Genomic DNA, 57671 nt, shown 5'->3' with positions numbered 1-57671 from the left:
GGAAGGTATCCGGAATACCATTCAGATATCGATCTGACAGCAAGCCTTCTGCCAGTGGTCCATAAGCAACCAGACCGGCATCCAGCTTGGCCATTTCATCAACCAAGCCGGTTGTTTCGGCTTCCTGGTTCAGCATGTTATACGAGAACTGATTGAGCATCACCGGCACATGACGTTCTGCCAGTAGTTTGGCCATCTTCTTGGTTTCATCAGTACTGTAATTAGAAATTCCGATGTACAATGCTTTACCACTTCGAACGATTCCTGCCAATGCGTCAGCGGTCTCTTCAAACTTGATAACTGGATCTGGTCGATGTGAATAGAAAATGTCGACGTAATCCAAATGCATCCGTTTCAAGCTTTGGTCCAGGCTGGAAACCAGGGTCTTCTTAGAATTAAACACCCCATAAGGGCCCGGTCCCATATTGAAGCCAGCCTTAGTGGTCACAATTAATTCATCCCGATATGGTCGTAAATCCTGATCCATGATTCGGCCAAAAGTTTCTTCAGCAGTTCCGGGTTCAGGACCGTAGTTGTTCGCCAAGTCAAAATGGAAAATGCCGTTATCAAAGGCTGTCAAAACAGTCTTTCTGGAATTATCATAATCAGCTAGACTGCCAAACCCCCGCCACAATCCCAATGAAAGGATTGGCAGCTGCAGGCCGGTATGCCCGACTCTTCTAATTGGTACTTTATCGTAACGATCTTTGGATGCTGAATATACCATGATTGTGCCTCCATTTTTAGTAACTATAAATCATTTCAATCGTTAACCAAACTTCGCCGGTACCACAATTTTTTCTGGATCCCGATGCTTGCCTTCAAGCATGTTCAACATGATTTCGCCAGAACTGGCACCAATCAGGTAAGGATTTTGGGCAATCAGCTTCGTCTTGGCATCGATATACTGAGCGGTTCCAGTATCGGAAAATCCAGTAACGGCAACGTGATCGTTATCAATTAGACCCATATAGAAAAGACGGGGAATAAATTCCGTCAGCCAGCGTTCCTTCAAGGCAAAAATCAAGGTGTCTTCTTGAGAGCCGTTAATCAAGGTGGTCAATTGTTCCAGCACCTTTTTATGGTTGTACGACTTTTCTGAAACTTCCAGCACATCAATATTGTTAATAACCGACTGAATACCATAATATCGATCCCGCCGGTTGGCAGCCATCGACAGACTGGACGTGATCATGATGACCCGTTTAAAACCTTTATCTTTGTAGTATTGAGTTGCCTGACGCGCCACTTCATAGTTGTTTGTGACCACCTGCGGCCATGGTGACTGTTCGATTTCACGGTCAGCCATCACGATCGGCATTGGTCGCTTGATTGTCTCCCGAATCACTTGGACAGTATTGTATGGCTGAAGAATTGCGCCATCAAAATACTGATTACTAACGATCTGCATCAAATGTTTTTCCCGGTCTAAATCTGAATTGGAGTCGAACAAAACACCAATGTAGCCTTTACTTTCAAGCATGGCATTGATCCCTTTGAACATCTCGGTAGAAAAGAAATCATCAATATTTCCGGCAACCACCGCAACCAGTCCGGATGATTTCTTCACCATCTGTCTGGCAGCGGAGTTGGGGACATAGTTTAATTTATCAATGGCATCAGCTACTCGGTCGGCGGTATCCGCAGACATTCGATCCAGGTTACCGTTAAGATAGCGTGAGACCGTTGCAATCGACACATTGGCCAACGCAGCAACATCGCGCATCTTAACAACTGACTTACCATGTTTTTGTGTCTTCTTCTCCATCGCTTTTCCCCAATTCAAATTTACTCGGGTAAAAATTTTATTAATTCGACATTACCCATAACAATAATTTACCATAATGTGACAATTACACAAACATCTTTCAAACCAAAACAGACCGCATCCCCACAAATAGAATTTTCTACTTAAAGGACAAGGCCTGTCGTTTACGCTACAATTCGCATAAATCTATTCCATGTTGCTGTGAGCTGCCTTGGCAGAATCATTTGAAACATGGTCACGCCGGCTGAGCTTCAAAGCCAACACATCCAAAGTAATGTGAACACTTTGGTCAAACAGCGTACTCAATAACTGGATGGACTTCACGCCATCACCAGCTTTGGTTGCGCCGGGAACAACGATAACCGCATCCCCCAACTTAGCCAATGGTGATTCAGCGTTGCTTGTGATAGAAACGATCTTCACACCGTCAGCCTTGGCCTTTTCAGTTGGTTCAAGAACCATACCGGTCTTACCAGACCCAGATACGGATACCAACACATCACCTTTTTGAACGGACGGGGTAATGGTTTCGCCAATTACAAAGACAGTATAGCCAATGTGCATCAAACGCATTGCAAATCCCTTGGCCATCAAGCCTGAACGGCCGGCACCCAAAACAAAGATTCGGCGATCCTTTTGAATCACTTTTTCTGCATCATCAATCTGATCTTCTTTAACCAGACCCATGACTTCATTGACTTCATGCATTACATCATTAATTAATGTCATTATAGCGTCATTGCCTCCTTGAACTCTTTAGCTGCCTTAATCGGATCATCGGTGCCGGCAATCTTACCGCCAACGATTACGGTGTCAGCGATTCCCTGCTTGGCCAATCCTTTAGCCTGGGCAAGGTCAATTCCACCGGCAACTGCGACCCGCTTGATTGCTGGGAACTTCTGATGGAAATCAGCAGTCGCACTGATTGCGTCAAATTTGCCTTCAGCATCCTTTGAATGATGCAAGCCATAAATGGCATTGTCGAAATTGGCAATTTCCTTAATCTTGTCGTCTTCAACTTCCAGCAGATCAATCAGCATTTCCTTGTTATGCTTCTCGGTAATATCATAAACCTTACTGATAGTGTCATATGAGGACCCGGCCATCACAGTCAGGATATCACCGTTAGCTTCAAACCCTTTTTCAAATTCGTAAGGGCCTTCGTCGATCGTCTTCAGATCCAACAACAATTTTGAATGCTTCAGATTAACTGGATTTTCCTTGATCATGTAGAGACCGTAGTCCTTCACAAGTGATGTTCCAAATTCGATCACATCAGCGATACCATCTAATTTGTGAGCCAAAGTAATTGCTTCACCGAGTGATACTCGGTCAATTGCAGCTTGTAATTTCATTAGTCTTCGGATACTCCTTCTTTTTCATAAAATGCTTTCAATTCGTCCGGAGTTGGGTAGCCGTCATTATCACCAGGTGTTTGAACCTGAAGGGCACCAACAGCGTTTCCTCTTAAGACCGCTGACTTCATTGGTTTGCCTTCAAGTAAAGCTGTGATAACGCCAAGTGCAAAGCCATCCCCTGCACCCACAGTGTCAACAACCTTATCAACCTTGAAGCCGTTAACCGTATAACTGTCACCATCTTTAGTCTTAACGTAAACTCCGGCAGGACCAATTTTAACACAGACCGTATCGGTTCTTTCACCCTTGAGGTAAAAGTCGGCAATCTTTTCAGGGTCGTCTGAACCCATCAAAATTTTACCTTCTTCAACCCCTGGTAAAACGATATTTGCTGAACCCGCTAATTCATTGATTGTGCTGATCATCTTTTCCTGACTGCTCCAAAGTCCTGGACGCAGGTTGGGATCGAAAGTCGTCAGAATATCTTTATCAACCAGTCGCTTCAATAATGAACGGAATGATTTCTCGGCAGTATCTGAAATAGCTGGGAAAATCCCTGACATATGGGCAATTTTAACACCGTCCAAATCCACCTGATCCATAATTTCACTGGTCAGATGTGACGCCGCTGAATTCGTCCGGTAATTGAAGGTGAGCGGATCGCCCTTGGTAACCAACTGTTTCAATTGATGGCCAGTCCAATATTGTGGATCTCTTGAGATATATTTACTGCCGACGCTGTGACTTGCGATCCGTTTAATGGCGTAATCGCCAAGTGGATCCTGGCCGACTCGAGAAATATATTCAACCGAATGGCCCAGTCGTTTAACCCCAATGGCAACATTTAACTCAGCGCCACCGAGAATTTTTCGCCAGTATCGGGCGTCGGCCAATGATTTGTCTGCATCCTGAGATGCAAAGGTAACAACGGGTTCACCAACTGTAATAACTTCACTCATGATAATTTCCTCTTTTCGTTAGAATATCAGTATCTTTCTGCACAAATTTTTACTTTCCAAAGAAGTAGAATACCAACAGCTCATTCAAGATTGAAACAATCCACATTACCGGGACGCCCAACTTCAGGAAGCTCTTAGTATCAACCTTCATGTAATCTAGTCCCCAAACGTTCCAAGACTGGGTAATATCAGTTGAAACGGCCATCAATGATGGGACATACAGCAGTGGGAGCAGGAATGCATCACTGAACAGCCCGGTTCCAGAAAGAACGGCTGCGGTTGCGGCTCCAGCACCCCAAACGTGCAGTGGGCCACGGAACAATGCCAGTGGTGCCAGAACACCAAGCATGATCGCAAGAACTAAGTGGCTATTTGGTAAGATCGCCTCAAAGATTGGCTTGAATCGTGGTGCGTTGATTGAAGCGGCACCGGAGAACATAATCAAGGCCATCAGGAACATGATCAATCCGGAAATATCACCGATAGACTGCTTGATTGTGCTGTTTAAGAAATCGATGAACTTGCTCCAGCCTTTCCCATTACCAGTCAGGAAGATGGCTAAAAGTGTTGCCAGGGTTAATGCTGGGATCGCATCCCAACCGAATACCATGTTCATAAACACTGGAATAACTGGAATCACAAACGTAATCTTGGGAACACTCTTGATATCTTTTTCATCACCCTCGACAGCGCCAATGATTTCAAGGTTCTTCTCAGCATTGGCAGGGTTGATTCGTTTACGATGAATAAACAGGAACACAATCACAGCAACGATTTGAACTAAGGTTGCCGCAATCCCAAATTCCAGGTATTTGCCGCCGTATACGGCTTTAGGGAAGAATACTTTTATTTGGTTGAACAACACAACATTAATGTACATTGGTGCACCGATTGAAAGTGAAAATACTGAAAGTGCCAAATCGCGGGGCATCCCAACTGAAAGTAAGATTGGCAGCAGGATAACACCAATGGCAATTACAGAGCCAACACCATATGCACTAACGAAGATTAAAGCGGTTACAAAAATAACTAAAATTGCTGCGATTAGCGGTTTCTTTTTACCAACTTTATTGGTCGTTTCTGAAATTGCCGGGGCGATTCCACTATCAACCAACACTCGGCCAAACCAGGAACCAAAAACAATGTAAATAATCGTTGGTCCGTAATTCAACGCAGGTTCGGCGAAAACTTTTTGAATGGCGGTGTTGAACGGAACCATTCCGATAACGGACCACAGAATGGCCATTATGAAGAACCCGATCATCAAATTTCCACCTTTAATGATGTAGTAGATAAAGCCGGCAAATGTCAGCAGCAGAAGAATTGAAATAATTGTGGATGTCATACGTTATTCACCTACTTCGTTTTTGAACAATTGAACTTGTTCTGCAATATGGGCATCACTGTCCATTGGGTATTCAAGAGCAAATGCGACGTCTGAAGGCAAGATGGTCAATAATTTCCGCCAATCAAAGACACCGGTATCGAGGTCATCTGAAGTGGTTAACTCACCATTGTTGTCGATGGTGTTCTTCAAATGAATGTAATGGGTAAATGGTGCTAATTCCTTGGCGGCTTCTGTGGCGTCGCCATGGGTAAATGCCCAGTTGCCCAAATCATAAACATAACCTAATTGGGTCAGGCCTGCTTGATGAGCAGCGGTCAAGAATGTTTTAATGGCTTCAACCGTACCGGAAACTGCGGTCTGGTCATTCTCAACGTTCATTTCAATATCGTCTATTGGGAATTTTTCGAATTCTTTCTTCAAATCGCCGGTGAATTTATCAAAGTTACCAGTGTTGAACTTAATCTTACTGATGCCCATCGTGGTTCCTTCATCAAAATATTGTGACAACTTAGGATTAACGGTGCCATCCGGTTCAAATACAACATCGGGAACACTATAGTTAACAATCATGTTGTTTGCCTTGGCATGCTTGCCAACTTCCGGCAACTCGCTATCAAGATCCTTAAAATACTCACGACGAACTTCAATCCCGTCCGCTCCGAGCTTTGCGACACGATCAACCAAATCAGCCTGCTTTGCACCTTTCTGAACGTCTGCTTCGAAAATCCAAGTATTTAAAATTAATGTCATAATAGATCCCTCCAAAAATAATTGCTCAGTAGCTGTCACTTAAATCATCTTGAATGGTAAACGTTTTCCTAGATAAAGTCAACGGATTAGTTTTGTGTTTATAAACGCTTAATTGTGGGCAATTGTACTGGTATACAGGATCTGTTGTGAGTTGTGCAAACGTTTAACCTGTTCATATATCAAGGTTGCTGAATGTTATTATTGTAAGCGCTTTATGCTCACTTTCAAACTTATTAAAATTCCCTTTTCCAACAAAAAAGGCAGCATCCCTCATGGACACTGCCTTTACAAAACTGTTTAATTTATTTTTGAAATTTATTGCTTGTTGAACTGCTCATGACAAATAAATGATATTTCTCTTATCTCTTGAAGCATCAGGATTTTGAATATATACCAGTTAAATTTATTAAAGCATGAACCCTCAATTAAAATCAATTCTAGCTTAACCAGGAATCAAACCAAAACTTCTTTTTGGTGATAATATCTTGTGCGGTTTTTGCCAGTTGTTTTTCTTTTGCATAGACTGAATTCCCAGCCATGTTCTGTCGGAAAGAATTTGTCAGATTTGCCAACTCTTCCTTGTCACTAAACAGCCACTTCAAAGCGTCCATCTGTTCCAGAATGACAACCAGACTAATGGCCGCACCCTCAATCGTGCTGGATTGCATTTCCATGCTTAGGTACTCAACCACTTGAGCACGGGCATCATCGGTGGGAAGGTAAATCGTGTGGGTATCGAGATTGGTTTTGACTGATTTTTCTTCAACCAATTTTTCAGCTAAGAGTTTCTCGCCGACGCCGTCATAGATTTCGTTTGCAACATCCCAACTGGTAATCATATCTAGTGAATGAACCAAGTCATCATCTTTATCTATTGCTTCTGTAATTCGTTGTTTGAGACCATCAAGATAAGACGGCAGCCCATCAAATTTGCTCTGATCGGCAATCTTAATTGAATCATCAATTTCCAAGATATCTTGATCCATTAAATCCAATAATGCACCAAAGACAAAATATGCCTGAGCGGTAAATCTCGTTCGCAGCATGGGCTTCTTACCGATGCGTTCTGTTAATAGTAGGTAATTCTTTGCAGTTTTCAGTTGCACAATGGGTGCCTCCAGATAGTCATTTCTTGTTTAAAACGTACACTAAATAATAACCCTTGTGCTTACATTTTAGAAGCATTTAGCTGCCTTTAAAATGAAAAGATTGAGCTGCACCCACCCACGATTATCTGGTGCTATACTCACCGTATCAAATCCGAGGGGGACGAAATGATGAGTGGACATCATTTAACCAAATACTTCATCCTGTTATTAACATTTTTTTGTATGCTTGTGGGTGTAAAATCTGTCGACGCTTCTTCAATAATTAAACCCGTGATTTATGATTCATTGCACTTGCTGACTCCTGCTGAAAAGGAACATATTAAAGACGTAAATAAGAAGCTTCAAAAAAATAAGCAGCATCAACAAATCTGGGTTGTCACGTTAAACAAACCCGGAAACACCTACAGCTTCTACATGGATTACAATTCTACCGAAGATGGGGGACTTAGTCTAAATACACTAAATGATGATGCTGCCAGCCTTACCGACTATATAAGTCACAAATTTATAAAGTATAATAATGATTCTGATCTCTCAACAAAACAACTGATTTCAGACCGTGTCAATATTGTACTAGTGGACCCAAGCTTAAAATATAAAGTAATACCAATCACGTCTCAAACATTTCACCTTGCAAACGGTGAGGTAAGGAATTTGCTGATTAGTCCCAAACTTGATTTTCAAGACATGTCTGGGAAAAATATTATTAATACTGTCGATGTCTTAGACACCTTTATAAATCAACACTTGAATTCTGAAGATCTTAGTCCAGGATTATTTTTTAGTGATGTTGATGTTGTCATTTTCGGATTAATAATTGTCTTAATCATAACTTGGCACCATTACTGGCGCAAAAAACATCCCAAACGAATTCGTTGGGAAGATCCGGATTCTCCAAGAAACGATCCCGGATATGATAATGGTTACATGGATGGCTACTACATCGGCATGCACGAAGATGATGGTAAAGATAAATGAATTAAAACGCTCACCAATACCAAAAGGTAAAGGTGAGCGTTTCATTGTCTAATCCGCCTCTGCAAACTTCTCAACCCGTTTCATAAAATCTGCAAACAAGGCATCTTGCTTTTCATCAGTTTGGTACATGGCTTCGGGATGCCATTGAACACCAACAATCAAATCATCAGCGCTTTCAACACCCTCAATAATCCCGTCTTTTGCCAAAGCCGAAATCTTCAATTCTGGAGAAATGGCCTTCACAGCTTCATGATGATGGCTGTTTACATAAATCGTCTCATCATGACCAATAATTTTAGCCAGATAGCTGTCCGGAGTCACTGAAATGGTGTGGGTTCCCTGATCCATTGGTGCTTTTTGGTAATGCTGGAGCACAGGTTTGTTCCGCTGGCTGGCCATATCCTGATATAGCGTACCGCCAAGAGCAACGTTAACAACCTGAATTCCCCGACAAATGGCAAAAATTGGTTTCTGGTGTTCAACTGCTAGTTTTGCCAATTCAATACTACTTTGGTCCAACAAGGAATCGGTATCACCCAACTCAGGCACCGGTTCCTCACCATAAAAGCGGGGGGCAACATCCGGTCCACCTGGCAGCAGTAAACCATCAATCAAGTCAATATACTGCTCCATCAGTTCGGGGCTGCGAGTCGGGATAAGAACCGACACACCGCCGTGCTTGATGACGCCGGCAACTTCGTTATTATTGACGCTGTTGCGTTCCAAATTCTTGATAATTCTGATTTCAGCAGGGATTCCGATTGCGAATTTCTTTTCCAAATATACCAGCTCCTTGATTTATAAGCCATCGATCACTTTGTCATTCAAGCTTAAAATAACTGCTTTTAATAACTTAACAGTGTTCTCGAAGTCAGAGTATGCAACTAGACCATAATTCGTATGTTCATAACGAACAGGAATTCCAATACAAATAGTTGGAGCACCTTGAAACTCAAGTAATTCAGATCCATCAATCCCGCCACCGGTTCGAACTGCCCGAGTAAATGGAATCCCATTTTTATGAGCTTCATCAACTGCTAATTGTTGAAAATGTGGGTTGGCAATAAATGATGTATCCATATCACGCAGCATAGGTCCACGTTTCAAGCCAGTTTGAATTAACCATTCTGGAGTGAACGTATCATCTGCGGGACATCCCTCAAGGCAAATTGCAATATCAGGGTGAACTTTTTTGACGGTAACCTTAGCACCACGACATCCCACTTCTTCTTGAGATGCAATTGCGCCAACCAAATTGACATCTAAGTTTTCATCAGCTAAGTCTTCCATAGCAGTCATGAGGCATGCAGTTCCAATTCGATTATCAAATGCTTTACCCATCATGACATCCTGAGTCTTCAAGTATTCCCAATCAGTATCTGGAACAATTGGACAACCTGTGTCGATTTTTAACACTTCTTTGGTTTCTTCAGCACTGTTCGTTCCGACATCAATTACCAAATTAGCAATATCAATTGGTTTCTTTTTTTCGGCTTCAGTCATGAAATGTGGTGGCTTGGTTGCTACCAAACCGGTTATCCATTCTCCCTCTTGGTTGCGAACCCGCATCTTCTCTGCAGTTAAGTTGGCAGGAACCCAACCACCAAGCGGAACAAATTTAATTGTTCCATTTGGCTTAACTGCTTGAACAATCAAACCAACAGCGTCTAGATGGGAATCTAACATCAAAGTTTTACCTTTTGATGGCGAATTTTGTTTATTTTTCAAATATACATTATTCATGTGATCTGCATGAACAGAGCTAAAACTTGATGCAGTTTCCACCACGTAATTCTTTACTTCATCTTCAAATCCACTTGGTCCATTTGCATTGGATAAATGCTCAATTAAGTTTAGTGCTGACTTCTTATCCAAAATATTACCTCTTTTTCAAATTATTTTGTTAAATAAGCTGTTCTATAATCATAATGTCCATTGATTCTATCGTATACAACACCTTTTAGCTTAGGGTTTACCAGGTCAATTCCGTTAGCTTGGTAAATCGGTGTAATTCCTTGATCAGTTGCTAAAATCTTTTCAGCATTAATTAGATCTTGCCATCTCTTAGTCGCATTATTGGCATCCTTATTGTTTGAGTCTTCAATCGCTTGATCAAATTCCTTATTACTCCACTTTCCATTATTTTCAGGATTGTCTGATGTAAATTGAGACAGGAATGAAATCGGATCGGCAAAGTCTGCAGACCATCCTGTAAAGTTAACATCAAAGTTCCCAGAAGATGCTCGTGCAAGCATTGAGGCAAACGGAATACTGTTCGATTCAATCTTAAGTCCTGGTAATGTTTCTTGGAGTTCACTTTGAATGAACTCAATAACGTCCTTAGTTTGATCGTCATCAGCTGAGAGAAGTTTGACAGTTAGACTCTTTTTGCCTAATTGAGACAAAGCCTTTTTGTAATATTCCTTTGCCTTTGCAGTATCATGATCAACTGTTCCTGGAACATAAGCCTCCTTAGCAAAGTCTTCACCTGTTTTAGGATTCTTAGCAAAGTCAGCAGGTACAAATCCTTTTGAAACAATAGATCCATTTTGCATGACTTTATTAATTAATTGGCTACGATTCAAAGCTAGTGAAAATGCTAATCGTAAATTCCGATTCTTAAATACACCTTTTCGCTGGTTGTACTGCATATATTCTGTTGCAGCTAATGGTCGTTTAACAGCATCCTTGCTCTTTCCTAGTTGCTTCGCTTGCTCACCAACCAAACTGATTAAATCAAGTTTCCCCGATTGAAATAAGTTGTAGGCAGTACTTGGTGACTTAGCAACAGTGTAATTAATTTGAGATAATTTAACGGCCTTCTTATCCCAATAATCATTATTCTTAACAAGTTTCCACGAGTCATTGGTACCAGTCCACCCAACATTCTTGAAGGGACCATTATAAACTGTAAACTTTGCTGACGTTCCGTAATTTTTCCCGTACTTTTCAACAACCTTTTTATCAAGTGGGTAGAGTGTTTCACGCGCCATCACCATTTTGAAATAGGTTGTTGGCTTATTCAGTTGAACTTGCAATTGATATTTTCCAGTTGCCTTAACGCCAAGTTTGCTAGGTGAAAGCTTGCCATTAACGATTGCATCTGCATTCTTTACATTGTCAAAGAGGTAAGTATATTGACTTGCTGTTTTCGGGTTAACAGCTCGTTGCCACGAATAAACAAAGTCACTTGCTGTCACAGGGTCGCCATTGCTCCACTTGGCATTATGATGAATATTGATCGTATATGTTTTGCCGTCTTTAGAAATTTTAGTCTTTGTTGCTAGTGCCGGTTCAACATTTCCGTTAGCATCATATCGATATAAGCCTTCAAACGTTTCATCAATTTGAATAAACGAAGTCTTGTCGTAAATCTTTGATAAATCCAAACTTGTAATTTCAGCAGTTGTAGATAAACTAATCTTTTGGTCTGATGCTAGTTTTTTTGAATTTTGGTTAGAACTTTTTGAACCACATCCTACCAGTAAAACCGCCATTCCCAAGACCCCAAAAGATAGTAATGATCGCTTAATATTAGAAATACCCATAAATTTCCCTCATTTCCTCATTAAATTTTAATTATTCCAATTATAAACTTTTTTGTTTTTATGTCAATATTCACCAGTATAATGAATTAATATTCATATGTTACATAGCTATGTAAGCATATAAAAAGACCATACATTTATATGGTCTCAGTTATACTATTATTCTAGTCCGAGAAATGAACTACTTGATTTGTTATCCTTTAGTAACCTTTGAACCTGCGCCTCATCCCGGTACCTAAATCCACCAACAATCTTGACACCACCTCCTGCAGCTTCTTTAAATGACGGCAAAGTATCCTCAAATGGCGTTGAAACAGACGTGGAAAATGGTAACACCCGTTTTCCAGAAAAATCATTTTCTGCGAATAAGCTGTTAAAAATCCGTGGCACCTGTCCACCCCATGTTGGATAACCGATAAAGATCAAATCGTATTGATTGAGATCGGGAATCTTTGTTTTCATTGGCACATCCGCGTGAGCTTCCATCTGCTGCATCCCAACTTTTGAATAATTACTGTAACCTTCCGGATATGGTTCTACAGGTTCAATCCTAACAATATCAGCATTGGTGTTCTCCTGAATAGATTCAGCTGCAGCTTTGGTGGTTCCTGATAGCGAAAAATAAATGACAAGTGTTTTTTTCATAATAACCTCTTTCTAACATTCAATAAATTAAGGATATACCCTGGAGTGGACTTCATAGCAAAAAAACCGCAGAGCGAACTCCACGGTTTTCAAACAATATTTGCAAATAAGCGATTGCCAGATGCCATCCTAAATACGAGTTATATTAATATTCTTGATATAAACAATTCCTGGTACTAATGAATTAAGGGAAAATACATGGAGTTTTTTTGAGAGAAATAACAATTCCAAGTGGTTTTTACAGAAATAATGTATAATTTAAATCATCAATCTAAAAAATAATAAACGCCATGAGGAACATACATTGAATGCAAAAGACAATCAAACCCTATCGACCATGCTCGAAAAAAGCATGGAAGCCTTCACGCTTGGACTGGAATTGTACAACCGTCCTACCGTCAAGTATCGGGTAGAGGGTTTTAGCTTTTATATCTGTAATGCATGGGAGCTTCTTCTTAAAGCGAAATTGGTAAAAACAGCAAATCGTTTAGATGTAATTTTTTATTCAAATGCCAAAACGCAACGGAGCCAAACATATTCACTCTCTGAATGTTTAAAAAAAGTATTTACGGATAAAAAAGAACCTTTGAGAAGAAATCTTGAAAGAATCATTTCTCTTCGAAACACCTCAGTTCATTTCGTAACAGAGGAATATGAGCAGATGTACGCTCCATTATTTCAAGCCTGCATCATTAACTATGTAAATAAACTTAACGACTTTTTCAATATTGATATTACTGAACGATTTGATCAACATTTTCTCTCACTCTCAGTTAATATTGACCCACTTGATTCCGGTACTATTAAGAAAAAGTATCCAGCCACGATTGCGGAACAACTATTAAGGGACCAAATGGACCTAAATGAGGAAACAATTAATAATGGTAGTACTGGATTTGGAATTCCTCTTAACCATAATATTTACATTACCAAGAATAAGAAAAATGCTGATTTTATTGTCTCTATTGCAAAAGACAGCGAAACTAAAGCGGCCATTATTAACAAGCTTCAGGATCCGAAAAATACTCATCCTTTCACTTATAGCGAAGTTGTAAACCAAGTAAATAAATGGATATCAAGAAAGAAAATAGATTTTCGTGTTACGAATGATCATAAAAATCGCATTACTTTTAACAAAAGCGATTTAGATTTGTTCATAAAGTTCTACGGTATCAAAGCAGAAATTGATTATGCCTACAAACATGTCCTTGGAAACAATAACCAGTATACCTATTCTCAAAAGGGAATTAATTTGATCGAAAAGGAAATAATGGACAATCCTCACGATATTGTTAACATCTTAAAAAATGAGTTAAAAAAGCCAAAAAAATAAAGATAACCCCAGGCGCATAGGAATTCTAAGCTAAAAAGCCTACTCCCATTCGGGAACCCAGCGTTACTCCTTCTCAAGTTATCTTACAGTCATTCTATCTGAAATTCACCTTCAGAGTCAACTTAAAAACACAAGATTGTAGAAATATCCATCTGTTTTGATATTCGTCCAAATCTGTTAACAAATGGCAGCCCGCCAAAACAGATAATATATTTGGCAAATTTATTATTGCGATATTCCGTCAATCAGCTCAAGGACTCATCAATTCTCAAGCCATCTTTTGCACATACAAATATCGAATTGAAAAGTGACTCAAATTAATAAAAACCGCAGAGCGAACTCCACGGTTTTCAAACAATATTCAGTTAAATCAACGATTTTAGTATGCCGTCCATGAACCATCAACTGGTAATACAGCGCCACTTACATAACGAGCTTCATCGGAAACCAAGAACAAAGCTGTGTTTGCGATTTCTTCAGCAGTTCCAGGTTCAGGTGATGTACCCATGCCTTGAGATTGACGCTCAAAGCCAAATTTATCAACGTTTTTACCCATTGATTGAGCAATGTTGGTCTTGATGCCACCTGGAGCAATCGCGTTTACACGAATGCCTTCCTTTTGATACATGTAGGCGGTATTCTTGGTAATTCCGACAACGGCGTGCTTAGAAGCCGTATAGGCAACGCCGGCACGGCCGCCATTTGTTCCACCAACGGAAGCAATGTTTAAAATAACGCCTTGCTTCTTTGGCAGGAATTCTTTGACCGCTTCACGGGTTGAATACATGACACTGTCGGTATTAACGGCAAATACTTTCTTCCACATGTCATCGGTTAAGCTGCCAATGGCTGCCATGTTGTCCATGATACCAGCATTATTAACAACAATATCCAGCTTGCCAAACTGATCTTTGGCCAACTTGAACATTGCCTTGATATCTTCTTCATTCGAAACATCGGTCTTAATTGCGACAGCCTTGCCGCCGTTATCGGTGATGTCTGAAACAACTTGATCAACACCATCTTTGTTCAAATCAGCGGCGACAACACTTGCACCTTCAGCCGTAAATAGCTTAGCCATTGCAGCACCCATACCTGATCCGGCACCGGTGATAATGGCTACTTTATCTTTTAAACGATCTGTCATGAAAAAGCCTCCCTTTTATATATAAAACGCTTACACCATTATTGTATACGAATCTTTGATCATTTGTTAAACAAAGGGCTTTGATTAATAAAGAGACACTTTGACGGTTTCGTCATTCCAAACAGATGGCTGATATTCGAGCTTCAAATTAGCATTTTTATTTGCCTGACCAATCAAGTTCCCGGTAACGCTGGCACCAGGATCAAGATCACCACTATCTAAAGTGTTCTGTGAATAATTCTCCTTAGTCAGTATTTCCATCATATTTGTTGAATTTCCATTCGCGTTCAACTGAAAGTCCATTGGGTTGTATGACTGTTTCTTATCGGTATCATTCTTAATCGTGACATTGCAGATCACATACCGATTGCCTTTTTTAGGCTTGTCAAAATCACTTCCATCATAATAGGTTACTTTATTGACCTTGAACTTATAGCCTTTATGATTGGCAACCGAACCAACATGGTAATTATCTTTTAACTTGCTGTCACTTGATGAACCGCTCTTTGTGGCAGCACTTGTGTCCGATTTATTATCGGCAGAATCACCTTCGCCACCCAAAAGTGCCCCACCGGCAATCATTAATCCAAATACGATCAACACCCATACCCACCATTTCTTGTACCATGACCTTCTTGGTCTTTGACTATTGTTGTTCATACACCTTACCTCCAAAATATTTGTAATGATAATCATTCGCTATTAATAGTGGTCATTAGTATAAACAATAAATTATCACCCAGTCTATTTTGAAGTTTGAGTTCTTACTATAGTTTTAAACATAACAGTTGCATTTACAACTATCAGTGTTAAACTATAAATCTAAGTGAGGAGGTTATGTCTTGAAAGATCGAAATTCAGTATCATCGATTATTCACCAAATTGCCAAGCTGGAAGAATCCATGATCAACCAACAGCTGCATGAACTTAATCTGAATTCGGACCAAGCTCACACTTTACGCTTCATTGGCGATCATTCGGGAACCAATCAACGGGCAATCGCAACAATATTAGGTCGCAGTGCCGCCAGTGTTTCCAATTTATTGAAAGTTCTGGAAAGTCGACAGCTCATTGAAAAACGTCTAAGCCCAGATAACGATCGGGAAAAACACATTTCACTCACCCCACAGGGACAAAAAACCGTGAAAAACGTCAACCACGCATTCGACATTATGGATAGCCGAGTGGATGAGGCATTATCTGCCCCTGATCAAGTTCGCAAATCATTAGACAAAATCTATCAGCATTTAGTTAAAAAGGAGTAAGCATATGTCATTAACACCACAACAAGAAATCGACACGAAACAGCAAATCAACGCCAACTTCAAGCTGGCCGGCATCCCAATCCAACAGGTTGCTGAAGATTTGGATACCACACCGGAACACGTTCAAGATATCTTGGATTTGAATCCAACCCGCTTGGAAGAACCTTGGATTCTTAAGGCGTATCTGGATGAAAAAATCATCGAAGACGGCGGCACCCCTGTTCCGTATACCGCATTGCTTGGCGATCCGAAGCATTATTGGTTCTTGAATAATCGCTTTTTGAGTAAAGGGAAGTTGTTGAAAAATTAATATTACTTAGAGTAAACATTTTTCTTAAACCAAATTTTTCCAATGAACAAAGTAAGGGGTAACGGCGCAATATCAGCGTTGTCACCCGTTATTTATCTTATATTTAAAGGCTGCCCAGTTCTTCTACTTATGATACGGGCTACCCTCATTAATCATAAAGGCCCGATAAATCTGTTCAGACAGCACTAACCGCATCAATTGATGGGGTAATGTGAATCGGCCAAATGAAATCTGGGTATCTGCGCGATCGAGAACGTGTTTCGATAACCCTAACGACCCACCAATAACAAACGTGATATCGGAATGACCGTAGGTGGTCAGGTTGGAAATCTCCTTCGCAAACTCTTCCGAAGACCGCTCCTTACCAAGGATCGCGAGTGCATAAACGTACTCACGGTCCTTTATTTTGTCTAATATTCGCGCACCCTCTTTATCCATCACCTCATCCATTTCAGCTTGACTAAGTGACTCAGGCGCCTTTTCATCGGGAACTTCCACAATTTGAAACTTGCAAAAACGCGATAACCGCTTTGCATATTCCGCAATCCCCTGCTTAAAATACTTTTCTTTGAGTTTCCCAACAACGACTAATTTAATATTCAATATGTAGCTTCCTCCAAATATTCAATGATCCTGTGTAAAAATCGGGGCTTATGAACAAGTTGTCCACAGAGTTATCCACAGGTTTATGCACATAACTGTTTTTTTGACCACCCGCATTTTTTAAAAAATTGTCAAGAGGCAAAAATGTTATCCACAAAACTGTGGACAACATGTGTTCGCAATCTCCCACCGCAAACCCCATTATATCAGTCTTTACGGCGACGAACAAACCCCTTTTTTAGTCCAAAAAAAGTTATCCACAATTTCTGTGGATAACTTTACGTTTTCGGGGGATAACTATTTAACGTTATTCTACCAGTGGATGACAGAACCTTGTGGATTGTCCACAGAGTTATCCACAGCCAAAATGTGGATAGTTTATCAAATCTTTACATCCAGTGAATCTTTTAAATAAAACCGGGGTTGTCGTTCGTATTTATATAATGTGTACGGTACAAGTTCAAGCTATTTGGGAAGGCCGTTCGTAAATCATGATTTCATCTTATGTTTGCGGACAAATCGGACTAATTTTCATGTCTTTTCATAGCATAAACCGAACATAACCTCAACTTTTGATTGGAGAATAGTCGAATGACAGTTAAATTGATCAATAAAGACGGATCGCTTGCGGTTCCCATCCCTAGTGACATTGTTCCTCAGAACGAACGGTATAACGTGTTTCAGACGCAGGAGGGGGTTATATTGTGTATCCCCATTGATGCTCAATAATACAAACAAGCACAAAAAAGTACTCAACAAAAAATGCTGAGTACTCTATTGGTTAATCTATTCAAAACTACTTTCCGGTAGCGTTGTTATACAATTGTTGCAACGAACTAACAGCATAGTTTTTAGCATCAAGCTTAACTTTGTGTCCATCACTACTACTGCTTCTTAGAGTGATATCTTTTCCAGCATCAGCAATTTTTACATTACCATCTTTATCAAATAATGGAGTAGTACCAATTGCTACACCTTTGTCATCAGCTTTAGCAGTAATTGTCATCTTGTAAACCCAAACGTTTTTATCTTTATATTGAGAATTAAAGATTGACCCATCAGTTCCGTTTAAATCACTGGAGCCCATGTGAGTTCCTCCAGACTGGTAAAAAGGTGCCTTATCATCTTTTGCAGCATAGTAAATCGTAGCCAATCCTTGATCATTCAAGGCCTAATTAAATTTAGCCACTGAAACAGTGTCCCCAGCATAACCATTGAGGTTTGCATCAGCAACTAAAGCCTTACTAAAGTTTGTATCACTATCTCGTTTACCATTTGAACTTTCAAAATAGGTAACTGGTACATCCTTAGTAGTAATAACTTCCCATGCTTGATCAAAGAAACTAAATTTCGAAGCCAACGCCTTTACGGGAATCTTAGCCACAATCAACTTAACATCCTTGCCATATTCAGCCTTGGTAATAGCAGCTAAATTAGCTGCTGCTTGTTCTGAGGTCAATCCATCAGTGGTATAACCCTTAATACCGGCAGCCGTTAATAATTCAGCATAAGCTTTTTTCACAGTCGCAGCATCGCTTGATGTTGGGTCATCCTTACTTGCAGCCTTAATGGTATCAATAGCCTTTTTATCATTGGTACCCTTAGTCAACTTCAATGAGCCAACAGCATTACCTGATTGATCAACAAATGACAGCTGAACTTCATTATCCTTAACCGGATTTACGGCAACCGTCTTAATTGAAACCTGGTTACCATAAGTGGTTTGCGCAATCGCTGCTTGTTGATCAGCGGTCAAAGTGTTGCTGGCGCTTAATGCATAACCGGTTCCCTTCAATGCATCAACCAATTTAGTTTGGATTGCGGATGCATCGGTAGCAGCTAACTGCCAAGTTGATCCATTCAACGTTCCAACGGTTTGGCCTTGAACAGCGTTTGCGTTTGTATAATCAACGTAGCTGATGGTGTTACCATTAGGATCGGTTAACAGAATTCGAACAGCTTTGCCGATTGTTGGCTTAACAACTGAAATAGTTACGTCTGAACCAAATGTTGCTTGAGCAATCGCAGCCATTTGTCCTTGGGTTAGAGTAAATCCGGTGTAACCCAAAGGTCCAAGCTTGGAAGCAAGCTGTGTTTGAATAGCACTTGAATCAGTTGAAGAAAGCTGCCAAGTTCCATTGTTATTAGTTCCAACTGTGGCACCTTTGCTTGCACCACTCTTTGTGTAGTCAACAGAGGTAACTGATGCACCAGTGGCTGAATCAACAACGTTAATTCGGATAGCGTTGTCAGCAACGGGCGAGTTATTATTTGAAGCAGTCTTCAGGCCAGAATATAAAATCCAGCCATCGGCACCAGAGTTTCCGTTAGTTGCGTAAATGTGAACCCATTGATCACCTTCGCGAGTTCTCGTTCCGGCTTTATCAATCTTGTAAGTGACGTTCGCATAAGGCGTTGAATCAGTTACCTGACGGCCAACCTTATATTGTGTCCAGGCAGGTTGTTTATATGTAACTGTCTGGTTGTCATTTGCGGTTCCCGGATTGGCAAACTGGAAAGTACCAGTCGTCATATCATTAGTAAGTGAACCTTCCTGGAATGTTTGATAGGATTTCAAACCACCGGCAAAATTAGCAGTACTTCGACCGCCGTAAATCCAACCACGGTACCTGCCGTCAAAGGTAACGACCTTGTAATAGACCTTACCTTTGTTGGTTTTGGCAACTCGGTAAGCTCGAACGTTCTTGGCTGATTTATTGGTTCGTGCCAAGTCCTTCAAAGTAATCGTCGTCGCAACCTTCTTGGCACTCTTAAAAGCAGAGGCCTTGGTATACAGACCGGCTCTGCCGGTAAAGTTTACATTACGAGTGGTTGCATCGGTTCGCAACTTCACGTTTGAAGTAACCCTTACCCGTGATTTCGCGCTGGCATTTTGAGCGTTTGTGACCCCAACAGCCGCAACTAACCCAAATGCAGCGAGAGAAGCAATAAGTGACTCCTTAAAATGAATTGTCATGTGCATTTCCCCTTTAGCATTTTTTGTTACACCTCAATTGTATCTCAAGTGAGAATTGATTAATATTACATGAATATTAAGTATTACACTAATGTAAAGTAAGCAGAACCGCCCCAACCATAAAAGGTGAAAAAATAACCCCCGTTCATCAACTGACAAACGGAGGTTATCGCATTTTTAGAAACTTGATTTACTTAGTTGCTTCACTTAAAACTTTACTGGTGGCTTTTTCATTTAACGTAATTGAACCGGTCTTCTTGTCACCCTTGTGATAATAGGTAACTGAAATCTTATCGCCAATCTTATGCTTATACAAGATATCCCGCAATTGACTCTGCTGGGTAATCTTGGTGCCATCCAATGCGGTAATGACATCATATTTGGCCAATCCAGCCCGCTTAGCAGGTGAGTTTGAGTTGACGTTGAGGACAACGGCACCTTGAGTGACACTCTTAGGCAGCTTCAAAATAGAGCGCTGTTGCTGTTCTGAAATATTGGACAAATCAGTGTAGCCAATTCCCAAGGCTGGTCGAACAACTTGACCATTCTTAATCAGCTGATTAATGATCATAACCACTTCATTACTTGGAATTGCAAAGCCCATTCCTTCAACACTGGTACCTTGTTGATCAGAAGCGAGCTTCATTGAATTGATCCCGACAACTTGTCCAGCGAAGTTAATCAGCGGACCACCTGAATTACCAGGGTTAATCGCAGCGTCAGTCTGAATAACGGTTGCGTTTCCAATCTGGGCACCACTCTCGGAAGTTTGTGGAACTTCCCGCTTCTTGGCGGAAATAATTCCTTGAGTAACCGAGGTTGCGTACTGCGAACCAAGTGGTGAACCAATTGCAAGAACCGGTTCGGCAACCTTAATGTTATCTGAATCACCAAAGGTAGCGACTTTCTTAACCTTATCCGAGTTGATCTTGATAACGGCCAAGTCACTCACAGCATCTTTACCGACAACCGATGCAGAAACTTTGGAGCCGTCACTAAGGATAATTTCCAAAGCATTGGCACCGGCAACCACGTGGTTGTTGGTAACGATATATGCAGTATTACCGCTCTTCTTGTAGATCACACCGGATCCTTCACTGGAGGCCTCAAGTTCGCCACTGCTCTTCTTTTTACTTGAAGAACCGCCTTGAATCTGACCCAAAATTCCGGATAATGTGTCATCACTTGAACTTTGTTTTTGCAAATTAATAACAGAAACGACGGTGCTCTTTGTGGCATTGAACGCCTTTTCTGCTTGTGTATTGAGGTTCACCTTCACATTGCTGACCTTGGTGTTGCCATTCTTGTTTGTACCAGAGACCAGCTCTGTTCCAGTTCCATTATTATTGTTATTAAAATATGAAACTCCGCCGTAAGTAATCCCGCCGCCAAGAGCGCCGGCAATAACGGCGGTCGCAATGAATTTTCCAAAACCATTATTTTGTGCCAATTAGTGTGCCTCCCTGTTATTTTATATTAACTATAATAACCTTTTTTCATGACAATAGTGTGTTTAAAAGTTTAGAAATATCTAAAGAGTGTTTAAATAATCATTAAGGGTGAGGCATGATCCTGTGAAGTGTCATACAGCTTAAAGTCCTTACCGACGCCCATATCATGGTCTTCCAAGATAGAGGCAACGGTCAAATGGGCCAAAGTCTTCATATTATTGTGAACACTTCGATGACCCAGGAAGACTTTCTTGGTCCGGTGACCAATCACGTCAAGCATCGCATTGGCACCGTCTTCGTTGGACAAATGACCCTGGTCGCCCAGAATTCGCTTCTTGGTCATCCAAGGGTAATCGCCATTTTCAAGCATTTCGATGTCGTGGTTGCACTCTAGCAGGTAACCATCGGCATCTTTGATAACCCCTTCCATTCGATCAGAAACATAACCGGTATCGGTCAAGACGACGAAGGACTTGTTGTTATGATGAAAGACATAAAATTGCGGTTCGGCTGCATCATGTGAGACTGAGAAGCTCTCGACGTCAATATCGCCAAGATCCATAACACTGTCCGGCGGCATGATATTCTTCTGATCATCGGAAACCTTACCAATTCTTGGTGCCATGGCATCCCATGTGCCTTCATTGGCATATACCTGGATCCCATATTTGCGCGCCAAAACACCGGCACCCAAACGGTGATCCGAATGCTCATGGGTGACAAACAGCGAATCAACATCACTTAAATCACGGCCGATTGAATTCATCAGCGCTTCAATTTTCTTACCGCTCAAGCCGGCGTCACATAAGACTTTGTGATCGGGTGTTTCGATATAAGTAACGTTCCCGCCGCTTCCGCTGGCCAGGATACTGATTTTCATGTCATCATTATTCATAACGGTTCTTCTTCCTAACTTTAGTTCATTGACGAAGGATTATTCTTCAAGTTCTCGTCGGTTTCCTTGATGATGCCACCGGTAAACGCGTTGATTCGCTTAAGCTGAATCTGCGTTGAGTTTTGCGGTCTGATTGCGATTATCCAGGTTGGAATAAACACCCGATCACCATCAATCGACAACAGTTTCGTGTAACCCAGACTTGCCCAGGCAACAGTGGTGTTATTCGGGATTTCGTTATATTGATAAAGCCAAATCAATGCCCTGGTTTCCGAAATGGTTCTCGAACTTTCACGAAGACTCTTGATGTTTTGGAGATACGATTGTGTGTAACTGACAATCTGATGATTCGAATTCAAAGTAAATCTGATTTGAGCTTCGGAGGAGTAAATTGAACTCCCTAACGCCTTTTGATTGTATACGATATTCCGACTGGTTGAAAGGTTTTTGCTGTAAACGTATTGGTTGCCGAATAACACAAAGGTGGAATCCTCCAGCAATGTATTAATTGACTTCTGCGGATTGTCTTTGTTCACGGAAATCGGCTGCTTGAGTTCACTTTCCAGTTCATGTCCCACAAATTGAGGAGTCTGGTTGATGAGCTGGCCCATCTGATTGCGTAATACATCACCCTGCTCACCAGAAATATAATAGGCGGTTTCATTCTTTTTCGATAAGCTGCCGACTTTAATCTGGTCGTTACGCATTTCCTTGATGATGACGGAATCCGAACCACCCTGACCGACATTATCGGCCTGCATGTCCATATTTTTCTTAAACATTCCAAACAGGAAAATATCCATTGCGATAAAGGTCACCAAAAAGATGATCTCAATTCTTCGAAAGTTCACTAGGCTCCCTCCTTTCCTAATATTGATTCATAAGTGAAGTGTAACTGCGCCATTGCTTATTGAAGTATACGTACCATTCTGGATTCAGATCGATTAACAATGGTGAAGTTGAATCCTTCTTCCAAGTGTATCCCAAACGCACCTTTGAAATCTCCTTGATATCATAACCACCACGCTCCAATCGTTTCAGCATGGTTTCAGTTGATGGCAAAGAAACGTATCCCTTGTTACTTGGCAGTGGAACTTCAGGATTATCCAGTGAGAACCGAGTCCGCTGAGCACTCGAATTCAGTGTTCTGGTTGAAACCGTTCCAAAGCCGTTTGCCCGAAAAATCGGGAAACCTTCCACGTATGTTCGGTACATAATCGTCCGGTTTTTAGCATCATAGCTGAAGAAGCGGACGTTATCCATCGGTAATCCCAGCTTGGTGACGTTCTTATAAGAATCATTGATTGCTGATGTCAGATTCCGGCGATTTTTATTGGGCCGAAAGTCGGAAAATTCAGCCATCCGGTTATTGGAATTAAAGGTCAGCTGAAGTGAACTCTGATCCCCATAGATCGTCATGTTCTTTCGACGCTTAACACTCACGTTGGTTGAATCCTGAGTGTTAAGCAGCCGGCTAACATAATAGTCATCGGACTGACGGTCAATTAAATACTTGTAAGGCTGCATTTGAACTGCTGTCGTGACGTAGACTGTCGGTATATTGTTTAATAGCTTAAAGGAAGCCGGCTGTGTCCGCATGTCCATTTTTAATACTTTGTTTAATGATTTTAACGAATGCTTTTTAACATCCACTTCGTATACCGTGAAGTTCTTATCATATAAAAGGTATAGCTTGGTGGAATTGTTGGTAGGTAAAATAATTCGATTAATCTTGTAATTTGGCAATTTTCTAAATCGATTTTTAACAATGTAGTTAACTGCCCGCATGGAAACCGTATCCGAGTAATTCAGCATGATCGAGTCAGTCTGGTTGGCAATTCGGAAATAATCAACCTTGGAATTTTTACTCAAGGTCTTAATTTTTGGCTTCTGGTAGTTTCTCATGGTCTTCTTGACTTCAGTAACCGTGTTAACCAGCTTGTTCACCATAATCTGTTGACTGCCATCCGCATTGGTGTGAATAGCCTGGACCGGCGTATAAACGTACTGTCTGGGTTTAATCATTTGCTGAGTTTGCGGACTTTGTGCCGTTTGTTTGTTGGTTCGATAGTTGGCCGGATTTGTCCAGAGAACAACTGAAAGAGTCAGACTGATAACCACCGCAATGGTAAGTGCCAGTGGTATTAAGTATTTACTAAACCTCATCCCACAAGTCCTCCTCTTCTACCGGTTCGTATGGCAGGGCAATATAGAACGTTGATCCTTTACCTTCCACACTCTCGGCCCAAATTTGGCCATGCAAAGCTTCGACGGTTTCCTTGGAAATCGCCAATCCTAATCCACTACCGCCTTGTTGACGGGAACGTGCCTTATCAACCCGGTAGAACCGATCAAAGATATGGGGAATATCCTTACGTGGAATTCCCAAACCTTGGTCAGAGACACTTAAAATGACCTTGTTACGGGTCTCATAAAGCCGACAGGTAATCACACCGCCGTCCGGTGAATACTTGATCGCGTTGTTCATCAAGTTGTCCAGCACTTGGGTGAAACGGTCGGTATCCAGATCAACCCACAAATCCTGCTTGGTAAAGTAACGCTTGATCGTGTAGGTCTTTTCTGGATGGTCCTCTTTTTTAAGAATCATATCAAATCGGTTCAAGACGTAGTTGAACAATTCATTGATGTTAACCAGTTCGACTTCCATCTTCTGAGTTCCTGAATCCATTCGCGACAAGGTTAACAGGTCATTGATCATTCGGATCATCCGATCGGTTTCATCTTGGGTTACTTTCAGGAACTTGGGTGCCAACTTGGGATCCTTCCATGCACCATCGGATAAAGCTTCAATGTATGAACGAACACTGGTCAATGGGGTTCTCAATTCATGAGAAACGTTGGAAACAAATTGCTTCCGGTCCTGGTCGATTCGCTGCTGCTCAGTGATATCACGGAGCACACAGACGAGTCCACTGATAAAGCCGGACTCCCGTTGAATCAGTGAGAAATGGGCATGAAGAACCAGACTGTGATCTTCACTTGAAAGATCCAGAATAATTTCATCCGGCTTCTCAAGTAAATCACGCAGACTATAGTCTTTTCGAATATCCAAAACGTCCAAAATCGACTTTCCCATGACCTGATTTTCATCAGCGTCCAGGAAGCTGGCAGCCGTTTCGTTGATAATGATGACATTTCCACGACGGTCAGTAGCTAAAACACCATCGGTCATGTTGGCCAACACGGAATCCAGTCGGCGTCGTTCAGACTCAGTTGATTCATGGGACTCTTCAACCCTGACAGACAGGTTGTTAACCGCACTGGCAAGTTGACCCAGCTCATCGTTTCCATAAACGTGAACCTGGCCCGAATAGTCCCCACGGGCAATTCTGATCGTTTGTTTCTTCATTTCTTCAATTGGTCGGGTAATCGCCCTGGAAATCACAATCGAGATTAATAACCCCAATATAATAGCGATCGACGCGGCAAACAGATAAATCAACGTAATGCTGTTGATACTGTCATACACACTATCGAGGTTCGCCCGGGTGTAAACCACCCCGACGACCGTACTATTATTATTGGAGCTCTTAATCAACGGCGAGATCATCGTGTAATAACGTGCTCCCGTTGATGAATCATAAGTTGTCTTTTCAAACTTTTTGCCATTATAGATAGCGTTCTTGACGTTATCATCAGTGGTCTTTTGGCCAACAATTGCCTGATTGTTGATCTGGTTGGTTCCACGGATGGTTCCTTTGTTATCAATAACTTGAATTTGAGCAGTATTGCCGCTGCCGGAATCATTTAAAATTGTCTTGATTCGACCATTAGCCTGCGTCTCATTGGATTGCGACAATTGAGTCGTTAACGAGTTGGTGACGTATGTCTGCAGCTGAATTTGGTTCTTAAACGTTGCCAAATTTTGATGTTCCAACTGTCTGACGAAAACGGCACCAACAATTTCCAATGTGACCAGTAGAATAAGGGCGAAAACCAGTGCTATCTTAAATTTGATTGATTGATAAAATTTAATTCGATTATTCACAACCAGTAGTACCCCTTATGCGTTGATTTCATTGATATTATGCTTGATCGTTTTCTGGGTTGCGCAGGTAATAACCTACCCCACGGCGGGTCACCAGCCAAGTTGGATGGCTGGGGCTGTCCTCTACTTTTTCACGAAGCCGTCTAACGGTAACATCAACCGTTCTGACATCGCCAAAGTAGTCATATCCCCAGACCGTCTGGAGTAGATGTTCACGAGTCATGACCTGGCCGATATGTTGGGCCAGATAATGAAGCAATTCAAATTCACGGTGAGTCAACTCAATGTTTTCACCACGTTTGGAAACTGAGTAAGCTTCCGGATGAATGACCAAATCACCGATTTTGATATCTTTCGTATCGTCTTCTTCGTTGGTGTTACTACTGCTGCTGGAACCCTGACGGCGTAAGTTGGCCTTAACCCGGGCAACCAGTTCACGGTTGGAGAAGGGCTTGGTAACATAGTCATCGGCACCGAGTTCAAGTCCGAGAACTTTGTCTAATTCAGAGTCCTTGGCGGTTACCATGATGATTGGAGTGTCCTTGGTCTTACGAACTTCACGGGCAACTTCCAGACCATCCACTTTGGGCAACATGAGATCCAAGATAATCAAATCCGGATCAACGTCTTTAACCTGCTTTAATGCTTCTTCGCCGTCATAAGCAACAGCGACTTCATAGCCTTCTTTAGTTAAATTAAATTTTTCAATGTCGACGATAGGTTTTTCGTCGTCTACAACTAATATTTTTTTTGCCATTAACAATTTCTCCTAACATGGATTTTATATTGTTATTTTCTAAAAATCTGCACACGCCAACATGTTGCTATTATAACACAGACAGATATGGGTCAAATAAAGGCGAATGATGCCCGGCATCGGGTCGCGATTGTTTGAATAAGTGTGAATAAACCCGTCGAAAAATGTTTTGTCATTCACTATACCAATCAGATCACTTGGCGATGTAAAAAATTGACTTTTCCGTGTTGCAAATATTTTGAGCATATGCTATTATATTTAAGTCGGTTAGTAATGGGCAGTTAGCTCAGTTGGTAGAGCAACGGACTCTTAATCCGTGGGTCCAGGGTTCGAGCCCCTGACTGCCCATCAATTACATACCATTAAATAACGATCACGCAGCTACTCGTAGCCGTGGTTGTTATTTTTTTACGCAAAAATACCCTTGGGGGATGAAATCCATACCCAAGGGTATTTTAAATTTATCTCGGAATAGTACTTCATAGTCCTCTGAGGTATTGTTTACTTATAACATGCTGGATTGGCTTACTTTTGATTTTGATCAAAACCCCGCGTTCCTCAAATTCTTTAATTCTTCGTTGCAATTCTCGTTTATGAAACTTCTTTGGATCTTGTTCATATAAAAAATCTTTTAGAGCAGTATCTTTAATTCCTGTTTCAATTGATTCGCTGAATAACTTTGACTGAGCAAAAATATAAATAATGGTACGATCGATTTCATCTGTAAATTCAACGTTAATTTGATCAGCCGTGAGACGTAATTGTTTGCTAAGATTCGATAAATTGGCAATGACTCGTTGCTGTCCCTGAGCAATAATTTCCAACATTTTTTTGACAAAAATTGTTACATCTGCACGATTCTCTGCTGTATCCGCTTCTTTAAACGCCTTATAATATGAACTTTGATTTGAATGAATCGCTCCCGAAATAGACAAGCCAGTATATGCATCCATCTTTGAGGCAAGATAAGATGATAACAAATATCTACCAGTTCTTCCGTTACCGTCAATAAACGGATGAATATTTTCAAACATAAAATGCGTCACTAACGCTTTGGTAATGTCCAACATATCATGTTCATTCATAAAATCTATTAATGGAGTTAATCTTTCGCTGATCTCTTCCTCATTTTTCGGCGGAACATGCATTTTTTGACTCGAATTGCCAATGTAAACCTCTTTGTCGCGGAATATTTTGCCATCTGGCAATTTTTCTGGAGAGATTTCTCCTTTTAGAAGTTCATCGTAGATTCTCCTAAGATCTTTCAACTCGTTAATTTGGTAAGTCTTTCCAGTTAATGTTGCATTATATAATCGAACTGCCGAAGCCAATCTTCTTACAGGTGGTTTTTTAGAATCAAGTTCACCAACAACAGTCCCGATTTCTTTTTTGTTAGTTTTAACTCCTTCAATCTCATTAGTATAATAAATTTCAGAAGTTAATAATCTTTTTGTGTAACTATGTTTCGCTACTCCTGGAAGTGGGTCAGCAATCTTCGTAATCATTTTTGAATTACGCATAATTTCATTAATTAACATATTTATTTGGTTAGTTTGAACAAGGAATAGTGGATAACTGGAAATCTGATCGAATTCCCCATGGTCTAAAACCGGGAATAGATGTGTAACTATCGTTGAATAACCCTTCAAGCGTCGCAAGTACTCACGATTAATCTCTTCTGGGGTTCTTGAAGGGCCACTGCCATTGTATTTGAATGTTGCTAATAATTGATAGTCCATAATTGACAACCTCCTTTACTGAATGAATATAGCATTGTTACAAGCGTTCTATTCAATCATTATAGCATTTTGTTCTATTATGGCCGCAACAACAGCGTCATATTTTAACAAAACCGCATTTTGTTAAAATAACCCCCATTATTGACAATACTAATGGGTGATTGAATCAAAAAGCAAGCATAGAAGTTTTTCGCTATCAATGCTTGCTTATTAATAAGCTATAAATTATTGCTGTTGTGCATACGAAATCGACGAAAACTTGTTATACGATTTCACGAACAGCAATTTGACTGTTCCACGAGGACCCGATCGGTTCTTTTCAATAATGACTTCGACTTCACCGACGTTATTTTCGTCGTCTTCACCTTCGGAACCGGAATCATCGCTGTCATCATCTTCATCACGATAATAATCGTCACGGTAAAGAAAGGCAACGATATCGGCATCCTGTTCGATTGAACCGGACTCACGGATATCTGACAAGACTGGTCGCTTATCCTGACGCTGCTCAACCCCACGAGAAAGTTGCGACAGCGCAATCACAGGAACATGCAGTTCTTTGGCTAATTTCTTCAGCTGACGGGAAATTCCGGAAACTTCCTGTTGCCGGTTTTCGGCGTTACTGCCTTCAATCAGCTGCAGGTAATCGACAACGACCAAGCCAAGGTTACCGGATTCCTTAGCCAGACGACGGCATTTGGCACGAATTTCGGACATTTTAATTCCGGCGGTATCGTCCATGTAGATGTTGGCACGGGACAAACTGCCCATGGCAACCACCAGGTTCTGCCATTCATCTTCAGTTAACTGCCCGGTCCGCAAATGGTTGGCGTCGATACTGCCTTCCGCACACAGCATCCGGTTAACCAAAGATTCGGCACTCATTTCCAAACTGAAAATGGCAACAGTTTTGTCGGTTTTGGTACCGACGTTTTGCGCCAAGTTCAGTGCGAAGGCAGTTTTACCAACGGCTGGTCGAGCGGCTAAAATAATTAATTCGTCGCTGTGCAGACCAGTGGTAATCTTATCCAACTCGGGGTACCCGGTTGATAGACCGGTAACGGCATCCCCTTCTTGAGACAGGCGGTCAATTTCGTTAAAGGCGTTGTTCAAAACTTCTTTGATCGGCTTGAAACCAGACATTGTCCGGTTCTCAGCCACATTCATGATGTCTCGTTCAGCATCATCCAAGACCGTTGTGACGTCGTCATCGGTGTTGTAACTGTTGGTGACAATGTTGGTTGCAGTCTGGATCAGACGCCGTAAAATGGCCTTGTCTTTGACGATCTTGGCATAGTAGGTCACATTGGCAGCCGTTGGTACAGAACCAGCCAAATCGGCGATATATTCCATTCCGCCAACGTCTTCCAAATTATTTTGTTCAGTTAAAATATTGGTTATCGTCACAACATCAATCGCTTCATCGCGGTCGTTTAACTCAACCATATCTTTATAGATGATCTGGTGAGAATGCTTGTAGAAGTCGTCCGGCTCCAAGAACTCCATGGACTCCACCAAAGCGTCGGTGCTCAGGAAAATGGATCCCAAGACCGCCTTTTCCGCGTCGATATTTTGTGGTGGTAACTCATTTCCAAACTCATTGCTCATGTTTATTCCTCAAATTCGTTCACATTAAATACAATACATAAATTGTAGCACACTCCCCTTAAATCTGGTCGGATTGGAGAATAAAAGAGACTCGCCCACAAGGTGGTCCTTTTGTGAGGAGTCTCTGTTACATTTATCTGGTTAAAAAGTCGGCTGGCTATCCGAAAAGCATGCTCATCAGGCTTTTGTGCTGTTCCTCCGGCCTTTAAAATATGCTCCGACGACCCAACCGCTAACTTCTAAGGGTAATTTGATTAAAGTCCCAAAACCAGGGACTTCAATCAAATTACCCTTAGAAACCGCGGTTCCCGGGTCGCATCGCACTCTCTATTTCTCAGAAACATGTACCCGAATCTTGGCGGTCACATCAACATGCAATTTAACCGGCACATTGGTATAACCAGCAACTTTAATCGGTTCCGGCAATTCAATCTTGCGCTTATCAAGCTTCACGCCATACTGTTTTTCCAGTGCAGTAGCGATTTGCTTGCTTGGGATTGAACCAAAGAGACGGCCATCTGTTCCGGCTTTAGCTTTGAGTTCAACGACTGTTTTGTCGTCTTCAAGTTTAGCCTTCAGCTTTTTAGATTCTTCCAGCTCTTCTTCTTCACGTTTCTCTTCAGCTTTTTGTTGGCCCTTTAGCTGGCTCATAGCGGCTTTTGAGGCTGCCTTTGCCTTTCCATTTTTAATCAGAAAGTTTTGAGCATAGCCGTCAGGAACTTCTTTAACTTCCCCGCGTTTACCTTTACCACGGACATCTTCCAGAAAAATTACTTTCATAACAGATCACTCCTACTATCCTCAAAATTTTAATTATCTTTATTCATTATCATCGATTTTCTTGATCGTTTCAAGCAGCATTTTTTTCACGTCAGCAATCGATTTGTCAGAAACTTGGGTCGCACCACTGGATAAGTGGCCGCCACCGCCCATTTGTTCCATAATAACTTGAACGTTGACCGCACCGGTACTGCGGGCGGAAACGCCAATCAGGCCATCGGCACGCTTTGTGATGATAAATGATGCATCCACGCCTGACATCGTCAACAATGAATCACACGCTTGAGCCGCGGTGACCGGATCATAAACCTGATCTTCTTCACCAACAATCAACGCCATATTCTTGTGGAAGAACTCGACCTTTGAAATCAAGTGGTTCCGTTGGAGGTAACTATCGATATTTTCCTTCATAAACTGCTGCATCTCGTCGGAGTCGGCACCTGCTGAACGCAAGTAACTGGCGGCATCAAAGGTTCTGGTACCTGTTCTCATTGAGAAGCGTTGGGTATCAATAAAGATCCCGGTTAACATAGCAGTTGCTTCAATTCGGTTGATTGGTTCTTCTTCGTGTGGTTGATATTCAAACATTTCGGTAATCAACTCACAAGTTGAAGATGCGTAGGGTTCGATGTAGACCAGCATTGGGTTTTCAGGGAACTCCTCACCACGACGGTGATGATCAATAATAACGACTTTGGATGACATCCGTTTATACAAATCTTCTGAAATGCTGATTGAAGGTTTAGAATGGTCAACCATGATTAACATGCTGCTGTCGGTAGCTTTACCAATGGCTTCTGACGGCGTAATGATTGAATCGGCGATCTCTGGATACTTTTTGGTTGCTTCCAGTAATCGTTGAATATCTGAATGAACCTTTTCCTTATCAAGAACGATCCAGCATTTCTTGTTATTCATCTGAGCGATTCGTCTGATACCCAGGCAGGCACCAAGTGAATCCATATCAGGTCTGGTATGACCCTGGACAAAGACTTGGTCTGAAGAACTCATCAATTCGTTTAGAGCTTGAGAAATCATCCGGGCTCGAACACGGGTCCGCTTCTCCATTGGGTTGGTCTTACCACCATAGAATCGGGCAGTGCCGTCCAATGATTTAACAACAACCTGGTCACCACCACGACCCAATGCCAAATCAAGGTTGCTTTGAGCCTGATCTGCCAAATTATTCAAATCATCCTCACCATAAGCAATTCCGATACTCAAGGTCAGTGGGAAGTTTTGCTTGGAAGTTGTTTCACGGACTGTATCCAAGATGTTAAATTTATCATTTTCAATCGCAGTCAGCGACTTGGAATAGGCCAACAAGAAGAAATGATCATCGTCAATTTGTTTCAGATACATCCCATACTTTTGAGACCAGGTCGCCAACTCATTGGTCACATAGTTACTCAAATTAGAAATTTCCTGGTCAGTCATTGACTGGGTAATTTCATCATAGTTATCCAAGAAGATCTGGCCAACGGAAATCTGTTCTTCGTTGTATCGTTCTTCCAGGTTGGCATAACGGGTGATATCCATTAAATAAACCGAGTTGTATTCCTTTTGGATCAGCATGGTGAACTTGTGATCACGCCATGTGATTGTGTGAAATTCGTTGGATTCGGCATACTTGGTAATCAACTGTTGGAGATCGTGATCAATATCATCCATCTTTCGTCCCAACAAATTTTCATCTTTGAAATACCTCACCATATATGGATTAGCCCACTCAACCTGGCCATCATCATTTAAAATCATGACGCCAATCGGCATTTCCAGCAGAGATTCCTGCTCACCACGATGGATTCGATACGATAAATCGGTAATGTAGCGATTGGTATCCGAACTGATTTCATTCATCATAACAATCGTAAAAATCATCCCAATAACACTAATCACAATTAGGATGAGGGAAGCCACGATGTTATATAAAAATGAAATAATGATGCCATAAATCACGATCAACGAAATGAAAATCATGATTCTTCTAAGACGTCGGTTATGAACAAATGGCGGTAGTTCGCCATTGTTGTTTGTAAACCAATTTTTCATGTTAATTCCTCTTCATCAATAGCTTAATAGTCTCATTTTACCATAAAATGGGGTTTACTATCATTTGACCGGTGTTTGGGGATTTCTATCAATGCAATATTCTTAAACAAAGAAAGATTCCCGACATTTTGATCTGTCGAGAATCTCTTTTCATCATTTTATAGTAGGAGGAAATCATTTATGTGTTTAACTTGGACTTTATTGATCGGCACTTGGAACCAATCTTCTTTGATGGAGATATGTGGCACCACCAAATACGACCGTCCAGATAATTGCACCAATCGCACCGATGATGTCTTCAGGAACGAAGAACAGTGAAGCGAAGATGACCATGAAGAATGTGATGGTCAGTGGACTCATAATCTTATACGCTGGCATCAGGAACCCATTTGGCAAAAAGTCGGCTGATTGGCGGTACTTTCTGTGAGCAAGCATTGCCAATGTATAAACGATGATGTACATATCACTGGAAATGCCAGTTACGATCGTAAATACTGATGCAAGCCCATTGGTTAAACTGATCAGCGGTGTGATCAATACCAGACCGGCCGAGAAAATAATTGCAGCGGCTGGCACACCATTTTTAGAAATCTTGGCAAATGTTTTGCGCATCCAACTGTCTTCTGGAACTTCGGTTGCCAACTGATAGAAATGTCGGCCGGCTGAGAAGATACAACTGTTAAGCGATGATGCAGCGGAAGTTAATACCACGAAGTTGATAACTGCGGCAGCGGCAGGTAAGCCGGCAAGTTTCAATACTTGAACGAACGGACTGCTATTCGGCGTAATCGAGGACCATGGGATGATTCCCATGATAACTGTTAAGGCACCAATATAGAAGATCAGGATCCGAATCAACGTTTCGTTAACCGCCTTTTTAATAACGGTTTGTGGGTTCTTTGCTTCACCAATTGTGATACTTACAAACTCAATTCCCATGAAGGCGAAGAATACCATTGGAAATGCGGAAATAAAACTGACAGTCCCATGAGGGAAAAGTTGAAAATTGCTAAAAATGTTTGTAACTGATGCATGTCCCAATGGCGTAACTGAATGACTAAACATCATAAAAATTCCGGTGAAAATCAATGCAAGAATTGCAACAATCTTAATCATAGCAAACCAGAATTCAGCTTCACCAAACAATCTTGCAGCGATCAGATTAACACTAGCTAAAATTGCCAAAAAGACAATTTCGGTAATCCACGCCGGAAAATGCGGGAACCAGAATTGAATATAGGTGGCCGTTGCACTCAACTCAGCCATACATACGAAGACCAGGCCAATCCAATATGTCCATCCGGTGAAATGACCAACCGTTGGACCTAAGTATTTTGAAATGAATGAAACAAAAGTATGTTGGGAAGGATCCGAATAAAACATTTCACCAATCCCGCGCATCATGAAGAAGAAAAACAATCCTAATACTAAGTAGATAAGCATAACGGATGGTCCGGTCTTACTAATTGTTGTCCCAGATCCTAAAAATAACCCGGTCCCAATTGTTCCACCAATTGCGATCATCTGAACGTGTCGGTTGCTTAATGCACGCATGGTTCCATCTTGGTTCTCTTGAATTTTTGACTTCATAGGCATCCTCCTAAATAAGAGCTATATGAGAAACAAATTAAAATGTTCTAATGAGAATGCACTTATATTATCACAATTCGGTGGCTTGTGTCAGGTTTAATAACATTAAATTGTTTTATAAGGCAAAAATGAGAAATTTTTAGATATTATTAGGCAGTCATGACAGATTTTTTCACATTATTTAAAGCCGCAGAGATTTTTTCGTCCCTACGGCTTTAATTATTAATCTAAATCTAGATTTATTATTCAATTAGTACTCTGTTACTCCGAAGATATCTGTTAGATATTGATCAATGTTTGTAAACGGGTCCCTATCATACCAACGTAATCCCTTTTGCTGATTCCTTAATTTCTGGGCATTTGTAACTGCTATATTCACACGATCAAATAAAAAGTGGTCATATGGTTGGCCTTTAAAGTGTTCATAATCCAAATTAAAGTATTTTGAGCTTGATAGCTTTGGTTAAGTTCTAATGTGGAATAGGATCTGAACACTGGCTCAAAATGCATCAATATCCAAACTTCAATATTAATACTTGAAAAAACAATTTGAATATCGTGTTCTTTTCCAAAATCTTCACATTTCTTTAATTCAGCCTTCGATAACTCATCCCTATCAAAAACCACATATACTTGATCAATTTTTTTCTTTGTTGCAGCTTGCCTCATTTTTGCTTGGGCTTTAACCATCAAAGCCATACCCTTCATTCCGGTTGCAGAAACTTCAACCTTAATGGCATGAACATTTCGAGCATGATACTTGTGTCTCAACATCTCAAAATATGCTTTCTCAGAATCTCCCTCACAATATACTAAAACAATTGGTTTTAAGGGGATCGCTTTAGACTTTCTTGACATCTCCTTCTCCTCCAACACTGTTTAAAGCCGTTAGCATTTCGTCTACCTGAATTTCAGGAAGAGCACCAAAGCGACCTTCAATATATTTTTTTAGAAATTTTACGTCAGCCCTTGCATTCTTTCGGCTATCTTTAAAATCAAATATTGATTTCAATTCGCTCCGGCCCTTAAAATCTTTTTCCATTAAATATATTTGATCCGTCCTTAAATTAGTATCCAAAAGTTGTAATTCATGGGTGGTCAGGATAAATTGATTCTTATTTGTCTTAGAATTAAAGATCTGTAATAGTGCTTTTGATAACTCAAAATGTAAAGAGTCATCAAACTCATCAAATAATAGCGTTTTGCCATCTCCGTTCAGCTGTGCGTTAATGATGGATAACGCAATCATAAATACTTTCTGAGTCCCTCGCGATTCCCTTGATAAAGGTATTTCTTGATTGCCTATCACATTACCATCGGCATTGTATCTTTTATGAAGCGCGTACAACTGAAGAGAGGTGGTAGGTAGTTCAAGAGTTGCATCAAGTGATTTGATAAGTTGCACAAACTGATCCGGGATTTTAGGAATGGGAACTTCGCGTACTTTGACATCAATAATATTAAAGTCAGCAAAATGGAGAAAGTTCAAAAACTCCTTCTTAACTTTGGGATTATCCATTAATTTTCCAAGCTTATCTGGTATCCCAGTGTTATCAACGAATATTAAATCATCTTGGAACCACTTGATCACATCAATTGCATACTGGTCATTCATTTGCTGAGCATTGTACAGAAACAGTGAATTTTGTTTGGTTGCATCAGCTAGCCCTTTTAAGTTATCAGGAATTACAGAGTATTTTTGATGATCTCTTGAGAAATAAGTTGAAACAGAAGTTTTATTGATAATTTGCAAACTCTCATTTACAATTTCTTGGTTGGTGTAGGCAAATGAATATTCATATGTCCTGCTACTATAGTTAAATTTCACACTAAACTCGGTTGGCTCTTGTGGGGTGGTTTCGTTCAATAAAAACGGATTGTATGGTAATGCGTCCGTAACTTTTCCTGGGTTGCTTAAGACCATACCACGCATCAATTGTAAGCCACTTAGTAAATTTGATTTTCCAGATCCGTTGGGTCCCACAATAATTAGGCTTTTCAGCAGTGATGAGTTGTTTTCTATGATTGTATTGGATTGTTTTAATCGGCTAAGTCTTTCACCAGTTTCTGCTGATAATGTTGTGCCACTCAATATTGAACTGTAATTTGTAACTGTAAAATCTATTAACATACGCTCACCTCCGAGTTCATTAGTGTATATTATATGTTATTTGACTCTAAACTTCAATAATTCGTGAACTGGTTAATGTTTTTCCATAAAGAATCATATAAACATTAGATTAATCACGTAAAATTGTGAACTGTTATATAAACAAAAACATTTCTTGCAATTTCTCTCATCAAGTTTTATACTCATTCTAATAATTAAAGTCGAATTACATGAAGTAGTTCCTTATCTGGGTGTCAGGAAGTTGGTGGTCGCTGCGAACCAATCAGGGTAAGGTCACGAAATACCGTAATATCACGACAATGGTCAATAACTAGAATCCATTATCTTCTAGTGAGCGGTGTATTTTTGATACACAAGTTGGGTGGTACCACGGTAAAAATCGTCCCTATTGCATTTATATGTAATAGGGACGATTTTTTTGACTTTAAGGAGGACTTTAAAATGGGTAGAACAACAAATGGCGGCTTATCTCGATATTGAGTAACTGAATTGAACAAGTAGAAAACAAAAATTTGAAATTCAAAAGAGGTTACCAATATGAGAAATAGTAAAGTTAGTTTAAGAGAAGCAATATCAGTTTTAGTCATCGCATTAGCCATTATGGGAACCGGGGTAATCGGTTTGGGCTTGTCCCCACAGGTTCCGGTTTTATTAGCAATCACCGTCACTATTTTCTGGGCAAAAATTACCGGATTCAGCTGGGATGAGATCAATGCCGGCATCAAGGACGGCATTGATAAAGGAATCATCCCCATCGTCATCTTCATTTTAATTGGTGCCATGATCAGTACCTGGATTGCTGCAGGAACCATCCCGACATTGATGGTCATCGGCTTCAAAGCGATCAGTGCTCAATGGTTCTTACCGACAGTCTTTCTGGTTTGTTCATTAGTAGGAGCTGCAGTTGGAAGTTGTTTTACGGTTGTCTCGACCGTCGGAATTGCCTTCTTCGGCATTGGCGTGACCATGAGTTTCAATCCTGCTCTGGTCGCCGGAGCCATCATTTCCGGTGGGGTCTTCGGTGATAAATGTTCACCACTCTCTGAAACCAACAACTTGGCCGCTGCGGTTGTTGACACTGATTTGTTTGATCACATGAAAACCATTCTCTGGTCAACCATTCCAGCCGCAACAATCTCCACAATTGCATTTGCGGTTCTTGGCATGGGTCACAACCACGCTGATATGAATAAGATTAATACCACTGTCGCAGCGTTAAACAGTGACTTTCACATTTCAATTGTTTCTTTAATTCCAATCATCCTGGTGTTTGTCTGTGCCGGCTTCAAGATGGCCGCCATTCCAACCATGCTCCTAAATATCTTTGTTTCAGCTGGTATGATGTTTGTGAACAACCCCGGCTTGAACGTCACGAAAGCCAGCACCATCATCACCAACGGCTTTATAGCCAAAACTTCTAATAGTGAAGTCAATCTCCTGCTTTCTCGCGGTGGTATTGTCAGCATGATGCCCACAGTTGCCTTGATTGTCCTGACCTTATCACTTGGTGGTTTATTGGTTCATTTCGGGCTTATCAGCGCGATTATGTCGCCACTTGCCACTCGCTTGAACAGCCCTGCCAAATTGGTTACAGCGGCATTAGGAGCCTGCATTGGGGTCAATATCTTCGTTGGTGAACAATTCCTGTCAATTATCCTGCCCGGTCGAGCTTTCAAGAAAACCTTCAACAACGGTGGCCTTGCCAGCCGTGCCCTTGGCCGAGTCCTTGAAGATGGCGGAACCGTTTTGAACTACCTGGTTCCATGGGGCGTTGGTGGTGTCTTCATTGCCAACACACTGGGTGTTCCGACAATCCAGTACCTGCCATTTGTCTTCTTCAGCCTGCTTTGCCCAATCTTCTCACTATTAAGCGGATTTACCGGCGTTGGATTAAAGAAATTAGGATCAGATCAATCAGTTAAAGATGCCAAACCGGTTACGAATGAAAACTAATCTATGTAATGTGAAACGCCTTCTCGAATCATACAGGGAAGGCGTTTTTTGGTAAGCAATCAATATGTTACACTAAACAAAAACAAGGGACTGACAATAATGGACTTGGACAAAAAAATTGACTATATGAGTACCGGTAAGCCATATAATGACTTGGATCCACTTTTAGTTCAAACTCGCAGCCGATCCGTAAAACTAACAACCCAGATCAATAATGAGGTGGACGAAAAGAAAAAAGAAGGCTTTATTCGGAAATTATTTGGCAGTGTCGGAAATTTACCAGTAGTAGAACCCAATTTTCGTTGTGAGTTCGGCCGCAATATCCATGTGGGCGATCATTTTTATGCCAACTATGATTGTGTCATTTTAGATGGTGCCAAAGTAACGATTGGTGACCGGGTTCTTTTTGGCCCAAAAGTTGGTCTTTATACCAGTAACCATTTGTTTGATGCCAGAGAGCGGGAAATTGGCGGCTGCATTGCCAAACCCATTACCATCGGAGATCGTTGTTGGCTGGCTGCAAACGTTACTGTATTACCGGGCGTAACTATCGGCAGTGATACCATTATCGGTGCTGGTAGTGTTGTTACACACAATATCCCCAATAACGTGATTGCAGCTGGTAATCCATGCAAAGTCATTCGACCCATTACGAAAGCTGATCAAACCGGTTTTTCAGGACAAGATACTTTCTAGAATCGTTCATAATATGGCTATTTTGTCATTACAAACAATACCGAATCAAAATAAAAAGGCCATCCTCAGGGGATGACCTTTAATTATTATTAGTCGGCCGCAACGAAAGGCATCAAGCCCATGATACGTGCACGTTTAATAGCAATTGTTAAGCTGCGTTGGTTCTTTGCGCTGGTTCCAGTAACACGACGTGGAAGAATCTTTCCACGTTCTGAAACAAATCGCTTCAATAAATCGATATCTTTGTAGTCGATGTATTCGATGTGATTTGCAGCAATAAAATCAACTTTACGACGACGACGACCGCCGCCACGTCTTTGATATGCCATAGTTTTTCCTCCTCGAAAATTTACTTTACCAATTCATTAGAATGGTAAATCATCATCGGAAATGTCAATCGAATCCCCGGAGTTGGCAAATGGGTCATTGGGATTATTGTTCCCATTGTTGCCATTATTTCCACCATTGTTGTTGGTAGGTTTGCTACCGCCATTATTGTTGGAATTGCCGTTATTACCAGGATTTGAATTGTTATCAAATGGATTGGCATTACCGTTATTTTGTTGAGGAGCATTTCCACTTTGCTGACCATTTGAGTTGTTCCTTGCAGAACGGGGCTCAAGCAGGGCAAAATTCTCTACTACAACTTCAGTCACATAAACACGTTGTCCCTGTGCGTTTTCATAATTTCTGGTCTGAATCCGACCATCAATTCCAACAAGAGAACCTTTATGAACGAAGTTGGCAAAGTTTTCAGCGGATTTACGCCAGATTACGCAGTTAATGAAATCAGCCTCACGTTCCCCCTGTTGATTGGTAAATTGCCGATCAACGGCAAGTGAGAACGAACCGACAGCGGTTCCGCTTTGAGTGTATCGTAAATCAACATCGCGGGTTAGGCGACCCGTAAGAACTGCACGATTAAGCATGCTGAATTTGCTCCTCTCATATTAGAATGAATTATTAGTCGTCACGAACAACGATCATATGACGTAAGATATCGTCATTGATCTTTGAAAGACGATCAAATTCGTTGAGTGACTTGTCTGAATCAGTAGTTAAGGTATCAATATGATATGTTCCTTCGTTATAACCACCGATTTCGTAAGCAAAACGACGCTTTGACCAGTCTTTTGAACTTAATACTTTGGCACCATTGTCAGTTAAAATCTTGTCGAATCGTTCGATCAATGCAGATTTTGCAGATTCTTCAATATCAGGACGAATGATGTAAGTAATTTCGTATTTCTTTTCTTCCATGATTTGCACCTCCTTGTGGACTTATGGCCCTCTACCCGAGAGCAAGGAGAGTTTCTGTTTTTACCCAGATACTCACAATATAAAACTATACCACGTGTGAACTTAAATATCAATTGCCTAATTGATGATTGACGATACAGTAATTATATACGATCAAAAGAGTTAAAAATATTTTTTCTGAAATAAATTATTTTACATTGAATTAAATAATTCCTTAAGAATTCGAAATCCATTGTCGCTGTAGTCTTTAGCAGTTACCCAATCAAAAACGGCTTCGTAGATACTTGACTCTTCCCAGTTTGGAAGTAAACTAGTATCAATTCCAAAATGATTATTCTTTTGGAAACGCTTTTACGTACACGTACCATGACTTAAACAAAAATATAGAAACGAGGAATTCAATGACACTTTTAATTTTAACCATCGTCGGACTCTCAGCATTTTACTACTTCAGAAGTTCCCAATCAAACAACCGTTCAAATCGCTATCAAAACAGCCAGGATCCTCATGCATACGCATATGCACGTAACGAACATCCTGAAATTTTGGACAAAGGCCAGACAACCGGCCGCCCACGAAAAAATATTAACTAATTCAAATTAAACCAAAAAAAGACGCTCCTCAAAATTGAGGAACGTCTTTTTTAACATATTTTTGGGAAAAGAACACGGGGAATGTTCTAATACTGTGCAGCACAGTGGGATCCTCTAAATAATTTCCCATGACGAGAACAGAATAGAATGCCTGAACAATTCTGTTAGAGGACACCCATTGATGGGAAGTTGCACACTAATTAATATTTGATGTTCAAGAGATTTGCTTTCTTAACATCGGCAATGGTCTTGGTTCCGGCCAATTGCATAATGATCTTCAGTTCGTCACCAAGATGTTCGAAGACTGATTGAACACCTTCGGCACCACCAAGCGCCAAGCCATAAATAACTGGACGGCCCATGGCAACCAAATCAGCACCTGAAGCAAGTGCCTTGAATACATCTGACCCACGGCGAACACCGGAATCAAAGATGATTGGAACTTGGCCGTTAACGGCTTTGGCAACGTCTTCCAAGACATCAAATGATGCTGGACCACCGTTTAATTGACGGCCACCGTGATTTGATACATAAACACCGGCAGCACCGGCACCAATTGCATAAAGGGCATCTTCTGGAGATTCGATTCCTTTAACAATAACTGGTAAATCAGTGTAATCAGCGATCTTCTTAACATCATCAGGGCCAATCTTTTGGGCAGCTGATGCATAAATTTCACCGATTCCCTTACCCTTACCATCGCCTTCACTGAACTTGGTCAGGTTGGCCATTGGAATTGGGAACTGGAAGTTATTCTTGATGTCGTCTTCACGATAACCATCGACAGTTGCGTCAACGGTTAAGATGATACCCTTAACGCCAGCCTTTTTAGCTTCGTCAAGCAATGAATAGTTGAAGTCCCAATCCTTACTCATATAGAGTTGGAAGAATTGAGGAGCACCATTTCCTGCAGCGGCAGTATCGGCAATTGAGGTTGATGAATAAGTACTTTGTGCCATCAAACCACCAACGGCAGCGACACCCTTTGCAGTATCTTTTTCACCCTGTGAATGAGCCAATCCTTGAGCAGCGGTTGGTGCCATCATAATTGGTGTCTTCAATGGAATGCCAAACACGTTGGTATCCAACTCAGGCTTTTCAATATTACTCAAAGCACGTGGAACGATCTGCTTGTGAGTAAATGCTGTTCGGTTGGCTTTTAAAGTCCAATTGTTTTCTGAACCACCGGCGATGTAACCAAAACCACCAGTTGGGATAATTTGCTTTGCTTTTTCTTCCAACTCAGGCAAGTTTAAAATGTCGAGTTTTTGTTCGGTATCGTTTTGTTTGTAACCATTAACAACAGTCATGAATTAACTACCTCCAGGTAATTGTTTTGTTTTTTAATTCTTAACAAAAGTGTATCACTTACGAAAAGTAAGTCAAAACATTCGCTCAATGTTTTTAATGATTAACATTTTAAAATATCTACCTAGATTGTTTCACGTGAAACTACATAATAAAAAGCCGGTACGAGAACGACTCTCGCATCGGCTTAATAACTAATTATTTTTATTCGTCATCTGAATTTGAATCTTGATTATCACTTTGTTGTGAATCATCAGTTGACTGATCTGCATCAGACTTTGTGTCTTTTGCTCGATCATCTTCAGAATCATCCTGCTTTTCAACCTTCGCCATCGTTGCAACCTTGGCACCATCATTCATTCTGATCAAATGAACACCAAGTGTTGCCCGGCCAGTCTGAGAAACATCGGCAACACTGAATCGAATCATGACACCCTGATCAGTAATCAGCATGATGTCTTCAGCACCGCTAACGGTTGTTAAACCGGCAAGTGGGCCGTTCTTTTCAGTGATGTTGGCTGTCTTGATACCTTTACCGCCACGGCCCTTAATTGGGTACTCGGCAGCTGGGGTTCGTTTACCATATCCATTTTCGGAAATGATGAACACTTCGCTGTCTGGATTCAAGATATCAGAACCAACAACGTAATCATTCTCACGAAGTCTGACACCTCGGACACCGGTTGCGGAACGTCCCATGGAACGAACATCGGCAGCGTTAAAGCTGACAGCATAGCCACGATGAGTTCCGATAATGATGTTCTTATCCTCATCGGCAATCAATACGTTGCTTACTTGATCGTCATCTTTAAGGTTAATGGCTTTCAGACCATTACTCCGAATATTGGCAAAATCAGATACTGGCGTGCGTTTAACGGTTCCCATCAAAGTCACAAAGAAGAGATCCTTTTCGATATCCTTGTTCTTATCAGAAACGTTAATCACAGCCTGGATCTTTTCGTCGTTGCCAATGTTCAAAAGGTTAATAACTGGAATTCCTTTGGCTGAACGGCCATATTCAGGAATTTCGTAACCCTTCATCCGATATACCTTGCCGGCATCGGTAAAGAATAACAGCACATCATGAGTTGATGTAGAAACCAAGTGTTCCACGAAATCATCGTTATGAACACCCATTCCCTGAACACCACGACCACCACGGTTTTGAGCTTTAAACTCAGAGGTAGGGAGTCGCTTGATGTATCCATTATGAGTCAATGAAATGATGACGTCTTCTTCTTCGATCAAGTCTTCATCTTCAAGACTGAGAACTTCACCAACCAGCAGCTCAGTTCGACGTGGATCACCAAATTTGTTTTGGATTTCCAATAATTCTTGATAGATGATTTCATTAACCCGCTCACGGCTGGCAAGGATTGCTTTGTATTCTTCGATATCCTTCATCAATTGATTGTATTCTTTATCAATCTTTTCGCGTTCCAAACCGGTCAATCGAACCAGACGCATGTCCAGAATCGCTTGGGCTTGTTTGTCATCCAGTCCAAAGCCTTCGATTAATTGGTTCTTGGCGACATCCCCGGTTTGTGACCCACGGATAATCTTGATAATTTCATCAATATGATCAAGGGCAATTCTTAATCCTTCAAGAATGTGAGCTCTTGCTTGAGCTTTGTTTAATTCATACTTGGTCCGTCGTTGAATAACTTCCACTTGATGTTCCAAGTAGTAAGTTAAAATCTCTTTCAAACTCAGGATCTTTGGTGTTCCCTTAACGATGGCCAGCATGTTGAAGCTAAATGATGTCTGCATCAAAGTTAATTTGTACAAATTATTCAAAATAACTTCTGCACTGGCATCGCGGCGAACATCAATCACGACCCGCATCCCTTCACGGTCGGATTCATCGTTAATATCGGTGATTCCTTCGATCCGTTTATCACGGGCAAGTTCAGCGATCCGTTCGATCAACTTAGCTTTGTTAACCATGTAAGGCAATTCGGTCGCAATAATTCTCTGTTTACCACCGGACTCCCCTTCAATTTCAACTTTGGCTCGGACGATAATGGTTCCTTTACCGGTTTCATAGGCTTTCCGAATACCGGATTTACCCATGACAACACCACCGGTTGGGAAATCAGGTCCCGGCAAAACTTCCATCAAATCTGCCGTTGTGGCATCAGGATTCTTCATCAAAACGTGAATCGCACTGATGACTTCCGACAAATTGTGAGGTGGAATGTTGGTTGCCATACCAACAGCAATTCCTGAAGCTCCGTTAACCAGGAGGTTCGGGAATCGTGATGGCAGAACGGTTGGTTCCCGCTCGGTACCATCATAGTTGGGCTGAAAATCAATGGTATCTTTGTTGATATCACGCAGCATTTCCATGGCGATTTTACTTAAACGGGCTTCGGTATAACGCATCGCCGCAGCACCATCACCATCGACTGATCCAAAGTTTCCGTGACCATCAACCAACATATAACGATAGCTGAAGTCTTGAGCCATTCGAACCATTGATTCATACACAGCCGTGTCACCATGGGGATGATACTTACCTAAAACATCTCCAACAATTCTGGCTGATTTTTTATAAGGTTTATCAGGCGTAACACCCAGTTCATGCATATCGTATAGGATACGACGGTGAACAGGCTTTAAACCATCGCGGACATCTGGCAGCGCACGGGCAACAATAACACTCATTGCGTAGTCAAGAAATGAAGTTCGCATTTTTTTAGACAGATCAACGTTGGTCACTCGACCAGCAATTGGTTCGTCATGGTTATCTTTATTCGCCAAATTATTTACCTCCATTCAAGGGTTTGGTTGGTTTGTTTCATGTGAAACATTTTGATTGGTATTAAGTTAAATTGATTTTCACGTAGATTGATTTTCTTTGTGTAATTCTACCTAGTGGAAACGTGTTTCGATGGCCCTGACCCCTACTGTGTAAGCCAAAAATTTAAACGATGAACAAAAACCATTCATCATTTAAATTTCTGGCTTACACTCCGGGGCCACCCGGGTCTCGTCACACTCTGATCTACACATCCAAATTCTCCACGAACGTTGCATTATCTTCAATAAACTCACGTCTTGGTTCCACCTTGTCGCCCATTAACATTGAGAAGACCTTGTCTGCCTCTGCGGCATCTGAGGATTCCACTCTTAACAAGTGACGGTTTTCCGGATTCATTGTGGTGTCCCACAATTGCTCGGCATCCATTTCACCTAAACCTTTGTATCGTTGAATAACCGGCTTTGGTGATGGCTGCAAGGTTCCCAGGAATGAATTCAAATCTTCATCGGAGTCAATATAACGTGACATCTTACCTTGGCGAACCTGATACAGCGGTGGTTGGGCCACATACACGAAGCCGGCATCAATCAATGGCCGCATGTAACGGTAAATCAGCGTCAACAGCAAGGTTTGAATATGAGCACCATCGACATCGGCATCGGTCATGATGATCAATTTATGATAGTTAACCTTTGATAAATCAAAGTCTTCCCCAAAACCGGTTCCCATGGCAGTGAATAGTGAACGAATTTCTTCGTTAGCTAAGATCCGGTCCATGCTGGCTTTTTCAACGTTCAAAATTTTCCCACGAATTGGCAGGATTGCTTGAGTTAAACGTGAACGGCCCTGCTTTGCTGAACCACCGGCAGAATCACCCTCGACAATGAATAATTCAGAAATCTTGGGATCTTTACTGGTGTTATCAGCCAATTTACCGGGTAAATTGCTGATTTCAAGACCACTCTTTTTCCGAGTGACTTCACGCGCACGTTTGGCAGCAGAACGAGCTTTTGATGCCAGCAGGCCGCGATCAACAATCTTTCGGGCCAACTTAGGATTTTCCATCAGGAATTTCGTAAAGTGATCGCTAAAGATTCGATCGGTGACGGTTCTGGCATCCGAGTTACCAAGCTTGGTCTTGGTCTGTCCTTCAAATTGAGGATCTGGATGCTTGATGCTGACAACTGCAGTAGTTCCTTCACGGACATCCTCACCGGAAAGGTTCGGCTCATTGTCTTTAAGAAGCTTGTTCTTTCGGGCATAGTCGTTGATAACCCGGGTCAAGGCCCGCTTGAAGCCTTCCTCATGGGTTCCACCTTCATAGGTGTGAATGTTATTGGTAAAGGTCATTAATGTATTGTGGTAATCATTGGTGTATTGAATGGCAACTTCAACGGTAATGCCGTGCATGACGCCTTCCACGTAAATTGGTTCATCCAACAAGGTTTCCTTGCTGTGATCGAGGTATTCAACATAATGGTTGATACCACCTTCATACAGGAAATCTTGTTCTGTCGGTTTTTCAGGGCGCAAGTCACGGACAACAATCCGTAACCCTTTATTCAAGAATGCCAATTCACGCAGTCGGGCGGTCAACACCTTGATGTCATATGTGGTTGTTTCCCGGAAAATATCAGGATCTGGAAGAAAATGGACTTTTGTTCCATGAAGGTCATCGGAAACATCACGAACGACCTTCATCTTGGTCTTAACGTGGCCGCGGCTGAAGTCCATATAATAGACTTTTCCGTCACGGGTAACTTCAACATCCAGTTCGGACGACAGGGCGTTTACAACTGATGCACCAACACCATGCAGTCCACCGGAAACTTTGTATCCGCCGCCGCCAAATTTACCACCGGCATGAAGAATCGTGAAAACTGTTTCCAAAGCTGGCTTTCCGGTCTTCTTTTGAATATCGACAGGAATTCCACGACCGTCATCAGTTACGGTAATACTGTTGTCTTTTTCAACTGTAACGGTGATTTTGCTGGCAAACCCGGCTAAAGCTTCATCGATACCGTTATCGACAATTTCCCAAACCAGATGATGGAGTCCTTGTGAGCTGGTCGTTCCAATGTACATTCCTGGTCGCTTACGAACAGCTTCCAATCCTTCAAGAACCTGAATTTGGCTCGCGTCATACTCATGAGCCAATTCTTTTTTAGTTTCTTTTTCGTCAGCCATTTTGATTCTCCTTCACTATTGTTCCAAAGTAACATTACCTTCACTAATCCGAAATATTCGGGGATTGGTCAATAATTCCTGCTGGACACCACTCAGACTGGTCGTCGTCAAAAATGTTTGGACTTTATCTTGAATGGCCGTTAATAGATGAGTCTGCCTGAAATCATCCAGTTCGGAAAGCACATCATCCAACAACAGAATCGGATATTCATCCGTTTGTTCCTTCATGAGGTCAATTTCGGCTAATTTAACCGAAAGCGCAGTGGTTCGCTGCTGGCCTTGGGATCCAAACGACTGAACTTCTTTATCGTTAATGATGAAGTGCAGATCGTCGCGCTGCGGTCCGATTAAAGTGGTTGAACGCAGGATCTCTTTATCTTTAATCTTCGCAAAATGCTTCAGCAGACTTTGATAAATCGATTCCACAGAACCAAGCTGATCGGCTTCAACCGTCGTACGATAGTCAAAAGCCAACTGTTCTTTCCCCTGTGAAATTTCTGGATGAATGCGTTGCGCATACTTTTCCAGCTTTTTAAGTAACTGGAGTCTTTGATAAATGATTTCTGCGCCATATGCAGACAGCTGATCGGACAAAACATCCAAATAAACTCGATCGGACTGCCGTTTATGATGCAAATCTTTTAAGTACCGATTTCGCTGCTTTAATATTTTTTTATATTGGGTGGAATTGTATAGGTAACGATTGCTCATCTGAGCAAATTCCATATCCATGAACCGACGCCGAACCTGTGGTGCACCCTTAACAATGGATAAGTCTTCAGGCGCAAATAAAATCACGTTCAGCTGACCGATGTAACTGGACAACTTGGCTTGTTCGAGGTGATTAACCTTTGCCCGTTTTCCTTTTGACCCTAAATCCAGTTCAATGGGAACAGTGCCCAGGCGCTTTTGGAGACGCCCTTTGATTTGGGCAGTTTGAGCATTCCAATTGATCAATTCTTTTTCGTTATTGGTCCGGTGACTGCGGGTCAGCGCTAAAACATAGATCGCTTCAAGCAAATTAGTCTTTCCCTGGGCATTTTCACCAAGGAATACGTTAATCCCATCGGAAAATTTAAGTGTTTGGTCAGCATAATTACGAAAATTATGGAGTTCAATTTCCGTTAACTTCATTCATTTCCCTGCTTTGAGTGAATAAAAAATAAGCCAACATCCGGAACTTCGACATGATCGCCGTCGTACAGCTTCCGGCCACGGCGATTATCAGGTTCGTCATTGACATTAACTGTTGTTTCTCTTAAAAACCATTTGGCTTGGCCGCCGCTTCCGATGATTGATTCTTCTTTGAGCAGCTGTCCAAGAGTGATGTATGGACTATCAATGAAAACATCTTTTTTCACAATTTCACCCACCTTTTTACATACTCTATTATACCCCTTTGTTTAGTAAAAGTACACGTCAGTGACGATTTATGGGCATTATGAGCCGTTTTAAAGATTTTTGATATTTTTGTATGAAATCAACGAAAATTGCTAAAAAGTCCATATATGGACTGATAACGAAATATCGGCAGTTATTTTCGACTTCAATCAAATTGTAAGTGAACTTTTTAAAAGCATAACTATTTGAGATATAATTTGTGATTTTTGGACAGAAAAAAACAACTCCCAGAATGTTGTGAGAGTTGTTAGTTAATCGATTTTCAATTAGAACGTTCGAATTGGTGTAATCAGTTGAACAAAGCTGTCACTGTCTTCGGTTGGGGTCAATGTAAATGGCCGTAAAGCAGAGGTGAAGTCAATGTTAATCGTTGCCTGACTGAATGAACGCAACGCATCTTTCATGTAATCAGGGTTGAAGGAGATTTCAAGCTCGTTTCCTTCGAGGGTCTTAGGCTCCAGGTCTTCTTCAACATTACCAACATCAGGGGAATTTCCGTAGATGGTAACCGACTTTTTATCAGGATCAATTGTAATCTTTACAACGTTATTTCTTGATTCATGTGAAAGTAACGATGCCCGTTCAATAGCTGCCAATAACTCAGGAGCTTCAAATGAAATCCGGGTGTCATGTGCGTCTGGAATCAATCTGGTTGTATCAGGATAGTTGCCTTCGAGCAGTCGTGAATAGAATAATGTGTTTCCAATGACAAACAAAGCTTGGTTTTCAGTGACTGACAAAGATACTTCTTCTTGAGCATCGTCAATCATCTTGGATAACTCAGACAAACTCTTTCCAGGAATGACAAAATCATACGATCCGGTAATTGGCTTTTCCAAAGTTACTTTCCGTTGGCTGAGTCGATGGCTGTCAGTTGCAACTGCCATAACGTGGTTCTCAGAAATCACAAAATGAACCCCTGTCAGAATTGGTCGACTTTCCTGATTTGAAACTGCAACGACGGTTTGGCTGATAATTTGTTTAAAGAGATCAGCTGCCAAAGGAATTGAATCGTTGGTTTGAATTTCAGGTAGGTGTGGATAGTTGTTGGCATCCAATCCGTTGATTGTAAAGGAAGATTGACCCGAAGTAATCATTGTCTGGAAGTTTTCACCAACCTCCAAAGTAATGGTGTCTTTAGGTAATTTTTTAACAATTTCAGTAAAGAATCGTGCAGGCAACACAATGGCACCTTCGGATTCAATCACCAACATGTTGTCTGGATCATCAGCTTTTAACGTTGTTTCAATGGAAATATCAGCATCACTGCCTGTTAGTACAAGACCATCAGGACCGGCTACAATCTTTAATCCAGTTAGGATAGGAATCGTTGTTTTTGTAGAGATGGCTCTTGAAACTGTGTTTAGACCTTTAGTGAATGCTGTTCGACCAATTGAAAATTTCATACTTTAATCGACCTCCCGGAAAGTAAAGTGTAAGTATATATTAATTAATAAAAGAAAAAAGAAGTAATAGTAGGGCATGTGGATATTGTGGATAACTTTTCACAAGTCTTTAGTACTCAACGATAAACCTGTGGATAAGACTGTGCACAACTTATTGACTTCTCTATTATTTATCCACAGTCGATTATACCATTTTAGTTCAGGGCGCTTTTAATATCCGAGATTTCTTTTCTCAAATCGGCATCGAGTTTAATGATTTCTGCAATTTTATCGCAAGCATGAATAACGGTTGTGTGATCTTTACCGCCGAATTCTTTACCAATTTTTGGCAGCGAATTGCTGGTCATCTCTCTGGCCAGATACATCGCAATTTGTCGGGGCATGACAATGGATTTCATCCGTTTCTTACCCTTCAAATCATTAATGGAAATGTGGAAATAGCTGGCAACTTTGTTTTGGATGTCAACGATCGAAAGCTGGCGGTTGTCCTGGCTCAGCTTCAGGCCACGAAGCGCTTCATAGACAAGATCGGTTGTGATCGGTTCATCTTTTAATTTGGAATAAGCTTGAACCCGTGACAATGCCCCTTCAAGTTCTCGGACGTTGGAATCGATCTGGCCGGCGATGTATGCCAGCGTGTCATTAGGGATGACCAGGTTGTCCAGCTTTGCTTTGTTCTTAAGAATCGCAATTCTGGTTTCCAGATCAGGCGGCGTGATGTCGACAGGCAGACCCCATGCGAATCGTGATACCAATCGTTCCTGGAGCTTGGGGATTTCTTGTGGAACCCGATCGGACGTCAAAACGATTTGTTTGTCATTATTGTAAAGATCATTAAAAGTGTGGAAGAACTCTTCTTGAGTTCCTTCTTTTTGGGCGAAGAATTGAATATCATCTACCATCAAAATATCCACATCCCGGTATTCACGACGGAATTCTTCTGTCCGGTTGGTCTGAATCGCGTTGATGAAATCGTTGGTGAAGGCCTCACTGGTCACATACTTAACGTTGGTTTCAGGATGGTCTTCGAGCCGCTTGTTGCCGATAGCCTGCATCAAATGGGTTTTGCCCAATCCGACGCCACCATAAAAGAACAGTGGATTATAAAGCTTTCCAGGTTCCTCAGACACAATTAAAGCAGCGGCATGGGCCATTTGATTGCCTTTGCCAATAATAAAATTATCGAACGTGTAGTTTGGATTGAGATGATTTTCCTTACTAAATGAAAATTCATCACCGTCCTGCTCTTGATGGTTATCCACAGGTTTTTCTTGCGCTTCTTTATTAACGTCTGAATCCAGAATAAACTTTGGCTCGATGTTGCCTTTTGTGATCACAAAAGCATACTCAATCAAGTTTGGTGCCAATTGTTCTTTCCAGTAATCCCGATGCAATTCAGAAGGTAAAGATAAAGTAAGTGTGGATCCATCAAAGCTGATCGGTTTGACTGGTTTGATCCAGGTATCATATGTAAGGTCAGTGGTGTTGCTGCGGAATTGTTCACTTAACTTTTGCCATAATGAATCCTTATCTAACACTACGAATTCCCCCTCTGTTTTTTAGTCGTCTTGCGAAATGCAAATTAATTTTAGCATTCCAAAGAAAAGTTTTCCACAGGCAAAAACAGCCTGTGCATAATTGTTTCACAGGAGTGGAAGAAATGTATAAGTCCCCTGTGGATAAGTGGATAACGCGTCTGAAATTGTGGGTAATTAACAGGCAACTGTGGATAACTAAACTTGACAGCAACGGCTTTAACAAGAAATAAAATATCGAAATGCACAGTCTGTGGATAACTTTTGGAACCCCATGTTCATCTGTGGATAACCTTGTGCAAATCTTCAAAATCGGCTATTATTATTTATGCGGTTATCCACACAAATTGTTCATGAAACAAATTTTAAATTTTTTTGGATTTAATTGATCATGCAAAAGACTATTCCATTAATGAACAAATTATGTTAATATATTTGGGAAATGCATTTGAACATATTGTAATTAAATGCTTAAACGCGACTTTTAGAGTAAAAGGAGGATTTCATAATGAAAAGAACTTATCAACCAAAGAAGCGTCATCGCGCACGCGTTCATGGTTTCCGTAAACGTATGAGTACCAGCAATGGTCGTAAAGTGTTGGCTCGCCGACGTCAAAAAGGTAGAAAATCATTGTCTGCATAGACCACTGACCATTCAGTGGTCTTTTTCATTTATTTTTCAAAAATCTGTGGAGATGGATCATGCGAAAATCGTATCGAGTAAAAAAAGAGTCTGAATTTCAAGAAGTATTTGAAACTCATAACTCGGTTGCAAATCGTCAATTTGTTATCTATTCTTTGGACAAACCCAATCAATTACATTTTCGCGTCGGTATTTCTGTTGGTAAGAAGATCGGCAACGCGGTACATAGAAATTGGGTTAAGCGAAGAATTCGCCAATCCCTGTTGGAATTAAAGCCTTACCTCCGTCAGGACGTTGATTTCATTGTTATCGCCCGTCCGGCGGCAGACCAAATGTCGATGGCTGATGTTAAGGCCAGCTTAATTCACGTACTCAAGTTAGCTAAACTAATCGATCCCAACTATGATAGTGAGGAAAAAAGTTGAAAAAGAGAATAAAGAAATTACTAGTATTACTATCATTAGTAAGTTTGACGGTAGTACTTTCCGCATGTAGCAATGCACCAATAACCAATCACAGTACAGGTATTTGGGATGGATGGGTTGTTTTAAACTTCTCCAGAGCCATCATCTGGCTGTCTAAATTCTTTAGCGACAACTATGGTATGGGTATTATTATCTTTACCATTCTTGTCCGGATTGTTATTCTGCCATTGATGATTTATCAAACCAGAAGTATGCGGAAGACCCAAGAAGTTCAACCGCAACTGAAGGCACTGCAGAAGAAATATTCATCAAAGGATGCTGCAACCGTTCAAAAGCTTCAGGCTGAACAAAAGAAACTGTATGCCGAAGCAGGTATTAATCCATTGGCTGGTTGTTTGCCATTGATTGTTCAGATGCCAATTCTGTTCGCCTTGTATCAAGCAATCTGGCGGACTCATATTTTGAGAACCGGAACCTTCTTCTGGTTACAGCTTGGACATCCGGATCCATACTTCGTTTTGCCGGTCCTAGCTGCTTTGTTCACTTTCATTTCTTCCTGGTTGGCCATGAAAGGTCAGCCCGAATCCAATTCAATGACAACCATGATGACACTGGGAATGCCATTCTTCATTTTAATTATGGCGCTTAGCTTACCATCAGCCTTGTCACTGTACTGGGTAATTACCAATGCATTCCAGGTGGGTCAAACCTTGGTTATTCAAAACCCTTGGAAGATTCGTCGAGAACGTGAGAAGAAACAACGTGAAGAACGCGAAAAGCAACGGGCAATTAAAAAAGCCATCAAGCGTGCCAAGAAGAGTAAACGTAAATAATTCATTAAGCAGCATCGCCATTTGACGATGCTGCTTTTTTTTATGGTCCAAAACGGCCCGATTCGGTTAAACTGGAGTAAATATCGTTAAAGGATGCTGAATATGAAAAAAATTGTAATTGCGGCCGATTCATTTAAAGGCAGTGCCAGTTCAATACAAGTTGCTGATTATTTGGAACGTGGGCTTCATGAAGCTGACTCTTCGTTGAAAATCATCAAAGTGCCACTTGCTGATGGTGGTGAAGGGACTGTAATGGCCATTATTAAGGCTACTAACGGCCATTTGATGACGTCTAAGGTTTCTGGGCCTGCCAGCGGTCATGTTGAGGCACAGTGGGGATTGTTGCCTAATCACACGGCCGTCATCGAAATGGCCGCAGCTGCCGGATTTACTCAGGATCGTCAGCAAAATGTTGCTTTGAAGTCAACTTATGGTGTTGGGGAATTAATTAAGCAGGCTTTGGATCATCATGCGACCAAAATATACGTTGGGCTTGGCGGCAGTTCTACCAATGATGGTGGGGTTGGGATGGCTCAGGCACTGGGTGGCCGTTTTTTCGATCAAAACGGTGCTGAAATTCCACATGGTATGACAGGTCTGCGTGAATTGGCCGGAGTGAATCTTGAAGGAATTGACCATAGAATTCAAAATGTTCAGGTGATCGGACTTGCTGACGTTGATAACCCTTTGACTGGTAAAAATGGTGCTACCCGAATCTTTGGACCACAGAAAGGTGTTCGTCCTGATCAAGTAGCTGAATTCGACAACCAGCTCAACCATCTGTCACAATTAACGGCAACGGTTCTTGGGACTGATTATTCGACACTCCCTGGGGCTGGAGCTGCTGGTGGCCTTGGATTTGGCGTTCTGGCCTTTCTTGGTGGCCGGTTAACTTCCGGAATTGCAAAAATGATCGAAATCGTCCATTTGCAGGCAAGAATTCAAAACGCTGATCTGGTTATCACCGGAGAAGGCCGAATTGATCAGCAGACATTGAATGGTAAGCTGCCTTTGGGAGTTGCCCAACTTACCCATAAGGCCGGGGTTCCAACTATCGCTGTAGCCGGAAGTGTTTCCGAAGATGTTCAGCGTCTTTATGAACACGGTTTTGATTTGATTCTTTCGACAATGACCAGTCCAATGACAGTTGATGAAGCAATTCAGCAAGCCCCTCAGTTGATCACTCAAACCGGATACCGGATTGGCAAGATGATTCAATTAATTAATCGATAGTCAAAACGGGTCAAAACGCTGTTATTTAACAGTATTTTGACCCGTTTTTTTAATTGCGAATTATTTAATATTTTTAAGAAGCAGTCTAGCCACAGCTTTTGGTGAGAATGGATTTTGCCCTGTAATAAAATGACCATCCTGAACGGCATATTCTTTATATGCCCGTTTCTTTTTAAAGTTACCCCCGCGCTTTTCTACTTCTTGTTTGTTTAAAAATGGTACGACTGATTTTTTACCTGCGATAATTTCTTCGGCTGTTGTAAAACCAGTGATTGTTTTGCCGGCAATCAGGTATTTACCGTTGTTATCTTTAATATTGAGCAATCCGGCTACTCCGTGACAGACCGATGTGATGTAGCCGCCATTGTTGTAGATTGATAATGCAATTTTTTGGAGTTTAGGATCATCTGGGAAGTCCCACATGACACCGTGACCGCCAGTATAGTAGATTGCTGAATAATCAGCTGGATTTATTTGATCCGGACGCAGCGATTGAGTTAGTGCGCGTTGTTGGAAGTCTTTGGTTTCGTAAAATTCCATGATGGATTTATTGGTGTATTTCATACTTCTTGGATCCAGCGGAACAAAGCCGCCCTTTGGACTGACATAATCAACTTTTATTCCAGCCTGCTCCATTGATTCAGCAAATTCAGTTGCTTCTCCCAACCACAAGCCGGTTGGATCATCAGTTCCTTGATAACGTGTCTTATTTGTTAAGACAATTAATACCTTTTTTGTCATTTTTTAGTCCCCGTTTGTTTAATAATCTCAGTCACATGGTCGAGTAATGTTTTCAGTTGATCGATTTCCTTGATATTGTGAGATAAATAGTAAAAATTTTTGGTTCCTTCACTTCTCACGGCAACAAGATGTGCGTCTTTTAAAATTTTCAAATGGTGGGATACTGCTGGTCTGGACAAATGAGTTGCATTTGTCAGATCAGTGGCTTGTAAGCCGTTACATGCATTTTTCTTGAGCAATGCGATAATAATTGCCTGACGTTTTTCATCTCCTAGTGCAGTTAGGAAAGTGCTTATGTTGGCAAATTCTGATTGAATTTGTTTTAAATCGGTCATTTTTGGCTCAACTCCGTTCATCTGTTTAAACCATTAAACCATCATGGCTGATTGAAGTCAATATATTCGTTCGAAGCTGGAATTCTTGACTATTTTTTTAAAGCGGAATAAGATTTGTGACACATTCGTTTAAAAATTTAAACCATTACTTTGGAGAGATGTTATGACAAAAACAATGAAAGCTGCTCAAATTCGTAAGTACAAACAGCACCATTTAGAATTGAACCAAGTGGCAATTCCTGCCGTTGGGGATAACGATGTTTTGGTAAAAGTTGCCGCTGCTAGTATCAATCCCATTGATTTGAAAACTCGGGATGGCAAACTAACGATGCTTCTAAATTATAAGATGCCGTTAATTTTAGGTAGTGACTTTTCCGGCACGGTGACTCAAGTGGGCCAAGATGTTAAGGCGTTTTCGGTTGGTGATCAGATATATGGTCGAGTGCAGAAAAATCGGATTGGAACGTTTGCTGAATATATTGCGGTTGACCAAGGGGATGTAGCGCTGAAGCCAAGCAATTTGAATTTTGAACAGGCTGCTTCAGTACCGCTGACTGGATTAACCAGCTATCAGGCACTTGTGGACATCATGCACGTTAAGCCCGGAGATAAACTCTTAATTCAAGCCGGATCCGGTGGGATTGGAACCATTGCAATTCAGATTGCCAAATCACTGGGAGCATTTGTGGCAACGACAACTAGTCGGAAAAACATTGAAATGGTTCGAAAGCTTGGAGCAGATCAGGTGATCGATTACCATCAGGAAAACTTTGAGGATGTTTTATTTAATTACCACTTTGTATTTGATACTTTGGGCGGGAAGGCGTTGGAAAATGCCTTTAACATTATTAAACCCGGTGGAAAAGTGGTGTCGCTTTCTGGGATTCCAAATGGGCGTTTTGCAGCAGAATATGGATTGCCATTGTGGAAGCGGCTGGCTTTCAGCTTAGCAACGCTGAATATCAGCAAATTAGAGCGGGAGACCGAGGCACAGTATGTTTTTTTGTTTATGAAACCAAATGGTGCCGAATTAAATCTGATTACAAAGATGATTGAAGATGGTACAGTTAAGCCAATGATTGATCGGGTTGTGCCATTTTCTGAAATTCAATCTGCTTTAGATTATTCTGAAACCGGTCGAGCTCACGGAAAGATAATCGTGACAATGGATTAGTTTCTGTATACGTGCACTTTACCAAGCTTCATAGATGATCTACAAAAAAGGGGCTGGGACAAAAGTCCCAGTTA

At 41.2% G+C, this 57671-nt stretch carries 54 protein-coding genes and 1 tRNA gene (1 of these 55 running past the window's edge); 13 read left to right on the top strand and 42 right to left on the bottom strand.

What is annotated here, in order from left to right; genetic code table 11:
• From FD17_RS06095 to FD17_RS06060, 8 genes are all read right to left on the bottom strand, one after another.
• A protein-coding gene (locus FD17_RS06095) for an aldo/keto reductase (RefSeq protein ID WP_057824654.1) crosses the window boundary here: on the bottom strand, positions 1 to 727 show its 5' portion. It extends 266 nt beyond the left edge of the window; 727 of the gene's 993 nt are visible here — the first part of the coding sequence; it begins with the start codon at positions 725 to 727; its stop codon lies off the left edge, out of view.
• 42 nt (positions 728 to 769) lie between these two features.
• On the bottom strand, positions 770 to 1768 hold the full coding sequence (locus FD17_RS06090) for a LacI family DNA-binding transcriptional regulator (RefSeq protein ID WP_057824652.1): 999 nt from the start codon (positions 1766 to 1768) through the stop codon (positions 770 to 772).
• A gap of 186 nt (positions 1769 to 1954) precedes the next feature.
• Positions 1955 to 2497 (bottom strand): 6-phospho-3-hexuloisomerase, encoded by a 543-nt coding sequence (gene hxlB / locus FD17_RS06085; protein WP_057824650.1) that lies wholly within the window; start codon positions 2495 to 2497, stop codon positions 1955 to 1957.
• Positions 2497 to 3123, bottom strand: coding sequence for an orotidine 5'-phosphate decarboxylase / HUMPS family protein (locus FD17_RS06080; RefSeq protein ID WP_057824647.1), 627 nt, complete (start codon positions 3121 to 3123; stop codon positions 2497 to 2499). Before FD17_RS06080 ends, hxlB begins: the two co-directional genes overlap by 1 nt.
• Positions 3123 to 4085 carry a sugar kinase gene (locus FD17_RS06075; protein ID WP_057824645.1) on the bottom strand — a complete coding sequence of 321 codons (963 nt, stop codon included), beginning with the start codon at positions 4083 to 4085 and terminating at the stop codon, positions 3123 to 3125. Before FD17_RS06075 ends, FD17_RS06080 begins: the two co-directional genes overlap by 1 nt.
• A gap of 49 nt (positions 4086 to 4134) precedes the next feature.
• Entirely contained in the window at positions 4135 to 5430 is a 1296-nt protein-coding gene (locus FD17_RS06070) for a hypothetical protein (protein ID WP_057824643.1), read from the bottom strand.
• Positions 5431 to 5433: 3 nt separating this feature from the next.
• Complete coding sequence (locus FD17_RS06065) at positions 5434 to 6183, bottom strand: sugar phosphate isomerase/epimerase family protein (RefSeq protein WP_057824641.1); 750 nt, start codon at positions 6181 to 6183, stop codon at positions 5434 to 5436.
• Positions 6184 to 6620: 437 nt separating this feature from the next.
• Entirely contained in the window at positions 6621 to 7289 is a 669-nt protein-coding gene (locus FD17_RS06060) for a hypothetical protein (RefSeq protein WP_057824639.1), read from the bottom strand.
• Positions 7290 to 7457: 168 nt separating this feature from the next.
• On the opposite strand from FD17_RS06060, the gene FD17_RS06055 reads away from it, so the two are divergent.
• Entirely contained in the window at positions 7458 to 8270 is an 813-nt protein-coding gene (locus FD17_RS06055; protein WP_156653610.1) for a hypothetical protein, read from the top strand.
• Positions 8271 to 8318: 48 nt separating this feature from the next.
• Here FD17_RS06055 and FD17_RS06050 read toward each other — a convergent pair whose 3' ends face one another.
• The 4 genes from FD17_RS06050 to FD17_RS06035 all read right to left on the bottom strand — a co-directional run bounded on the left by FD17_RS06050 (position 8319) and on the right by FD17_RS06035 (position 12463).
• Positions 8319 to 9050, bottom strand: a complete 732-nt coding sequence (locus tag FD17_RS06050) for a gamma-glutamyl-gamma-aminobutyrate hydrolase family protein (protein WP_057824635.1) — start codon at positions 9048 to 9050, stop codon at positions 8319 to 8321.
• Positions 9051 to 9068: 18 nt separating this feature from the next.
• Complete coding sequence (locus tag FD17_RS06045) at positions 9069 to 10145, bottom strand: M42 family metallopeptidase (protein WP_057824633.1); 1077 nt, start codon at positions 10143 to 10145, stop codon at positions 9069 to 9071.
• A 20-nt stretch (positions 10146 to 10165) separates the two neighbouring features.
• Positions 10166 to 11818 carry a peptide ABC transporter substrate-binding protein gene (locus tag FD17_RS06040; RefSeq protein WP_057824630.1) on the bottom strand — a complete coding sequence of 551 codons (1653 nt, stop codon included), beginning with the start codon at positions 11816 to 11818 and terminating at the stop codon, positions 10166 to 10168.
• A 159-nt stretch (positions 11819 to 11977) separates the two neighbouring features.
• Positions 11978 to 12463, bottom strand: coding sequence for a flavodoxin (locus FD17_RS06035; protein ID WP_057824628.1), 486 nt, complete (start codon positions 12461 to 12463; stop codon positions 11978 to 11980).
• Between the two features lie 304 nt (positions 12464 to 12767).
• Between FD17_RS06035 and FD17_RS06030 the strand changes: the two genes are divergently transcribed.
• A complete protein-coding gene (locus FD17_RS06030) occupies positions 12768 to 13796 on the top strand; it encodes a DUF3644 domain-containing protein (protein WP_082617148.1) in 1029 nt (342 codons plus the stop codon).
• Between the two features lie 379 nt (positions 13797 to 14175).
• Here the strand turns inward: FD17_RS06030 and FD17_RS06025 are convergent, their stop codons facing one another.
• Together FD17_RS06025 and FD17_RS06020 are read right to left on the bottom strand one after the other, a co-directional pair.
• On the bottom strand, positions 14176 to 14943 hold the full coding sequence (locus FD17_RS06025; protein ID WP_057824626.1) for a glucose 1-dehydrogenase: 768 nt from the start codon (positions 14941 to 14943) through the stop codon (positions 14176 to 14178).
• 84 nt (positions 14944 to 15027) lie between these two features.
• Positions 15028 to 15603, bottom strand: a complete 576-nt coding sequence (locus FD17_RS06020; protein ID WP_057824624.1) for a DUF4352 domain-containing protein — start codon at positions 15601 to 15603, stop codon at positions 15028 to 15030.
• Between the two features lie 182 nt (positions 15604 to 15785).
• On the opposite strand from FD17_RS06020, the gene FD17_RS06015 reads away from it, so the two are divergent.
• Both FD17_RS06015 and FD17_RS06010 read left to right on the top strand, forming a co-directional pair.
• Positions 15786 to 16208, top strand: coding sequence for a MarR family winged helix-turn-helix transcriptional regulator (locus FD17_RS06015; protein ID WP_057824622.1), 423 nt, complete (start codon positions 15786 to 15788; stop codon positions 16206 to 16208).
• 4 nt (positions 16209 to 16212) lie between these two features.
• Positions 16213 to 16518 carry a DUF2316 family protein gene (locus FD17_RS06010; RefSeq protein WP_057824620.1) on the top strand — a complete coding sequence of 102 codons (306 nt, stop codon included), beginning with the start codon at positions 16213 to 16215 and terminating at the stop codon, positions 16516 to 16518.
• 123 nt (positions 16519 to 16641) lie between these two features.
• On the opposite strand, the gene rlmH is transcribed toward FD17_RS06010, so the two are convergent.
• From rlmH to yycF, 9 genes are all read right to left on the bottom strand, one after another.
• The gene (rlmH, locus tag FD17_RS06005; protein ID WP_057824618.1) at positions 16642 to 17121 is read right to left on the bottom strand and encodes a 23S rRNA (pseudouridine(1915)-N(3))-methyltransferase RlmH; all 480 of its coding nucleotides are present in this window, start codon (positions 17119 to 17121) and stop codon (positions 16642 to 16644) included.
• 796 nt (positions 17122 to 17917) lie between these two features.
• A complete protein-coding gene (locus FD17_RS13420) occupies positions 17918 to 18274 on the bottom strand; it encodes a hypothetical protein (protein ID WP_235803184.1) in 357 nt (118 codons plus the stop codon).
• Positions 18275 to 18292: 18 nt separating this feature from the next.
• On the bottom strand, positions 18293 to 20098 hold the full coding sequence (locus tag FD17_RS05995; protein WP_235803183.1) for a surface layer protein SlpB: 1806 nt from the start codon (positions 20096 to 20098) through the stop codon (positions 18293 to 18295).
• 190 nt (positions 20099 to 20288) lie between these two features.
• Positions 20289 to 21548 (bottom strand): S1C family serine protease, encoded by a 1260-nt coding sequence (locus FD17_RS05990; protein ID WP_057824616.1) that lies wholly within the window; start codon positions 21546 to 21548, stop codon positions 20289 to 20291.
• Between the two features lie 92 nt (positions 21549 to 21640).
• Complete coding sequence (locus tag FD17_RS05985; RefSeq protein ID WP_057824614.1) at positions 21641 to 22444, bottom strand: MBL fold metallo-hydrolase; 804 nt, start codon at positions 22442 to 22444, stop codon at positions 21641 to 21643.
• Between the two features lie 20 nt (positions 22445 to 22464).
• Positions 22465 to 23295 carry a two-component system regulatory protein YycI gene (locus FD17_RS05980; RefSeq protein ID WP_057824612.1) on the bottom strand — a complete coding sequence of 277 codons (831 nt, stop codon included), beginning with the start codon at positions 23293 to 23295 and terminating at the stop codon, positions 22465 to 22467.
• Positions 23296 to 23311: 16 nt separating this feature from the next.
• Positions 23312 to 24610, bottom strand: coding sequence for a YycH family regulatory protein (locus FD17_RS05975; RefSeq protein WP_057824610.1), 1299 nt, complete (start codon positions 24608 to 24610; stop codon positions 23312 to 23314).
• Entirely contained in the window at positions 24600 to 26453 is a 1854-nt protein-coding gene (gene walK / locus FD17_RS05970) for a cell wall metabolism sensor histidine kinase WalK (protein ID WP_057824608.1), read from the bottom strand. The genes FD17_RS05975 and walK overlap by 11 nt, the downstream gene beginning before the upstream one ends.
• A gap of 37 nt (positions 26454 to 26490) precedes the next feature.
• A complete protein-coding gene (yycF, locus tag FD17_RS05965; RefSeq protein WP_057824607.1) occupies positions 26491 to 27210 on the bottom strand; it encodes a response regulator YycF in 720 nt (239 codons plus the stop codon).
• Between the two features lie 275 nt (positions 27211 to 27485).
• Here yycF and FD17_RS05960 point away from each other — a divergent pair.
• Positions 27486 to 27558 (top strand) — tRNA-Lys (locus FD17_RS05960).
• A gap of 131 nt (positions 27559 to 27689) precedes the next feature.
• Here FD17_RS05960 and FD17_RS05955 read toward each other — a convergent pair.
• The 7 genes from FD17_RS05955 to FD17_RS05925 form a co-directional block, all read right to left on the bottom strand.
• The gene (locus FD17_RS05955; protein WP_057824605.1) at positions 27690 to 28949 is read right to left on the bottom strand and encodes a Fic family protein; all 1260 of its coding nucleotides are present in this window, start codon (positions 28947 to 28949) and stop codon (positions 27690 to 27692) included.
• A gap of 225 nt (positions 28950 to 29174) precedes the next feature.
• Entirely contained in the window at positions 29175 to 30557 is a 1383-nt protein-coding gene (gene dnaB / locus FD17_RS05950; RefSeq protein WP_057824603.1) for a replicative DNA helicase, read from the bottom strand.
• 327 nt (positions 30558 to 30884) lie between these two features.
• Positions 30885 to 31337 (bottom strand): 50S ribosomal protein L9, encoded by a 453-nt coding sequence (rplI, locus tag FD17_RS05945; RefSeq protein ID WP_057824601.1) that lies wholly within the window; start codon positions 31335 to 31337, stop codon positions 30885 to 30887.
• A gap of 39 nt (positions 31338 to 31376) precedes the next feature.
• On the bottom strand, positions 31377 to 33389 hold the full coding sequence (locus FD17_RS05940; protein WP_191983129.1) for a DHH family phosphoesterase: 2013 nt from the start codon (positions 33387 to 33389) through the stop codon (positions 31377 to 31379).
• A gap of 198 nt (positions 33390 to 33587) precedes the next feature.
• Entirely contained in the window at positions 33588 to 34979 is a 1392-nt protein-coding gene (locus FD17_RS05935) for an amino acid permease (protein WP_057824599.1), read from the bottom strand.
• Positions 34980 to 35354: 375 nt separating this feature from the next.
• Positions 35355 to 35837 carry an RloB family protein gene (locus FD17_RS05930; protein ID WP_057824597.1) on the bottom strand — a complete coding sequence of 161 codons (483 nt, stop codon included), beginning with the start codon at positions 35835 to 35837 and terminating at the stop codon, positions 35355 to 35357.
• Positions 35821 to 37110, bottom strand: coding sequence for an AAA family ATPase (locus FD17_RS05925; protein WP_057824594.1), 1290 nt, complete (start codon positions 37108 to 37110; stop codon positions 35821 to 35823). Before FD17_RS05925 ends, FD17_RS05930 begins: the two co-directional genes overlap by 17 nt.
• A gap of 537 nt (positions 37111 to 37647) precedes the next feature.
• On the opposite strand from FD17_RS05925, the gene nhaC reads away from it, so the two are divergent.
• Both nhaC and FD17_RS05915 read left to right on the top strand, forming a co-directional pair.
• Complete coding sequence (nhaC, locus tag FD17_RS05920) at positions 37648 to 39063, top strand: Na+/H+ antiporter NhaC (protein ID WP_057824592.1); 1416 nt, start codon at positions 37648 to 37650, stop codon at positions 39061 to 39063.
• 99 nt (positions 39064 to 39162) lie between these two features.
• The gene (locus FD17_RS05915) at positions 39163 to 39759 is read left to right on the top strand and encodes a sugar O-acetyltransferase (RefSeq protein ID WP_057824590.1); all 597 of its coding nucleotides are present in this window, start codon (positions 39163 to 39165) and stop codon (positions 39757 to 39759) included.
• An 89-nt stretch (positions 39760 to 39848) separates the two neighbouring features.
• Here the strand turns inward: FD17_RS05915 and rpsR are convergent, their stop codons facing one another.
• The 3 genes from rpsR to rpsF are packed head-to-tail and all read right to left on the bottom strand — an operon-like array spanning position 39849 to position 41019.
• Complete coding sequence (gene rpsR / locus FD17_RS05910) at positions 39849 to 40088, bottom strand: 30S ribosomal protein S18 (protein WP_057824588.1); 240 nt, start codon at positions 40086 to 40088, stop codon at positions 39849 to 39851.
• A 36-nt stretch (positions 40089 to 40124) separates the two neighbouring features.
• The gene (gene ssb / locus FD17_RS05905) at positions 40125 to 40688 is read right to left on the bottom strand and encodes a single-stranded DNA-binding protein (protein ID WP_057824583.1); all 564 of its coding nucleotides are present in this window, start codon (positions 40686 to 40688) and stop codon (positions 40125 to 40127) included.
• Between the two features lie 34 nt (positions 40689 to 40722).
• On the bottom strand, positions 40723 to 41019 hold the full coding sequence (gene rpsF / locus FD17_RS05900) for a 30S ribosomal protein S6 (protein WP_057824581.1): 297 nt from the start codon (positions 41017 to 41019) through the stop codon (positions 40723 to 40725).
• Between the two features lie 401 nt (positions 41020 to 41420).
• Here rpsF and FD17_RS05895 point away from each other — a divergent pair, with 401 nt between their 5' ends.
• A complete protein-coding gene (locus FD17_RS05895) occupies positions 41421 to 41612 on the top strand; it encodes a hypothetical protein (RefSeq protein ID WP_057824579.1) in 192 nt (63 codons plus the stop codon).
• 200 nt (positions 41613 to 41812) lie between these two features.
• Here the strand turns inward: FD17_RS05895 and FD17_RS05890 are convergent, their stop codons facing one another.
• From FD17_RS05890 to dnaA, 7 genes are all read right to left on the bottom strand, one after another.
• The gene (locus tag FD17_RS05890; protein WP_057824577.1) at positions 41813 to 42922 is read right to left on the bottom strand and encodes a lactate oxidase; all 1110 of its coding nucleotides are present in this window, start codon (positions 42920 to 42922) and stop codon (positions 41813 to 41815) included.
• A 202-nt stretch (positions 42923 to 43124) separates the two neighbouring features.
• The gene (gene gyrA / locus FD17_RS05885; protein WP_057824575.1) at positions 43125 to 45698 is read right to left on the bottom strand and encodes a DNA gyrase subunit A; all 2574 of its coding nucleotides are present in this window, start codon (positions 45696 to 45698) and stop codon (positions 43125 to 43127) included.
• Positions 45699 to 45927: 229 nt separating this feature from the next.
• Positions 45928 to 47871 carry a DNA topoisomerase (ATP-hydrolyzing) subunit B gene (gene gyrB, locus FD17_RS05880; RefSeq protein ID WP_057824573.1) on the bottom strand — a complete coding sequence of 648 codons (1944 nt, stop codon included), beginning with the start codon at positions 47869 to 47871 and terminating at the stop codon, positions 45928 to 45930.
• Positions 47872 to 47886: 15 nt separating this feature from the next.
• A complete protein-coding gene (gene recF / locus FD17_RS05875; protein ID WP_057824571.1) occupies positions 47887 to 49005 on the bottom strand; it encodes a DNA replication/repair protein RecF in 1119 nt (372 codons plus the stop codon).
• Entirely contained in the window at positions 49002 to 49244 is a 243-nt protein-coding gene (gene yaaA / locus FD17_RS05870) for a S4 domain-containing protein YaaA (RefSeq protein WP_057824569.1), read from the bottom strand. The genes recF and yaaA overlap by 4 nt, the downstream gene beginning before the upstream one ends.
• Positions 49245 to 49538: 294 nt before the next feature.
• A complete protein-coding gene (gene dnaN, locus FD17_RS05865) occupies positions 49539 to 50678 on the bottom strand; it encodes a DNA polymerase III subunit beta (protein ID WP_057824567.1) in 1140 nt (379 codons plus the stop codon).
• A gap of 194 nt (positions 50679 to 50872) precedes the next feature.
• Positions 50873 to 52216 carry a chromosomal replication initiator protein DnaA gene (gene dnaA, locus FD17_RS05860; RefSeq protein WP_057824565.1) on the bottom strand — a complete coding sequence of 448 codons (1344 nt, stop codon included), beginning with the start codon at positions 52214 to 52216 and terminating at the stop codon, positions 50873 to 50875.
• 505 nt (positions 52217 to 52721) lie between these two features.
• Between dnaA and rpmH the strand changes: the two genes are divergently transcribed.
• The 4 genes from rpmH (at position 52722) to FD17_RS05840 (ending at position 55347) form a co-directional block, all read left to right on the top strand.
• Positions 52722 to 52856, top strand: coding sequence for a 50S ribosomal protein L34 (gene rpmH / locus FD17_RS05855; RefSeq protein ID WP_013729124.1), 135 nt, complete (start codon positions 52722 to 52724; stop codon positions 52854 to 52856).
• Positions 52857 to 52915: 59 nt separating this feature from the next.
• Positions 52916 to 53281: a ribonuclease P protein component gene (rnpA, locus tag FD17_RS05850; RefSeq protein ID WP_057824562.1), complete on the top strand. Its 366-nt coding sequence runs from the start codon at positions 52916 to 52918 to the stop codon at positions 53279 to 53281.
• The gene (locus FD17_RS05845; protein WP_057824560.1) at positions 53278 to 54114 is read left to right on the top strand and encodes a YidC/Oxa1 family membrane protein insertase; all 837 of its coding nucleotides are present in this window, start codon (positions 53278 to 53280) and stop codon (positions 54112 to 54114) included. Before rnpA ends, FD17_RS05845 begins: the two co-directional genes overlap by 4 nt.
• 102 nt (positions 54115 to 54216) lie before the next feature.
• On the top strand, positions 54217 to 55347 hold the full coding sequence (locus FD17_RS05840) for a glycerate kinase family protein (protein WP_057824558.1): 1131 nt from the start codon (positions 54217 to 54219) through the stop codon (positions 55345 to 55347).
• A 60-nt stretch (positions 55348 to 55407) separates the two neighbouring features.
• Here the strand turns inward: FD17_RS05840 and FD17_RS05835 are convergent, their stop codons facing one another.
• Positions 55408 to 56088, bottom strand: a complete 681-nt coding sequence (locus FD17_RS05835) for a type 1 glutamine amidotransferase domain-containing protein (protein WP_057824557.1) — start codon at positions 56086 to 56088, stop codon at positions 55408 to 55410.
• Complete coding sequence (locus FD17_RS05830; RefSeq protein ID WP_057824555.1) at positions 56085 to 56423, bottom strand: ArsR/SmtB family transcription factor; 339 nt, start codon at positions 56421 to 56423, stop codon at positions 56085 to 56087. Before FD17_RS05830 ends, FD17_RS05835 begins: the two co-directional genes overlap by 4 nt.
• Before the next feature lie 175 nt (positions 56424 to 56598).
• Between FD17_RS05830 and FD17_RS05825 the strand changes: the two genes are divergently transcribed.
• A complete protein-coding gene (locus FD17_RS05825) occupies positions 56599 to 57597 on the top strand; it encodes an NADP-dependent oxidoreductase (protein WP_191983130.1) in 999 nt (332 codons plus the stop codon).
• Positions 57598 to 57671: the final 74 nt, after the last annotated feature.

The sequence above is a fragment of the Lentilactobacillus sunkii DSM 19904 genome (genome assembly GCF_001435575.1).
GTDB classification, from domain to species: domain Bacteria; phylum Bacillota; class Bacilli; order Lactobacillales; family Lactobacillaceae; genus Lentilactobacillus; species Lentilactobacillus sunkii.
Note: the sequence above shows the minus strand (reverse complement) of the source record. Positions and strands in the feature narration are given on the sequence as shown.

Excerpts from the sequence above, each read along its gene's own strand:
- FD17_RS05890 (WP_057824577.1), bottom strand. The coding sequence starts at position 42,922 with ATGACTGTTGTTAATGGTTACAAACAAAACGATACCGAACAAAAACTC.
- rpsF (WP_057824581.1), bottom strand. The coding sequence starts at position 41,019 with ATGGAAGAAAAGAAATACGAAATTACTTACATCATTCGTCCTGATATT.
- FD17_RS06090 (WP_057824652.1), bottom strand. The coding sequence starts at position 1,768 with ATGGAGAAGAAGACACAAAAACATGGTAAGTCAGTTGTTAAGATGCGC.
- FD17_RS06035 (WP_057824628.1), bottom strand. The coding sequence starts at position 12,463 with ATGAAAAAAACACTTGTCATTTATTTTTCGCTATCAGGAACCACCAAA.
- FD17_RS05925 (WP_057824594.1), bottom strand. The coding sequence starts at position 37,110 with ATGTTAATAGATTTTACAGTTACAAATTACAGTTCAATATTGAGTGGC.
- FD17_RS06020 (WP_057824624.1), bottom strand. The coding sequence starts at position 15,603 with ATGAACAACAATAGTCAAAGACCAAGAAGGTCATGGTACAAGAAATGG.
- FD17_RS05840 (WP_057824558.1), top strand. The coding sequence starts at position 54,217 with ATGAAAAAAATTGTAATTGCGGCCGATTCATTTAAAGGCAGTGCCAGT.
- gyrA (WP_057824575.1), bottom strand. The coding sequence starts at position 45,698 with ATGGAGGTAAATAATTTGGCGAATAAAGATAACCATGACGAACCAATT.
- FD17_RS05825 (WP_191983130.1), top strand. The coding sequence starts at position 56,599 with ATGAAAGCTGCTCAAATTCGTAAGTACAAACAGCACCATTTAGAATTG.
- hxlB (WP_057824650.1), bottom strand. The coding sequence starts at position 2,497 with ATGACATTAATTAATGATGTAATGCATGAAGTCAATGAAGTCATGGGT.
- nhaC (WP_057824592.1), top strand. The coding sequence starts at position 37,648 with ATGAGAAATAGTAAAGTTAGTTTAAGAGAAGCAATATCAGTTTTAGTC.
- FD17_RS05935 (WP_057824599.1), bottom strand. The coding sequence starts at position 34,979 with ATGAAGTCAAAAATTCAAGAGAACCAAGATGGAACCATGCGTGCATTA.
- recF (WP_057824571.1), bottom strand. The coding sequence starts at position 49,005 with ATGAAGTTAACGGAAATTGAACTCCATAATTTTCGTAATTATGCTGAC.
- FD17_RS06025 (WP_057824626.1), bottom strand. The coding sequence starts at position 14,943 with ATGACAGATCGTTTAAAAGATAAAGTAGCCATTATCACCGGTGCCGGA.
- FD17_RS06065 (WP_057824641.1), bottom strand. The coding sequence starts at position 6,183 with ATGACATTAATTTTAAATACTTGGATTTTCGAAGCAGACGTTCAGAAA.
- rpmH (WP_013729124.1), top strand. The coding sequence starts at position 52,722 with ATGAAAAGAACTTATCAACCAAAGAAGCGTCATCGCGCACGCGTTCAT.
- FD17_RS05975 (WP_057824610.1), bottom strand. The coding sequence starts at position 24,610 with ATGAGGTTTAGTAAATACTTAATACCACTGGCACTTACCATTGCGGTG.
- FD17_RS06080 (WP_057824647.1), bottom strand. The coding sequence starts at position 3,123 with ATGAAATTACAAGCTGCAATTGACCGAGTATCACTCGGTGAAGCAATT.
- FD17_RS06070 (WP_057824643.1), bottom strand. The coding sequence starts at position 5,430 with ATGACATCCACAATTATTTCAATTCTTCTGCTGCTGACATTTGCCGGC.
- FD17_RS05955 (WP_057824605.1), bottom strand. The coding sequence starts at position 28,949 with ATGGACTATCAATTATTAGCAACATTCAAATACAATGGCAGTGGCCCT.
- rpsR (WP_057824588.1), bottom strand. The coding sequence starts at position 40,088 with ATGGCATATCAAAGACGTGGCGGCGGTCGTCGTCGTCGTAAAGTTGAT.
- FD17_RS06075 (WP_057824645.1), bottom strand. The coding sequence starts at position 4,085 with ATGAGTGAAGTTATTACAGTTGGTGAACCCGTTGTTACCTTTGCATCT.
- yycF (WP_057824607.1), bottom strand. The coding sequence starts at position 27,210 with ATGGCAAAAAAAATATTAGTTGTAGACGACGAAAAACCTATCGTCGAC.
- gyrB (WP_057824573.1), bottom strand. The coding sequence starts at position 47,871 with ATGGCTGACGAAAAAGAAACTAAAAAAGAATTGGCTCATGAGTATGAC.
- dnaB (WP_057824603.1), bottom strand. The coding sequence starts at position 30,557 with ATGAGCAATGAGTTTGGAAATGAGTTACCACCACAAAATATCGACGCG.
- rnpA (WP_057824562.1), top strand. The coding sequence starts at position 52,916 with ATGCGAAAATCGTATCGAGTAAAAAAAGAGTCTGAATTTCAAGAAGTA.
- FD17_RS05930 (WP_057824597.1), bottom strand. The coding sequence starts at position 35,837 with ATGTCAAGAAAGTCTAAAGCGATCCCCTTAAAACCAATTGTTTTAGTA.
- FD17_RS05830 (WP_057824555.1), bottom strand. The coding sequence starts at position 56,423 with ATGACCGATTTAAAACAAATTCAATCAGAATTTGCCAACATAAGCACT.
- FD17_RS05985 (WP_057824614.1), bottom strand. The coding sequence starts at position 22,444 with ATGAATAATGATGACATGAAAATCAGTATCCTGGCCAGCGGAAGCGGC.
- rplI (WP_057824601.1), bottom strand. The coding sequence starts at position 31,337 with ATGAAAGTAATTTTTCTGGAAGATGTCCGTGGTAAAGGTAAACGCGGG.
- ssb (WP_057824583.1), bottom strand. The coding sequence starts at position 40,688 with ATGCTTAATCGTGCAGTTCTTACGGGTCGCCTAACCCGCGATGTTGAT.
- FD17_RS06010 (WP_057824620.1), top strand. The coding sequence starts at position 16,213 with ATGTCATTAACACCACAACAAGAAATCGACACGAAACAGCAAATCAAC.
- FD17_RS05915 (WP_057824590.1), top strand. The coding sequence starts at position 39,163 with ATGGACTTGGACAAAAAAATTGACTATATGAGTACCGGTAAGCCATAT.
- FD17_RS06040 (WP_057824630.1), bottom strand. The coding sequence starts at position 11,818 with ATGGGTATTTCTAATATTAAGCGATCATTACTATCTTTTGGGGTCTTG.
- FD17_RS05940 (WP_191983129.1), bottom strand. The coding sequence starts at position 33,389 with ATGAAAAATTGGTTTACAAACAACAATGGCGAACTACCGCCATTTGTT.
- FD17_RS05895 (WP_057824579.1), top strand. The coding sequence starts at position 41,421 with ATGACACTTTTAATTTTAACCATCGTCGGACTCTCAGCATTTTACTAC.
- FD17_RS05835 (WP_057824557.1), bottom strand. The coding sequence starts at position 56,088 with ATGACAAAAAAGGTATTAATTGTCTTAACAAATAAGACACGTTATCAA.
- FD17_RS06055 (WP_156653610.1), top strand. The coding sequence starts at position 7,458 with ATGATGAGTGGACATCATTTAACCAAATACTTCATCCTGTTATTAACA.
- FD17_RS05995 (WP_235803183.1), bottom strand. The coding sequence starts at position 20,098 with ATGACAATTCATTTTAAGGAGTCACTTATTGCTTCTCTCGCTGCATTT.
- dnaN (WP_057824567.1), bottom strand. The coding sequence starts at position 50,678 with ATGAAATTTTCAATTGGTCGAACAGCATTCACTAAAGGTCTAAACACA.